This is a genomic window from Alicycliphilus sp. T452, from assembly GCF_054512775.1.
Genome location: NZ_JBTNEH010000011.1, coordinates 1 through 54,376, shown reverse-complemented (window position 1 = coordinate 54,376; position 54,376 = coordinate 1). Strand labels below are relative to the sequence as shown.

54 protein-coding genes (1 of these 54 cut by a window edge) are annotated in these 54,376 nt (G+C 70.7%); 28 read left to right on the top strand and 26 right to left on the bottom strand.

The annotated features are described in order from the left end of the window. From ACX12L_RS11670 to hppD, 15 genes are all read right to left on the bottom strand, one after another. On the bottom strand, nucleotides 1-319 hold the 5' portion of the coding sequence (locus ACX12L_RS11670; protein WP_459262716.1) for a rhodanese-like domain-containing protein. The gene continues 113 nt to the left of window position 1, outside the view; 319 of the gene's 432 nt are visible here — the first part of the coding sequence; it begins with the start codon at nucleotides 317-319; its stop codon lies off the left edge, out of view. Nucleotides 320-368: 49 nt separating this feature from the next. After that, a complete protein-coding gene (locus ACX12L_RS11665) occupies nucleotides 369-1,181 on the bottom strand; it encodes a M48 family metallopeptidase (RefSeq protein WP_459262715.1) in 813 nt (270 codons plus the stop codon). A gap of 2 nt (nucleotides 1,182-1,183) precedes the next feature. Further along, nucleotides 1,184-1,939 (bottom strand): lysophospholipid acyltransferase family protein, encoded by a 756-nt coding sequence (locus ACX12L_RS11660; RefSeq protein WP_459262714.1) that lies wholly within the window; start codon nucleotides 1,937-1,939, stop codon nucleotides 1,184-1,186. 85 nt (nucleotides 1,940-2,024) lie between these two features. Beyond that, the gene (gene gmhB, locus ACX12L_RS11655) at nucleotides 2,025-2,600 is read right to left on the bottom strand and encodes a D-glycero-beta-D-manno-heptose 1,7-bisphosphate 7-phosphatase (protein ID WP_459262713.1); all 576 of its coding nucleotides are present in this window, start codon (nucleotides 2,598-2,600) and stop codon (nucleotides 2,025-2,027) included. A 45-nt stretch (nucleotides 2,601-2,645) separates the two neighbouring features. Continuing rightward, nucleotides 2,646-4,808 (bottom strand): glycine--tRNA ligase subunit beta, encoded by a 2,163-nt coding sequence (glyS, locus tag ACX12L_RS11650; RefSeq protein ID WP_459262712.1) that lies wholly within the window; start codon nucleotides 4,806-4,808, stop codon nucleotides 2,646-2,648. Nucleotides 4,809-4,826: 18 nt separating this feature from the next. Beyond that, a complete protein-coding gene (gene glyQ / locus ACX12L_RS11645) occupies nucleotides 4,827-5,765 on the bottom strand; it encodes a glycine--tRNA ligase subunit alpha (RefSeq protein ID WP_459262711.1) in 939 nt (312 codons plus the stop codon). Nucleotides 5,766-5,866: 101 nt separating this feature from the next. Continuing rightward, the gene (locus ACX12L_RS11640; protein ID WP_459262710.1) at nucleotides 5,867-6,679 is read right to left on the bottom strand and encodes a formate/nitrite transporter family protein; all 813 of its coding nucleotides are present in this window, start codon (nucleotides 6,677-6,679) and stop codon (nucleotides 5,867-5,869) included. A 31-nt stretch (nucleotides 6,680-6,710) separates the two neighbouring features. Further along, a complete protein-coding gene (nirD, locus tag ACX12L_RS11635; RefSeq protein WP_459262709.1) occupies nucleotides 6,711-7,088 on the bottom strand; it encodes a nitrite reductase small subunit NirD in 378 nt (125 codons plus the stop codon). Nucleotides 7,089-7,160: 72 nt separating this feature from the next. After that, nucleotides 7,161-9,608: a nitrite reductase large subunit NirB gene (gene nirB, locus ACX12L_RS11630; RefSeq protein ID WP_459262707.1), complete on the bottom strand. Its 2,448-nt coding sequence runs from the start codon at nucleotides 9,606-9,608 to the stop codon at nucleotides 7,161-7,163. Nucleotides 9,609-9,864: 256 nt separating this feature from the next. Then, a complete protein-coding gene (gene lpdA, locus ACX12L_RS11625) occupies nucleotides 9,865-11,265 on the bottom strand; it encodes a dihydrolipoyl dehydrogenase (protein WP_459262706.1) in 1,401 nt (466 codons plus the stop codon). Between the two features lie 7 nt (nucleotides 11,266-11,272). Further along, nucleotides 11,273-12,568 (bottom strand): dihydrolipoamide acetyltransferase family protein, encoded by a 1,296-nt coding sequence (locus ACX12L_RS11620; RefSeq protein WP_459262705.1) that lies wholly within the window; start codon nucleotides 12,566-12,568, stop codon nucleotides 11,273-11,275. A 1-nt stretch (nucleotide 12,569) separates the two neighbouring features. After that, nucleotides 12,570-13,610, bottom strand: a complete 1,041-nt coding sequence (locus tag ACX12L_RS11615) for an alpha-ketoacid dehydrogenase subunit beta (RefSeq protein ID WP_459262704.1) — start codon at nucleotides 13,608-13,610, stop codon at nucleotides 12,570-12,572. Nucleotides 13,611-13,613: 3 nt separating this feature from the next. Further along, nucleotides 13,614-14,849 carry a thiamine pyrophosphate-dependent enzyme gene (locus ACX12L_RS11610; RefSeq protein ID WP_459262703.1) on the bottom strand — a complete coding sequence of 412 codons (1,236 nt, stop codon included), beginning with the start codon at nucleotides 14,847-14,849 and terminating at the stop codon, nucleotides 13,614-13,616. Nucleotides 14,850-14,989: 140 nt separating this feature from the next. After that, a complete protein-coding gene (gene phhA, locus ACX12L_RS11605; protein ID WP_459262702.1) occupies nucleotides 14,990-15,829 on the bottom strand; it encodes a phenylalanine 4-monooxygenase in 840 nt (279 codons plus the stop codon). 1 nt (nucleotide 15,830) lies between these two features. After that, nucleotides 15,831-16,952 (bottom strand): 4-hydroxyphenylpyruvate dioxygenase, encoded by a 1,122-nt coding sequence (hppD, locus tag ACX12L_RS11600; protein ID WP_459262701.1) that lies wholly within the window; start codon nucleotides 16,950-16,952, stop codon nucleotides 15,831-15,833. Nucleotides 16,953-17,110: 158 nt separating this feature from the next. Between hppD and ACX12L_RS11595 the strand changes: the two genes are divergently transcribed. From ACX12L_RS11595 to fabB, 6 genes are all read left to right on the top strand, one after another. Then, nucleotides 17,111-17,599, top strand: coding sequence for an Lrp/AsnC family transcriptional regulator (locus ACX12L_RS11595; protein ID WP_459262700.1), 489 nt, complete (start codon nucleotides 17,111-17,113; stop codon nucleotides 17,597-17,599). A gap of 150 nt (nucleotides 17,600-17,749) precedes the next feature. Then, a complete protein-coding gene (locus ACX12L_RS11590) occupies nucleotides 17,750-18,451 on the top strand; it encodes a GNAT family N-acetyltransferase (RefSeq protein WP_459262699.1) in 702 nt (233 codons plus the stop codon). A 107-nt stretch (nucleotides 18,452-18,558) separates the two neighbouring features. Continuing rightward, nucleotides 18,559-19,449: an HlyC/CorC family transporter gene (locus ACX12L_RS11585; RefSeq protein WP_459262698.1), complete on the top strand. Its 891-nt coding sequence runs from the start codon at nucleotides 18,559-18,561 to the stop codon at nucleotides 19,447-19,449. Further along, nucleotides 19,449-21,026 (top strand): apolipoprotein N-acyltransferase, encoded by a 1,578-nt coding sequence (lnt, locus tag ACX12L_RS11580; protein WP_459262697.1) that lies wholly within the window; start codon nucleotides 19,449-19,451, stop codon nucleotides 21,024-21,026. Before ACX12L_RS11585 ends, lnt begins: the two co-directional genes overlap by 1 nt. A 97-nt stretch (nucleotides 21,027-21,123) precedes the next feature. Then, the gene (fabA, locus tag ACX12L_RS11575; protein ID WP_013517517.1) at nucleotides 21,124-21,630 is read left to right on the top strand and encodes a bifunctional 3-hydroxydecanoyl-ACP dehydratase/trans-2-decenoyl-ACP isomerase; all 507 of its coding nucleotides are present in this window, start codon (nucleotides 21,124-21,126) and stop codon (nucleotides 21,628-21,630) included. Nucleotides 21,631-21,644: 14 nt separating this feature from the next. Next, nucleotides 21,645-22,862: a beta-ketoacyl-ACP synthase I gene (gene fabB / locus ACX12L_RS11570; protein ID WP_459262696.1), complete on the top strand. Its 1,218-nt coding sequence runs from the start codon at nucleotides 21,645-21,647 to the stop codon at nucleotides 22,860-22,862. 140 nt (nucleotides 22,863-23,002) lie between these two features. Here fabB and ACX12L_RS11565 read toward each other — a convergent pair whose 3' ends face one another. Further along, nucleotides 23,003-23,905 carry an esterase/lipase family protein gene (locus ACX12L_RS11565; RefSeq protein ID WP_459262695.1) on the bottom strand — a complete coding sequence of 301 codons (903 nt, stop codon included), beginning with the start codon at nucleotides 23,903-23,905 and terminating at the stop codon, nucleotides 23,003-23,005. 124 nt (nucleotides 23,906-24,029) lie between these two features. Here ACX12L_RS11565 and ACX12L_RS11560 point away from each other — a divergent pair, with 124 nt between their 5' ends. The 7 genes from ACX12L_RS11560 (at nucleotide 24,030) to ACX12L_RS11530 (ending at nucleotide 31,790) form a co-directional block, all read left to right on the top strand. Next, complete coding sequence (locus tag ACX12L_RS11560) at nucleotides 24,030-25,715, top strand: AMP-binding protein (RefSeq protein ID WP_459262694.1); 1,686 nt, start codon at nucleotides 24,030-24,032, stop codon at nucleotides 25,713-25,715. A 35-nt stretch (nucleotides 25,716-25,750) separates the two neighbouring features. Continuing rightward, nucleotides 25,751-26,677 (top strand): MBL fold metallo-hydrolase, encoded by a 927-nt coding sequence (locus tag ACX12L_RS11555; protein WP_459262693.1) that lies wholly within the window; start codon nucleotides 25,751-25,753, stop codon nucleotides 26,675-26,677. Between the two features lie 170 nt (nucleotides 26,678-26,847). After that, the gene (locus ACX12L_RS11550) at nucleotides 26,848-29,142 is read left to right on the top strand and encodes a TonB-dependent receptor (RefSeq protein ID WP_459262692.1); all 2,295 of its coding nucleotides are present in this window, start codon (nucleotides 26,848-26,850) and stop codon (nucleotides 29,140-29,142) included. Nucleotides 29,143-29,195: 53 nt separating this feature from the next. Beyond that, nucleotides 29,196-30,299 carry an alpha-hydroxy acid oxidase gene (locus tag ACX12L_RS11545; RefSeq protein WP_459262691.1) on the top strand — a complete coding sequence of 368 codons (1,104 nt, stop codon included), beginning with the start codon at nucleotides 29,196-29,198 and terminating at the stop codon, nucleotides 30,297-30,299. After that, nucleotides 30,293-30,976, top strand: coding sequence for a Fe2+-dependent dioxygenase (locus tag ACX12L_RS11540; protein WP_459262690.1), 684 nt, complete (start codon nucleotides 30,293-30,295; stop codon nucleotides 30,974-30,976). The genes ACX12L_RS11545 and ACX12L_RS11540 overlap by 7 nt, the downstream gene beginning before the upstream one ends. 20 nt (nucleotides 30,977-30,996) lie before the next feature. Next, complete coding sequence (locus ACX12L_RS11535) at nucleotides 30,997-31,263, top strand: PepSY domain-containing protein (RefSeq protein ID WP_459262689.1); 267 nt, start codon at nucleotides 30,997-30,999, stop codon at nucleotides 31,261-31,263. Beyond that, nucleotides 31,263-31,790, top strand: a complete 528-nt coding sequence (locus ACX12L_RS11530; RefSeq protein ID WP_459262688.1) for a cytochrome b/b6 domain-containing protein — start codon at nucleotides 31,263-31,265, stop codon at nucleotides 31,788-31,790. The genes ACX12L_RS11535 and ACX12L_RS11530 overlap by 1 nt, the downstream gene beginning before the upstream one ends. Before the next feature lie 62 nt (nucleotides 31,791-31,852). Here the strand turns inward: ACX12L_RS11530 and ACX12L_RS11525 are convergent, their stop codons facing one another. After that, on the bottom strand, nucleotides 31,853-33,835 hold the full coding sequence (locus ACX12L_RS11525) for a lytic transglycosylase domain-containing protein (RefSeq protein ID WP_459262687.1): 1,983 nt from the start codon (nucleotides 33,833-33,835) through the stop codon (nucleotides 31,853-31,855). Nucleotides 33,836-33,849: 14 nt separating this feature from the next. Between ACX12L_RS11525 and ACX12L_RS11520 the strand changes: the two genes are divergently transcribed. The 3 genes from ACX12L_RS11520 to ACX12L_RS11510 all read left to right on the top strand — a co-directional run bounded on the left by ACX12L_RS11520 (nucleotide 33,850) and on the right by ACX12L_RS11510 (nucleotide 35,974). Beyond that, nucleotides 33,850-34,422, top strand: a complete 573-nt coding sequence (locus ACX12L_RS11520; protein ID WP_459262686.1) for a 5-formyltetrahydrofolate cyclo-ligase — start codon at nucleotides 33,850-33,852, stop codon at nucleotides 34,420-34,422. Nucleotides 34,423-34,497: 75 nt separating this feature from the next. Continuing rightward, nucleotides 34,498-35,184: a glutathione S-transferase family protein gene (locus ACX12L_RS11515; protein WP_459262685.1), complete on the top strand. Its 687-nt coding sequence runs from the start codon at nucleotides 34,498-34,500 to the stop codon at nucleotides 35,182-35,184. Between the two features lie 19 nt (nucleotides 35,185-35,203). Next, a complete protein-coding gene (locus ACX12L_RS11510) occupies nucleotides 35,204-35,974 on the top strand; it encodes a metallophosphoesterase family protein (RefSeq protein WP_459262684.1) in 771 nt (256 codons plus the stop codon). Nucleotide 35,975: 1 nt separating this feature from the next. Here the strand turns inward: ACX12L_RS11510 and ACX12L_RS11505 are convergent, their stop codons facing one another. The 4 genes from ACX12L_RS11505 to ACX12L_RS11490 all read right to left on the bottom strand — a co-directional run bounded on the left by ACX12L_RS11505 (nucleotide 35,976) and on the right by ACX12L_RS11490 (nucleotide 39,849). Continuing rightward, entirely contained in the window at nucleotides 35,976-36,947 is a 972-nt protein-coding gene (locus tag ACX12L_RS11505; RefSeq protein ID WP_459262683.1) for a tripartite tricarboxylate transporter substrate-binding protein, read from the bottom strand. Nucleotides 36,948-36,984: 37 nt separating this feature from the next. Continuing rightward, nucleotides 36,985-37,305, bottom strand: coding sequence for a DUF4387 domain-containing protein (locus ACX12L_RS11500; protein ID WP_013517502.1), 321 nt, complete (start codon nucleotides 37,303-37,305; stop codon nucleotides 36,985-36,987). Nucleotides 37,306-37,319: 14 nt separating this feature from the next. Further along, nucleotides 37,320-38,681, bottom strand: coding sequence for an acyclic terpene utilization AtuA family protein (locus ACX12L_RS11495; RefSeq protein WP_459262682.1), 1,362 nt, complete (start codon nucleotides 38,679-38,681; stop codon nucleotides 37,320-37,322). Between the two features lie 184 nt (nucleotides 38,682-38,865). After that, complete coding sequence (locus ACX12L_RS11490) at nucleotides 38,866-39,849, bottom strand: sigma-54 interaction domain-containing protein (RefSeq protein WP_459262681.1); 984 nt, start codon at nucleotides 39,847-39,849, stop codon at nucleotides 38,866-38,868. A gap of 66 nt (nucleotides 39,850-39,915) precedes the next feature. Here ACX12L_RS11490 and ACX12L_RS11485 point away from each other — a divergent pair, with 66 nt between their 5' ends. Next, the gene (locus ACX12L_RS11485) at nucleotides 39,916-41,163 is read left to right on the top strand and encodes a multifunctional CCA addition/repair protein (RefSeq protein WP_459262680.1); all 1,248 of its coding nucleotides are present in this window, start codon (nucleotides 39,916-39,918) and stop codon (nucleotides 41,161-41,163) included. Here the strand turns inward: ACX12L_RS11485 and trxC are convergent. Further along, nucleotides 41,152-41,598, bottom strand: coding sequence for a thioredoxin TrxC (gene trxC / locus ACX12L_RS11480; RefSeq protein WP_013517498.1), 447 nt, complete (start codon nucleotides 41,596-41,598; stop codon nucleotides 41,152-41,154). The genes ACX12L_RS11485 and trxC overlap by 12 nt on opposite strands. A 142-nt stretch (nucleotides 41,599-41,740) precedes the next feature. On the opposite strand from trxC, the gene otsB reads away from it, so the two are divergent. The 3 genes from otsB to ACX12L_RS11465 are packed head-to-tail and all read left to right on the top strand — an operon-like array spanning nucleotide 41,741 to nucleotide 45,692. Further along, a complete protein-coding gene (otsB, locus tag ACX12L_RS11475; RefSeq protein WP_459262679.1) occupies nucleotides 41,741-42,496 on the top strand; it encodes a trehalose-phosphatase in 756 nt (251 codons plus the stop codon). 5 nt (nucleotides 42,497-42,501) lie between these two features. Beyond that, nucleotides 42,502-44,304: a glycoside hydrolase family 15 protein gene (locus tag ACX12L_RS11470; RefSeq protein ID WP_459262678.1), complete on the top strand. Its 1,803-nt coding sequence runs from the start codon at nucleotides 42,502-42,504 to the stop codon at nucleotides 44,302-44,304. After that, nucleotides 44,301-45,692, top strand: a complete 1,392-nt coding sequence (locus ACX12L_RS11465) for an alpha,alpha-trehalose-phosphate synthase (UDP-forming) (protein ID WP_459262677.1) — start codon at nucleotides 44,301-44,303, stop codon at nucleotides 45,690-45,692. Before ACX12L_RS11470 ends, ACX12L_RS11465 begins: the two co-directional genes overlap by 4 nt. Here ACX12L_RS11465 and ACX12L_RS11460 read toward each other — a convergent pair. The 4 genes from ACX12L_RS11460 to ACX12L_RS11445 form a co-directional block, all read right to left on the bottom strand. Beyond that, nucleotides 45,653-46,612 carry an ROK family protein gene (locus tag ACX12L_RS11460; protein ID WP_459262802.1) on the bottom strand — a complete coding sequence of 320 codons (960 nt, stop codon included), beginning with the start codon at nucleotides 46,610-46,612 and terminating at the stop codon, nucleotides 45,653-45,655. The genes ACX12L_RS11465 and ACX12L_RS11460 overlap by 40 nt on opposite strands. Nucleotides 46,613-46,754: 142 nt before the next feature. Further along, on the bottom strand, nucleotides 46,755-46,949 hold the full coding sequence (locus ACX12L_RS11455) for a DUF2905 domain-containing protein (RefSeq protein ID WP_459262676.1): 195 nt from the start codon (nucleotides 46,947-46,949) through the stop codon (nucleotides 46,755-46,757). A gap of 3 nt (nucleotides 46,950-46,952) precedes the next feature. After that, entirely contained in the window at nucleotides 46,953-47,357 is a 405-nt protein-coding gene (locus ACX12L_RS11450; RefSeq protein WP_459262675.1) for a VOC family protein, read from the bottom strand. 26 nt (nucleotides 47,358-47,383) lie between these two features. Continuing rightward, on the bottom strand, nucleotides 47,384-48,469 hold the full coding sequence (locus ACX12L_RS11445; protein ID WP_459262674.1) for a class I SAM-dependent methyltransferase: 1,086 nt from the start codon (nucleotides 48,467-48,469) through the stop codon (nucleotides 47,384-47,386). A gap of 162 nt (nucleotides 48,470-48,631) precedes the next feature. Between ACX12L_RS11445 and ACX12L_RS11440 the strand changes: the two genes are divergently transcribed. From ACX12L_RS11440 to ACX12L_RS11405, 8 genes are all read left to right on the top strand, one after another. Next, on the top strand, nucleotides 48,632-49,426 hold the full coding sequence (locus ACX12L_RS11440; RefSeq protein ID WP_459262673.1) for an SDR family oxidoreductase: 795 nt from the start codon (nucleotides 48,632-48,634) through the stop codon (nucleotides 49,424-49,426). Beyond that, complete coding sequence (locus ACX12L_RS11435; RefSeq protein WP_459262672.1) at nucleotides 49,423-49,836, top strand: dihydroneopterin aldolase; 414 nt, start codon at nucleotides 49,423-49,425, stop codon at nucleotides 49,834-49,836. Before ACX12L_RS11440 ends, ACX12L_RS11435 begins: the two co-directional genes overlap by 4 nt. A gap of 4 nt (nucleotides 49,837-49,840) precedes the next feature. Further along, nucleotides 49,841-50,233 carry a dihydroneopterin aldolase gene (locus tag ACX12L_RS11430; protein ID WP_459262671.1) on the top strand — a complete coding sequence of 131 codons (393 nt, stop codon included), beginning with the start codon at nucleotides 49,841-49,843 and terminating at the stop codon, nucleotides 50,231-50,233. 7 nt (nucleotides 50,234-50,240) lie between these two features. After that, nucleotides 50,241-51,173 carry a tRNA 2-thiocytidine(32) synthetase TtcA gene (gene ttcA, locus ACX12L_RS11425; protein WP_459262670.1) on the top strand — a complete coding sequence of 311 codons (933 nt, stop codon included), beginning with the start codon at nucleotides 50,241-50,243 and terminating at the stop codon, nucleotides 51,171-51,173. A 54-nt stretch (nucleotides 51,174-51,227) separates the two neighbouring features. Beyond that, nucleotides 51,228-51,887, top strand: coding sequence for a DUF4136 domain-containing protein (locus ACX12L_RS11420; RefSeq protein ID WP_459262669.1), 660 nt, complete (start codon nucleotides 51,228-51,230; stop codon nucleotides 51,885-51,887). Nucleotides 51,888-51,984: 97 nt separating this feature from the next. After that, nucleotides 51,985-52,416 carry a YjjA family protein gene (locus ACX12L_RS11415; protein ID WP_459262668.1) on the top strand — a complete coding sequence of 144 codons (432 nt, stop codon included), beginning with the start codon at nucleotides 51,985-51,987 and terminating at the stop codon, nucleotides 52,414-52,416. A gap of 8 nt (nucleotides 52,417-52,424) precedes the next feature. Further along, nucleotides 52,425-53,069 (top strand): histidine phosphatase family protein, encoded by a 645-nt coding sequence (locus ACX12L_RS11410; protein ID WP_459262667.1) that lies wholly within the window; start codon nucleotides 52,425-52,427, stop codon nucleotides 53,067-53,069. Continuing rightward, the gene (locus ACX12L_RS11405) at nucleotides 53,053-54,213 is read left to right on the top strand and encodes a DSD1 family PLP-dependent enzyme (RefSeq protein WP_459262666.1); all 1,161 of its coding nucleotides are present in this window, start codon (nucleotides 53,053-53,055) and stop codon (nucleotides 54,211-54,213) included. Before ACX12L_RS11410 ends, ACX12L_RS11405 begins: the two co-directional genes overlap by 17 nt. The last annotated feature ends 163 nt before the right edge of the window (nucleotides 54,214-54,376 follow it).

The following is a 54,376-nucleotide window of genomic DNA, read 5'->3' as shown; positions in this document are numbered from 1 at the left end:
CCAGCTCGGCCGCGCGCCGGGCCGCATCCACCGAGCGCACGCCGCTGCGGCACAGCAGCACCGCCCTGGCGCCGGGCGGCACGGCGGCGCGGATCTGCGCGTCGAAGCCGGGGTTGGGCAGCATGCCCGGCCATTGCTTCCAGGCGACGGCCACGGCGCCGGGCACGAAGCCCACCCAGTCGCGCTCGGCATCGCTGCGCACGTCCACCAGGACCGCGTCGCCCGCGCGCACCCATTGCCAGGCCAGTTGGGGGCTTACGTCGCCCGCGTAGCCGTCGGCGGGCAGGGGGTGGTTGGGCAAGGTGGTGTGCGTGCTCATGCGGATATTCTGGCTGATTTCCGCGCCTTCTTTCCCGGATGAGGCCCGATCAGTCCCAGGGCGGCGCGGGCAGTTCGCGCAGGCTGCGGCGCAGCGCGGCGTAGTCGGGCACGACGCTTTCCACCACGCTCCAGAAGCGCGGGCTGTGGTCCATCACGCGCAGGTGCGAGAGCTCGTGCGCGACCACGTAGTCGATGATGGCCGGGCGGTAGTGCATGAGGCGCCAGTTCAGGCTGATGGCGCCGCCCGTGCGCGCGCTGCCCCAGCGCGTGCGGGCGCTGGACAGGCGCAGCTGCGTCCAGCGCACGCCCAGCAGGGGCGCGAAATGGTCCAGCCGCTCGGTGAAGCGCCGGCGCGCGTCGCGCATCAGCCAGGCCTGCACGGCGTCGCGCACCTGCCCGGGCGCGGCGCCATGCGCCAGGGGCAGGCGTAGTTCACCCGCGTCCTGCACCAGCACGCCGCCGCGCGCCACCCGGCCATGGGCGAGCACCACGGTCAGCGGCGCGCCCAGGTAGGGCAGCACGGCGCCGGGGCCCCAGGCGATGCGCGCGGCCTCCTGCTGCCGGCGGCGCGCCTGCTGCTCGCCGAGCTTGCGCACGATCCAGCCGGCCTTGTCCTGCAGCGCGGCGTCCACCGCGGCCAGCGTGACCCAGGCGGGTGCGCGCACGGCCAGGCCGTCCGGCCCCACGGTGAAGCCTATGGAGCGCCGGCGCGCGCGCTGCAGGGTGTAGGGCACGACGGCGTCGCCCAGGCGCAGCTGGCGCCTCGTGCCGGGAGCGTGCACGGAGGTGGGTGCGGGAGCCGGGGCGGCGGGGGCGCCGCCGCCCAGCAGGTCCAGCGCCAGCTGCACGAAGGGCCGCATGCTCAGCGCGGCGTGGCTGCCGCCGGGTAGGCCTCGGGGTCGAGGCGGCGCATCTCGGACTCGATCCAGGCCTCGACCTCGGCCATCAGCTCCTCGTGCTTGCGGCCCGTGGTGGGGATGGGCTGGCCGATGGACACGTCGACCACGCCGGCGCGCTTGACCAGGGCCTTGCGCGGCCAGCATCTGCCCGAGGTCACGGCGATCGGCACCACCGGCACGCCGGCCATGATGGCCAGGCGCGTGGCGCCGCTCTTGTACTCGCCCGCCTGGCCGCGCGCCACGCGCGTGCCCTCGGGGAACATGATGACCCAGGTGCCCTGGGCCAGCAGGCGCTTGCCCTGCTCCACCACCTTGTGGAAGGCGCGCGAGCCGTGCTTGCGGTCGATGTGGATCATGTCCAGGCTGCCGATGGACCAGCCGAAGAACGGGATGCGCAGCAGTTCCTTCTTGAACACGTAGGCCAGGGGGTGCGGCATGATGGCCGGCATGAGGAAGGTCTCGTAGGTGGACTGGTGCTTGACCAGCAGCACCACGCCCTGCTTCGGGTCCTGCGGCAGGTGCTCCATGCCCGTGATGTGCGCGCGTATGCCCAGCAGCCAGCGCGCCGAGTCCACGCACAGCGCGAGCCACGCGCGCGCCACGCGGTAGCGCGCCGCCGGGCTGCCGCCCAGCACGCGCACCAGCAGGATGCCGCAGGTGTAGGGGACGACGGTGACGATCATCACCAGCAGGTGGACGAGGGAACGGATCAGTGCCATGGATGGGTGGTTTTTGAGTGTTTTTGGCCTCCAGCGCCCATGGGGCAAGCGCTGGCAGCTCTTGATTCGATAGCTTGCAGGCTGCTCACGCCACCACCGGCAGCGCGGCGCCGTCCTGCGGCGCGATGAAGTCCACCAGCGCCCCCAGGCTGGCATGGGCGCGCGTGCCGGGGGGCCAGCCCGGCGGCAGGGGCCGGCGCGGGTCCAGGTGGGCCGAGCGGCCCGTGCACACCATGTGCAGCTGCGCGCCCAGGTCGGTGGCGGCCTGCAGGTGGGCCAGGCAGCTGCCGGCCACCAGGATCTCTTCGCCCTCCACGCCATAGCGCTCGCAGATCTGCTCGATGAGCCCGGGCGCGGGCTTGCGGCACTGGCAGGCCTCGCCCTCGGCATGCGGGCAGTAGAACACCGCGTCGATGCGCCCGCCCAGGGCGGCGAGCTGGCGGTGCATCTTGGCGTGGATGGCCACCAGGGTCTGGGCGTCGAACAGGCCGCGGCCCAGGCCCGGCTGGTTGGTGGCCACCACCACGTGCCAGCCGGCATGGTTCAGGCGCGCCACGGCCTCCAGCGCGCCGGGCAGCGGCACCCAGTCGTCCGGCGAGGCGATGAAGCCGTCGCCCAGGGCGTTCAGGGTTCCGTCGCGGTCGAGGATGGCGAGTTTCATGGCGCGATTATCCCGGTGGCAATGCCGCGCGGCCCCGTGCGTGGATCAGGCCGCCAGGCGCGACAGGTCGGCCACGCGGTTCATGGCCTCGTGCAGGGTCTTGAGCAGGCCCAGGCGGTTCAGGCGCAGGTCGAGCTGCTCGGCGTTGACCATCACGTCGTCGAAGAAGGCGTCGACCGGCGCGCGCAGCACGGCCAGCGTCTGCAGGCTGCTGCGATAGTCGCCGCGCCCGAACTGGGCGTCGGCCTCGGGCACGAAGCGCTGCAGCGCAGCGTACAGGTCCTGCTCGGCCTGCTCGTGCAGCAGCTCGGGGTTGACGTGGGCATGGACGTCGCCGGCCTTCTTGAGGATGTTGGAAACGCGCTTGTTGGCGGCCGCCAGGGCCGGGCTTTCGGGCAGCGCCGAGAAGGCGCGCACGGCGGCCAGCTGCTTCTCGACCAGGGCCAGGCGCTGCGGGCGCAGGGCGAGCACGGCGTCCACCTCCTGGGTGCTGTAGCCCTGCTCGCGCAGGGCCCCGGCGAGGCGGTCGTAGATGAAGTCGGCCAGCAGGGCCGAGGGGTCGTCGATCCGGCCCGCGAAGGCCGGCACGGCGCCGGCCAGCAGGGCGCCGAGGTCCAGCGGCAGGTCTTTTTCCATGAGCATGCGGATCACGCCCAGCGCATGGCGGCGCAGCGCGAACGGGTCGCGGTCGCCCGTGGGCAGGTTGCCGATGCCGAACATGCCGACCAGGGTCTCGAGCTTGTCGGCCAGCGCCACGACCAGGCCCACGTTCTCGCGCGGCAGCTCGTCGCCGGCGAAGCGCGGCTTGTAGTGGTCCTCGATGGCGCGGGCCACCTCGTCGGGCAGGCCGTCGTTGACCGCGTAGTAGCCGCCCATGATGCCCTGCAGCTCGGGGAACTCGCCCACCATGTCGGTGACCAGGTCGGTCTTGGCCAGCAGCGCGGCGTTGTCCACGCAGGTCAGCAGCCAGTCCCGGGCGATCTCGCCGTCCTGCGTGCCCTGGAGTTCGTGGCGCTCGGCCAGCGCGGCGAAGAGCTGCTGGCCGATGGCCTTGGCGATGGCGCGCACACGCTCCACGCGCTCGCCCTGGCTGCCCAGCTGGTTGTGGTAGACCACCTTGGACAGCTGCGCGACGCGGCTGGCCAGCGTCTTCTTGCGGTCCTGGTCGAAGAAGAACTTGGCGTCGGCCAGGCGCGGGCGCACCACGCGCTCGTTGCCCTGGACGACGGCGCCCGCGTCCTGCGGGCTGATGTTGCTCACCACCAGGAACCGGTGGGTGAGCCTGCCCTCGGCGTCCAGCAGCGGGAAGTACTTCTGGTTGGCCTTCATGGTCAGGATCAGGCATTCCTGCGGCACGGCGAGGAATTCACGCTCGAACTGGCAGACGAGCACGTTGGGGCGCTCGACCAGGGCCGTGACCTCGTCGAGCAGCGCGTCGTCCTCGATGGGGCGCACGCCGCCGCCCAGCTTTTCGGCCGCGGCCCGCAGCTGGCGCGCGATCTCGGCGCGGCGCTCGGCGAAGCCGGCGATCACGGCGCCCTGCTCGCGCAGCTGCGCGGCGTAGCTGTCGGCGTCACGCAGCACCACGGGCTGCACGGCCGCCTCGAAGCGGTGGCCCTGGGTGGCGTTGCCCGCCGCGAGGCCCAGCGCCGCCACGGGCACCACGCCGGCGCCGTGCAGCGCCACCAGGCCATGGGCCGGGCGCACGAAGTGCACGCTGGTCCAGCCGTCCTCCAGCTGGTAGCGCATGACCTTGGGGATGGGCAGCCTGGCAATGGCCTCGTCCAGCGCCTTCTGCAGGCCCTGGGCCAGCGTGGCGCCCTGGGCGGTGCTCTCGTAGTACAGCACCTCGGCCTTGCCGTCGTGCACGCGCTTCAAGGCGGGCACGGCGGACGCATCGGCGCCCAGCGCTGCCAGTTTTTTCAGCAGCGCGGGCGTGGGCTGGCCGTCCGCCGCCAGGCCCACGGCCACGGGCATGAGTTTTTGCGACACCGCCTTGTCGGGCGCCTGCGCCAGCACGCCCTCGATGTGCGCGGCCAGGCGGCGCGGCGAGGCGTAGGCGGTGAGCGGCGCGCCGGCCGCGGCCAGGCCCTGGGCGACGAGCTGGTCGCGCAGCACGCCGGCAAAGGCGTCGCCGAGCTTTTGCAGGGCCTTCGGAGGGAGTTCTTCGACGAAGAGTTCGACGAGCAGGTTGGATGGTGCGGTCATGGTGTTGTTCTCTCCTGCTCAGGCAGCCTTCTTGTTCTGTTGCTCCGCCGCCTTTGCCAGTTCGGCCAGCACCTCGTCGGCGTGCGCCCTGGGCGCCATGGGGAAGCCCAGGCGCGCGCGGCTGTCCAGGTAGCTCCTGGCCACGGCGCGCGCCAGGTTGCGGATGCGGCCGATGTAGGCGGCGCGCTCGGTCACGCTGATCGCGCCGCGCGCGTCCAGCAGGTTGAAGGTGTGGGCGGCCTTGAGCACCTGCTCGTAGGCGGGCAGCGCGAGCTGCTCGGCCATCAGGTGCTGGGCCTGTTTCTCGTGCGCGCCGAAGGCGGTGAACAGGAAGTCGGCGTCGGAGTGCTCGAAGTTGTAGGTGGACTGCTCCACCTCGTTCTGGTGGTACACGTCGCCGTAGGACAGGCCCTCGGTCCATGTGAGGTTGTAGACGTTGTCCACGCCCTGCAGGTACATGGCCAGGCGCTCCAGGCCGTAGGTGATCTCGCCCGTGGCGGGCTTGCAGTCGATGCCGCCGACCTGCTGGAAGTAGGTGAACTGCGTGACCTCCATGCCGTTGAGCCACACCTCCCAGCCCAGGCCCCAGGCGCCCAGCGTGGGGTTCTCCCAGTCGTCCTCGACGAAGCGGATGTCGTTCTTCTTCAGGTCGAACCCCAGGGCTTCGAGCGAGCCCAGGTACAGCTCCAGGATGTTCGCCGGCGCGGGCTTCAAGACCACCTGGTACTGGTAGTAGTGCTGCAGGCGGTTCGGGTTGTCGCCGTAGCGCCCGTCCTTGGGGCGGCGGCTGGGCTGCACGTAGGCGGCCTTCCAGGGCTCGGGGCCGATGGCGCGCAGGAACGTCGCCGTGTGCGAGGTGCCTGCGCCCACTTCCATGTCGTAGGGCTGCAGCAGCGCGCAGCCCTGCTCGGCCCAGTAGGTCTGCAGTTTGAGGATGATTTGTTGGAATGTGAGCATGGCGGGGGCAGTCCGGTAGAGGCGTGCGGCTGCGCGCACGCGAACCGGGCATTTTAGGCGCTGGCGCCTCTTCCCCCGCCCCGGCCGGCGGATGCGGCGGGTCAGGCCGGCGTGCGCCGCGGCGCGGTGCGCGCGTGGGTGGTGTAGAGCGTGAGGCCGGTGAAGGCGATGCCGCCCACGATGTTGCCCAGCACCACCGGGATTTCGTTCCAGAGGAAGTAATCCATGATGGAGAAGTTGCCGCCCATCATCAGCCCCGACGGGAACAGGAACATGTTCACCACCGAATGCTCGAAGCCCATGGCAAAGAACAGCATGATGGGCATCCACATGGCGATAACCTTGCCGCTCACCGTGGTGGAGATCATGGCGCCGACCACGCCGGTGGAGACCATCCAGTTGCACAGCACGCCGCGCAGGAAGATGGTGAGCCAGCCCATGAGCCCGTACTGCGCGTAGCCCAGGGTGCGGGCCTCGCCGATGTGGCCGATCTTCTGCCCGATCTCGTTCGGCGGCACGGAAAAGCCGTAGGTGAAGATGAAGGCCATCATGGCCGCCACGGTGAGCGCGCCCAGGAAGTTGCCCACGAACACCAGGCCCCAGTTGCGCAGGACGCCGCCGATGGTGACGCCCGGGCGCCTGTCCAGCCAGGCCAGGGGCGTGAGCATGAACACGCCGGTGAGCAGGTCGAAGCCCAGCAGGTAGAGCATGCACACCCCCACCGGAAACAGCAGGGCGCCGATCAGGGCCGAGCCGCTCATGACCGCTGCGGTGACGGCGAACACCGCCGCCAGCGCCAGGATGGCGCCGGCCATGAAGGCGCGGATCAGGGTGTCGCGCGTGGACATGTGGATCTTGGCTTCGCCGGTGTCCACCATCTTGGTGACGAATTCGGCGGGGCTGAGGTAGGCCATGGTGTGTGCTCCTGGAGGTTGGGGATGGGGATCAGGCCGAACGCTGCGCGGGCCCGGCCAGCGGGCGCTCCTGCGTCAGCGCATGGCCGGCCAGCTCATCGGCGTCCAGGTAGACGGCGCCGGCCTCGACCCGCACGCGAAAGCAGGGCGTGCCGCCCTCGTCGGGCGCCAGGGCCTGGCCGTCGGCCAGGCCGATGGTCCAGTTGTGCAGCGGGCACGCGACGCTGTTGCCGAACACCATGCCCTGCGACAGCGGGCCGCCCTTGCAGGGGCTGTAGTCCAGCAGGGCGTACACGGCGTCGGCTCCGGTGCGAAACAGCGCCACCTCCAGCCCCCGCGGCCGCGCCACGCGGCGCGCGCCCTGGCGCGGGATGTCGTCCACCTCGCAGATGTATTTCCAGTGTGTCATTGCTATGCCTTTCGCAGCTGGCAGCGCTTTCCTGACAAGCGCTGCAGGCCTTTTTTGCTTGAAATATGCGGTTCAGGCGACGGCGATCGGGATGAACTGGCGCCCGTCCACGCGCGCCTTTTCGCCCTCGAACCAGGGGTCGGGCTCGCCGTCGAGCGCCCACTGCAGGCGCCGCCACAGCGCCTGGCGGTTCGCCGCGTCGTCCAGCACCTTTTTCTTCACATGGTCCAGCCCCACGCGCGCAACGTAGTGCGTGGTGCGCTCCAGATACCAGCCCTCCTCGCGGTACAGCTGCAGGAAGGCGCCGCTGATCTCCATCACCTCCCCGGCGGTCTTGGCCTTGGCGAAGAACTGCGCCACCTCGGTCTTGATGCCGCCGTTGCCGGCGACGTAGATCTCCCAGCCCGAATCGACGCCGATGACGCCCACGTCCTTGATGCCGCTCTCGGCGCAGTTGCGCGGGCAGCCGCTGACGGCGAGCTTGACCTTGTGCGGCGCGTACATGCGCCACAGCGCGCGCTCCAGGTCGCGCCCCAGGGCGCTGCTGTCCTGCGTGCCGAAGCGGCACCATTCGCTGCCCACGCAGGTCTTCACGGTGCGCAGGCTCTTGCCGTAGGCGTGGCCGCTGGGCATGCCTATGTCGCGCCACACGGCCTGCAGGTCTTCCTTCCTCACGCCCAGCAGGTCGATGCGCTGGCCGCCCGTGACCTTGACGGTGGGAATCCCGTACCTGTCCACCACGTCGGCGATGCGGCGCAGCTCGGCCGCGCTCGTCTCGCCGCCCCACATGCGCGGCACCACGCTGTAGGTGCCGTCCTTCTGGATGTTGGCGTGGCTGCGCTCGTTGATGGCGCGGCTTTGCGGGTCGTCCAGCGCCTCCTTGGGCCAGGTGCTGATCAGGTAGTAGTTGATGGCCGGGCGGCAGCCGGGGCAGCCGTCCGGGGTCTTCCATTCCATGAAGGCGAAGACCTCTTCCTTGCTGACGAGGTGGTTGGCGCGGATGGCGTCGCGCACTGCCTGGTGGCCGTGGTCGGTGCAGGCGCACAGCGGCTTGGTCTTGGGCGTGGCGGCGTAGGCGCCGCCCAGCGTGGCCATCAGGATCTGCTCGACCAGCCCGGTGCAGGAGCCGCAGCTGGCGCTGGCCTTGGTGTGCCTGCGCACCTCGTCCACGGTGAACAGCCCCTTGTCCTTGATGGCCTTGCAGATCGTGCCCTTGGTCACGCCGTTGCAGCCGCAGACCTCGGCCTCGTCGGGCAAGGCGGCGGCCTGGTTCTGGCCGGCGTGGCCGCCCTCGCCGATGTTGCTCTCGCCGAACACCAGCGTGGCGCGTATGTCGGCGACGGGGCGCGCGTCGCGCAGCAGCTTGAAGTACCAGCCGCCGTCCACGGTGTTGCCGTACAGGCAGGCGCCGACCAGCCTGTCGTCCTTGATCACGAGCTTCTTGTAGGTGCCGCTGCCGGGGTCGCTGAGCACGATTTCCTCGGTGCCCGCGCCGCCCTGGAAGTCGCCCGCCGAGAACAGGTCGATGCCCGTGACCTTGAGCTTGGTCGAGGTCTGCGAGCCCTGGTAGCGGCCTATGCCGAACTCGGCCAGGTGGTTCGCCGCCACCCGCCCCTGCTCGAACAGCGGCGCCACCAGACCGTAGGCCACGCCCCGGTGCGCGGCGCACTCGCCCACGGCGTAGATGCGCGCGTCGGTGATGGTCTGCAGGGTGTCGTCGACCACGATGCCGCGGTCGACATGCAGGCGCATGCGCTCGGCCAGCTCGGTGTCGGGGCGTATGCCGACGCACATCACCACCAGGTCGGCGGGCACCTCGCCGCCGTCCTCGAAGCGCACGGCGCGCACGCGGCCCGCCTCGTTGCCCAGCAGCGCCGCGGTCTGCGCCCGCATCAGGAACCGCATGCCGCGCCCGGCCAGCGCCTTCTCCAGCATCCGCCCCGCCACGCGGTCGAGCTGGCGCTCCATGAGCCATTCGCCGGCATGCACCACCGTGACCTGCATGCCGCGCTTCATCAGGCCGTTGGCGGCCTCCAGGCCCAGGAGGCCGCCGCCGATGACCACGGCGCGCGGGTACCGGGCGGCGGCGTCGATCATGGCCTGGGTGTCGGCGATGTCGCGGTAGGCCAGCACGCCTTCGAGCCGGCTGCCGGGGATGGGCAGGATGAAGGGCCTGGAGCCCGTGGCGAGGATCAGGCGGTCGTAGGGCGCGCTGACGGTCCCGCCGCCGGCATGGACGGCATGCACCATGCGGCGCGCGCGGTCCACATGGGTGACGGTGCAGCCGGCGTGCAGGGCGATGCCGTTGTCTTCGTACCAGGCCCAGTCGTTGAGCACGATCTGCGAGAGCTGCTGCTCGCCCGCCAGCACCGGCGAGAGCAGGATGCGGTTGTAGTTGGGGTGCGGCTCGGCGCCGAAGACGGTGATGTCGTACAGGCCTGGGGCGATTTTCTGCAGCTCTTCGAGCGTGCGCACCCCCGCCATGCCGTTGCCCACCATGACCAGTCTCATCTTCTTCATCACGCCCTCGCACGGTACCTGTTGACCCCGCCGGCGGGCAGACATGCCACGCCCGGCCCGTGGCCCCCATCGGCCACGGCAGGGTTGATGCAACGACCGTGCCAGCATGCAGCCAGGGGGACGGCTCCGCCCGCAGGCACGGCGCTGCCGGTTTTTGGTGCATGGCTTTGGTGCGGCGCACCAAACAGGCTCCACACGCAAAAGGGCCGCTGCCGGCCATCGCCGGTAGCGGCCCTTCATCCACGGCGCAGCCGGGTCAGATATGCAGCGCCTGGCCCAGCGCCTTGAGCGCCGCCTCCTGCACGGCCTCGCCCAGCGTGGGGTGGGCATGGATGGTGTGGCCCACGTCCTCCAGCCGCGCGCCCATCTCCATGGACTGGCCGAAGGCGGTCGCCAGCTCCGCCACCCCCTTGCCCACGGCCTGCCAGCCGAGGATGAGGTGGTTGTCGCGCCGCGCCACCACGCGCACGAAGCCGCCGGTGGCCTGCAGCGTCATGGCGCGGCCATTGGCGGCGAAGGGGAAGGCGGCGTCGATGCAGTCCAGCCCCGCGGCGCGCGCCTCGCCCGGCGTGCGGCCCACGACGACCACCTCGGGGTCGGTGAAGCACACGGCGGGGATGGCCATGGGCTCGAAGCGGCGGTTCCGGCCCGCGATCTGCTCGGCCACGCATTCGCCCTGCGCCATGGCGCGGTGCGCGAGCATGGGCTCGCCCGTCACGTCGCCGATCGCCCAGACATTGCGCATGGAGGTGCGGCAATGCGCGTCGATGGCCACGTGGCGCCCTGCCATGTCCAGCTGCAGCGACTCCAGCGCGAAGCCCGCGGTGCGCGGCCTGCGGCCCACGGCGACGAGCACGCGCTCGGCGGGCAGCGCGAAGTCCTCGGCGCGCGCGTCGTTGCGCACGTGCACGCCGTGCCTGTCGTCGTAGCCCTGCACGCTGCAGCCCAGGTGCAGCACGATGCCGCTCTTTTGCAGGGCGTCGAGCACGGGCTGGGTCAGCTCCTCGTCGTAGCTGGGCAGCACGCGCTGCGCGGCCTCGACCACGGTGACCTCGACGCCCAGCTTGCGGTAGGCGATGCCCAGCTCCAGGCCGATGTAGCCCGCGCCGACCACCACCAGGCGCTTCGGAACGACGTCGGGCGAGAGCGCGTCGGTGGACGACCAGATCGGGCCGCCGAAGGGCATGCTGGGCAGCTCCACGGGCTCGGAGCCCGTGGCCAGCAGCAGGTGCTCGCAGCGCACGCGCACGCTCTCGCCGCCCTGCAGCTGCACGGTGGCGGTCTTGCCGTCCTCTATCTGCGCCCAGCCCTTGAGCACCTGCACGCCCGCCTTGCGCAGCAGCGTGCCGACGCCGCCTGTCAGGCGCGCGACGATGCCGTCCTTCCAGCGCACGGTCTGCGCGATGTCGATCTGCGGGTCGCTCACGCGGATGCCCAGCGCCGAGCCCGCGGCCTGGTGGCGCGCGCGCTCGAACTCCTCGGCCGCGTGGATGATGGCCTTGGACGGGATGCAGCCGATGTTCAGGCACGTGCCGCCCAGGCCGGCCCCTTCGGCCAGCACCGTGGGGATGCCCAGCTGGCCGGCGCGGATCGCCGCTACGTAGCCGCCGGGGCCGCCGCCGATCACCAGCAGCTTGGTCGTGATTTCCTTGGTCATGTCTTCTTCACTCCACGAACAGCAGGGCCGGGGTTTCGAGCAGCGCGCGCACGGCCTGGATGAACCGCGCCGCGTCCATGCCGTCGACCACGCGGTGGTCGAACGAGGACGAGAGGTTCATGAGCTGGCGCGCCACCACCTGGCCGCCGCGCAGCATGGGGCGCTCGACCATGCGGTTGACGCCCACGATGGCCACCTCGGGGTGGTTGATGACCGGCGTGCTGGCGATGCCGCCGAGCGCCCCCAGGCTCGTGAGGGTGATGGTCGAGCCCGAGAGCTCCTCGCGCGGCGCGCGGCCGCCGCGCGCGCCTTCGGCCACGCGGGCGATGCCGGCGGCGCAGGCCCACAGATCCAGCGCTTCGGCGTGGCGCAGCACGGGCACCATCAGGCCGGCGTCGGTCTGCGTGGCAACGCCTAAGTGCACGGCCTCGTAGCGCGTGACCTGGCCGGCCTCGTCGTCATAGCGGGCGTTGATCTGCGGGAAGTCGCGCAACGCCAGCACCATGGCGCGCGCCAGGAAGGGCAGCAGCGTGAGCTTGCCGCGCGCGGCGCCGTGGATCTGGTTGAGCCGCTGGCGCAGCGCCTCCAGTTCGGTCACGTCCACCTCTTCCACGTAGCTGAAGTGCGGGATGCGGCGCTTGGCCTCCTGCATCTTCTGCGCGATCTTGCGGCGCAGGCCGATGACGGGCACCTGCTCCTCGCCGTGGCGCTCCACGTACTGCGAGCCGCCGCCGGCCTGCGCCTGGCCGCCGCCCGCGGCCCAGGCGTCCAGGTCGTGGTGCTCGATGCGCCCGGCCGGGCCGCTGCCGTGCACGCGGCGCAGGTCAACGCCTGAGTCCAGCGCGCGGCGGCGCACCGCCGGCGAGGCCAGCGGACGCTCGCCCTCCTTGCGCACGGCCGCGGGGGCGCGGGGCGCCGCTGCGCTGCCGCGCACGGGCGCAGGCGCAGGGGCCGCCTTGGGCCCGGCCACCGGGGCGGCGGGCGCTGGCGCGGCGGCCGGCGCTACTGAAGGAGTAGCTGCTGGCGCTTGGTGGGCAACGTTTTCCTTCAAATTTCCTTCACCCTCGACCTCCAGGCGCACGAGCTCGGCGCCCACGGCCATGACCTGGCCCACGGCGCCTCCCAGCGCCAGCACCCTGCCATGCATGGGCGAAGGCACCTCGACCGTGGCCTTGTCGGTCATCACGTCGGCCAGGTGCTGGTCTTCGGTCACGCTGTCGCCCGGCTGCACGTGCCAGGACACCAGTTCCACTTCGGCAATGCCCTCGCCAATGTCGGGCACGCGGATCACGTAAATACCCATGTCATGCCTCCACTGCGCGCTTGAGGGCTTCGCCGACGCGCGACGGCCCGGGGAAATAGGCCCATTCCTGGGCGTGCGGGTAGGGGGTGTCCCAGCCCGTCACGCGCTCGATGGGCGCCTCCAGGTGGTAGAAGCAGTGCTCCTGCACCAGCGCGGCCAGTTCGGCGCCGAAGCCGCTGGTGCGCGTGGCCTCGTGCACCACGACGCAGCGGCCGGTCTTCTTCACCGAATCGACGATGGTCTCCAGGTCCAGCGGCCAGATGGAGCGCAGGTCGATGATCTCGGCGTCGATGCCGGCCTCGCGCGCGGCCGCCTCGCTGACCCAGACCATGGTGCCGTAGGTCAGCACCGTGACGGCCTTGCCGGGGCGGAACACCGCCGCCTTGTCCAGCGGCACGCGGAAGTAGCCCTCGGGCACGCGGCCCATGTCGTGCCTGGACCAGGGCACGACCGGCTTGTCGTGGTGGCCGTCGAACGGCCCGTTGTACAGGCGCTTGGGCTCCAGGAAGATGACCGGGTCCTCGCACTCGATGGAGGCGATGAGCAGGCCCTTGGCGTCGTATGGGTTGCTGGGCATCACGGTGCGCAGTCCGCAGACGTGGGTGAAGAAGGCCTCGGGGCTCTGGCTGTGCGTCTGCCCGCCGTAGATGCCGCCGCCGCAGGGCATGCGGATCACCATGGGCGCGGTGAAGTCCCCCGCCGAGCGGTGGCGCAGCCGCGCCGCCTCGGACACGATCTGGTCGGTGGCGGGGTAGACGTAGTCGGCGAACTGGATCTCCACCACGGGCTTGAGCCCGTAGGCGGCCATGCCGATGGCCGTGCCGACGATGCCCGACTCGGAGATCGGCGCGTCGAAGCAGCGCGTCTTGCCGTACTTGGCCTGCAGGCCCTCGGTCACGCGGAACACGCCGCCGAAGTAGCCCACGTCCTCGCCGTAGACGACGACGTTGTCGTCGCGCTGCATCATCACGTCCAGGCCCGAGCGCAGCGCCTGGATCATGGTCATGGGGACGCCGCCCTGGTCTTGGTTTTGTTCTGCCATGGCTTACACCCCCATCTGCTGGCGCTGCCGGCGCAGGTGCTCCGGCATGTCCTTGTACACGTCGTCGAACATGGTCGCGGCGCTGGGCACGCGGCCGTCGAGCAGCGAGCCGTGGCGCTCGGCCTCCTTCTGCGCGGCGACGATCTCGGCCTCCAGCTCCTTCTGGGCGGCTTCGTGCCGCGCCTCGCTCCACTCGCCGATGGCGGTCAGGTGCTTCTTCAGCCGCTCTATGGGGTCGCCCAGCGGAAAGCGCTGCCAGTCGTCGGCGGGGCGGTACTTGCTCGGGTCGTCCGAGGTGGAATGGGGACCGGCGCGGTAGGTCTCCCACTCGATGAGCGTGGGGCCGCAGTTGCTGCGCGCGCGCTCGGCCGCCCATTGCGAGGCGGCGTACACGGCCAGGAAATCATTGCCGTCCACGCGCAGCGAGGCGATGCCCACGCCCACGCCGCGCTGTGCGAAGGTCGTGCCCTCGCCGCCCGCGATGGCCTGGAAGGTGGAGATGGCCCACTGGTTGTTGACCACGTTGATGATCACCGGCGCGCGGTACACGTGGGCGAAGGTGAGCGCGGTGTGGAAGTCGCTCTCGGCCGTGGAGCCGTCGCCGATCCAGGCCGAGGCGATCTTCGTGTCGCCCTTGATGGCGGACGCCATGGCCCAGCCCACGGCCTGGGGCACCTGGGTGGCCAGGTTGCCCGAGATGGAGAAGAAGCCGGCGCGCTTGTACGAGTACATCACCGGCAGCTGGCGGCCCTTGATCGGGTCGCGCTGGTTGCTCATGAGCTGGCAGATCAGCTCGACCATGGAGATGTCGTCGCGCGCGAGCAGCAGCCCCTGCTGGCGGTAGGTGGGAAAGCACATGTCGCCGTCCTGCAGCGCCATGGAATGGGCCACGGCGATCGCCTCCTCGCCCAGGCACTGCATGTAGAACGACAGCTTCTTCTGCCGCTGCGCGAGCAGCATGCGCGCGTCGAAGATGCGCGTCTTCATCATCGCGCGCAGGCCGCGGCGCAAGCGCTCGGGATGGATGGCCGGGGCCCAGGGGCCGCAGGCCTTGCCATCGTCGTCGAGCACGCGCACCAGGCTGGTCGCGAGGTCGGCGGTGTCGGTGGGCGCCGTGTCTATGGGGGGTTTGCGTACCGCGCCAGCAGGGGAAATGCTGAGGTACGAGAAGTCGGTGCTGCAGCCCGGCCGCCCTGTGGGCTCGGGCACGTGCAGCCGCAAGGCTGTGTGCGGTGTCATCCACGGTCTCCTTGCGCGCGATTGTGTCGCGCGCACTGTTGGGAACAGGACAGGGCGCCAGATCATGGCGCCCTGTCCCTGGAGCGCCAGAAAGCGCTGCCGTGGATTCTATGTCCACAGGACCCGCCGCGCCCCCGGTATTACCCCGTGCCGGCCTCGCGCCCGTCGGCCGCGAACTCCGGCAGGCCGCGCAGGCGCGCATAGAGCGGCGCGAAGTCCTGCGCGGTCAGGGCGAACAGCTGCTCGAAGCCGTCGATGACGAAGTAGGTCTGCTGGTAGCTGTCGATCTTGTAGCGCGTGCGCATGGTGCGCTCCAGCGAGAGCGGCAGGCGCTGCGGCGCGGGGCTGCGCACGCTGTAGGGCAGCTCGCCGTGCGAGCTCAGTATGCCGGCGCCATAGGCGCGCAGGCCCGCGGCCTCGCGGATCAGGCCGAACTCGATGGTGTACCAGTACAGCCGCGCGAGCATCTCGCAGGCGCCCAGGCGCGCGGCCTTCAGGCCGCCCTCGCCGTAGCGCTGCATGTAATCGGCCAGCACCGGGTTGAAGAGCAGCGGCACGTGGCCGAACAGGTCGTGGAACACGTCGGGCTCGACGATGTACTCGAACTCCTCGGGCCGGCGTATCCAGTCCGTCACGGGGAACTTGCGCTGCGCCAGCAGGCGGAAGAACGGCACCTCGGGAATCAGCCCCGGCACGGCCACGAGCTGCCAGCGCGTGGCGCGGTACAGGCGTTCGTTGACGTCGTCGAAGCGCGGGATGCGCTCCTTGGCGCCCAGCAGCGGCAGTGCGGCGATGAAGGCCTCGCTCGCCAGGCCCGGCAGCTGGGCCGACTGGCGCAGGTACAGGCGGTGGTAGGTGTCGTGGTCCTGCGCGGTGTAGGCGGCCCAGTCCTGCGCGCAGGTGTAGTCGTCCCGCGCGCGCGTGTAGTCGCCGCGCGGCGGGCGCTCGCTCGCGCCATAGACGGCGGGCTGCACGGCCATGTCACCCTCCCTTGGCCCGGGTGCCGATGACGCCGCGGTTGATCTGGTCGCGCTCCAGCGACTCGAACAGCGCCTTGAAGTTGCCCTCGCCGAAGCCCTCGTCGCCCTCGCGCTGGATGAACTCGAAGAACACCGGGCCCAGCATGGGGGTGGAGAAGATCTGCAGCAGCAGGCGCGGCCGGCCGCCGGCCGTGCTGCCGTCCAGCAGGATGCCGCGCGCCTGCAGCGCGGGCACGTCCTGGCCGTGGCCGGGCAGGCGTTTTTCCAGCATCCCGTAATAGACGTCGTTGGGCGCGGGGGCCAGGGGCACGCCGGCCAGGCCCAGGCGGTCCACCACGTCCACGAGCGAGTCGCAGATGAGCGCGATGTGCTGTATGCCCTCGCCGTTGAACTGCATCAGGAACTCCTCGATCTGGCCGCCGCCCTGGCGCGCCTCCTCGTTGAGCGGGATGCGGATCCTGCCGTCCGGCGCCGTCATGGCCTTGCTCGTCAGGCCCGTGTACTCGCCCTGGATGTCGAAGTAGCGGATCTCGCGGAAGTTGAACAGCCGCTCGTAGAAGTTCGCCCAGAAGCCCATGCGGCCGCGGTAGACGTTGTGCGTCAGGTGGTCGATCTCTTTCAGGCCGTGCCCCCCGGGGCGCTGGGGCACGCCCTCCAGCCACTCGAAGTCGATGTCGTAGATGGACTTGCCGTCCTCGAAGCGGTCGATCAGGTACAGCGGCGCGCCGCCTATGCCCTTGATGGCCGGCAGGCGCAGCTCCATGGGGCCGGTGGGGATCTCGATGGGCTGCGCGCCCAGCTCCAGCGCGCGCTTGTAGGCGCGGTGCGCGTCCCGCACGCGGAACGCCAGGCCGCAGGCCGAGGGGCCGTGCTCGGCGCCGAAGTAGGCGGCCTGGCTGTGCGGCTCGCGGTTCAGGATGAAGTTGATCTGGTTCTGGCGGTACAGCACCACGTCCTTGGAGCGGTGCCGCGCCACCAGGGTGAAGCCGAGCTGCTCGAACACCCGCTCCAGCAGCCCCGGCTGGGGCGAGGTGAATTCGACGAACTCGAAGCCCATCAGGCCCATGGGGTTCTCCCAGGCGGTGGTCTCGCGGGCGGCTTGGGTGGGCAGGGCGGCGGTCATGGGGGTGTCTCCTGTGTCTTGCGGTCGTTCGACTGTAGGGGGCGCGCGGATCATGTTTCTGGCGAATGCATGTGGGTTTGAGCACAGATCCGCAGGAATGTTGCGCAACATCAATGCAGCAGGCAGCCATTTGGCGCTACGCACCTAAAATCTCCGCCATGAGCGAACGCCGCCCCATCGCCCTCGACAAGCTCGACCGCGCCATCCTGCGCCGCCTGCAGGACAACGGCCGCGAGACCTACGACCTGATCGGCGAGCAGGTGGGCCTGTCGCCCAGCGCCGTGCTGCGCCGCGCCAGGCGGCTGGAGGAGGAAGGCGTGATCGACCGCTACGTGGCCCTGGTGCGGCCCGAGCACGTGGGCCTGGGCCTGACCGCCTACCTGAACGTGCGCCTGGAAAAGCACACCGAGAGCCACAAGCGCAACCCCATGGACCTGTTCCGCGCCAGCGTGCAGACCTGGCCCGAGGTGGTGGAATGCGCCGCCCTGACCGGCGAGATGGACTACCTGCTGCGCGTGGTGGTGGCCGACATGGCGCACTACAGCCGCTTCATCATGGACACGCTGCTCAAGCACCCCAGCGTGCAGGACTGCAAGACCAGCTTCGTGCTGGACCGGGTCAAGGCCACCACGGCCCTGCCGGTTTGAGATGAATGCTCTTATACCGATAGCTTTTAGCGCTTGTCCAGCGGGCATCTCGGCCACTTTTCGCCCCAAAAGCAAAATCCCGCACAATTTTGTTGCATTGCAACAAAAGCGCTGCAGGAATCTAGGGAAAACCCTAGAATCTGCCGCATCATGCTTCCACCCAAAGACTGGCTCCGCGCCTGCCTCGATGCCAGGCGGCGCCCTCACCGAGGTACTGCCATGAACACTGTGATGGTTCCCATCCGCACGCTGGTCCCGCGCCACCGCGAGCGCATCGCCCGGCACCTGCTGAACCTGAGCGAGCACGACCGCTACCTGCGCTTCGGCTACGCCGCCACCGACGAGCAGGTGCGCCGCTACGTGGACCTGCTCGACTTCGGGCGCGACGAGGTGTTCGGCATCTTCAACCGCCGGCTCGAACTCATCGCCATGGCCCATGTGGCCTTCGCCGAGTCCAAGGACTACCAGGGCTGCGCCGAGTTCGGCGTGTCCGTGCTCGCCAGCGCCCGCGGGCGCGGCTACGGCGCGCGGCTGTTCGAGCGCGCCGTGATGCTGGCGCGCAACCGCGGCGTGCGCATGATGTTCATCCACGCACTGACCGAGAACACGGCCATGCTCAGGATCGCGCGCAACGCCGGCGCCAGCGTGCAGCACGAGGGCTCGGAGTCCGAGGCCTACCTGCAGCTGCCGCCCGCGGGCCTGGATACGCGCGTGTCCGAGATCGTGGCCGAGCAGTTCGGCGAGGTGGACTACCAGCTCAAGAAGCAGGCGCGCCAGTTCTGGCGCCTGCTGGCCGACATGCAGGAAATCCGCCAGGGCGTGCGCGACGGGCGCCACCAGGCGGCCGAATAGGCCCCGCGCGGGGCCATGCGCCCCGGTCCCCGGCGCGGGGGGCGGCCGGGGCGATCCGCTATCCTTGGGGGCCTGTTTCACCACCGCACGTCCTGCCCCACTAGACCGTGTCCGACCCCCATCCCGCGCGCGCTTCCGACAAAAAGGAAGACAAGCGCACGTTCCTGCAGCGCCTCGTCGAGTTCCTCAACCCCGGGCCCGACTCCACCGCCGAGCTCATCGCCACCCTGGCCGAGGCCGAGGACAACGAGGTCATCAACACCGACGCACGCGTGATGCTGGAGCGCGTGCTGCGCATGGCCGAGATGACGACCAGCGACGTGCTGGTGCCCGCGCCGCGCATGGACATGCTGGACATCGATGCGCCGCTCGACTCGCTCATGGCCGAGGTGCTGCGCACCGCGCACTCGCGCTTTCCGGTCTACCAGGGCGAGCGCGACAACATCATCGGCATCCTGCTGGCAAAGGACCTGCTCAAGCTCTGGCGCTCGCCCGAGCTCAACGTCCGCAACCTGGTGCGCCCCGCGCTGTTCGTGCCCGAGAACAAGGGGCTGCACGCGCTCGAGCGCGAGTTCCGCAGCACGCGCAACCACATGGCCATCGTCATCGACGAATTCGGCCGCATCGCCGGGCTGGTGACCTTCGAGGACGTGATCGAGCAGATCGTGGGCGAGATCGAGGACGAGTTCGACATCCACGAGGAAGAGGGCGACATCTTCGGCCTGGCCGACCGCAGCTACCGCGTGAGCGGCGACACGCCCGTGGAGCGCGTGGCCGAGACCTTCGGCGTGGCGCTGCACGCGAGCGACCCCCACGAGAGCTTCGACACCATCGGCGGGCTGATCGCGCACGAGATCGGCCGCGCGCCGCGCAAGGGCGAGACCGTGACGCTGTGCGGCCTGCGGTTCGTGGTGCTGCACACCAAGGGCGGCCTGGTGCGCTGGTTCAAGGTCACGCCCGCCCCGGCGGACGCGGCGCCGGACGGATCCGCGCGCTGATGGCCGCCTCCCGCTTCGCCGGCGCCCCGGCTCCGCGCCGCGGGCCCCTGCCCTGGCTGCTGGTCCTGGCGGCAGGCCTGGCGCAGGCCGCGTCGCTGGCCTGGCCCTGGGGTGGGCAGCCCCTGTGGTGGCTGCAGATCCTGTCGCTCGCGCTGCTGGCCCGGGTGCTGCTGGCCGCGGGCGGGGCGCGCCGCGCGGCCCTGCTCTCCTGGCTGTTCGCCACGGCCTGGCTGGCGGGCACCTTCTGGTGGTTGTTCATCTCCATGCACACCTATGGCGGCCTGGCCGCGCCGCTGGCCGTGCTGGCCGTGCTGGGCCTGGCGGCCTTCCTGGGCAGCTACTATGCGGCGGCATCGGCGCTTTTTTGGGTCCTGAGGCCCACCAACAGGTCGCTGGCAGCTATCGTTTTTGCCACCCTGTGGCTGCTCGCGGAACTGGCGCGCGGGCAGTGGTGGACGGGATTTCCCTGGGGCGCGGGGGGCTACGCGCATGCCGACGGGCCGCTGGCCGTGCTGGCGCGCTGGCTCGGCGTGTACGGCATGGGCCTGGCGGCGGCGCTGCTCGCCATGGGGCTGGCGCAGTGGCGCGGCGCCGACCTGCGCCGCCCGCGCTGGTGGGCGGGGGCGGCCGCGCTGGTCCTGGCATGGGCGGGCCTGGCCGCGCAGCGCCACTGCGCCATCGAGGGCTGCGGGGCGCCGGCGCCGCAGCACGCGCCCCTGTCCCTGTCCCTGCTGCAGGGCAACATCCCGCAGGACGAGAAATTCCAGCCCGGCAGCGGCGTACCCATGGCGCTGCAGTGGTACCACGACCAGCTGCGCGCGGCCGATGCCGCGCTGGTCGTCGCGCCGGAGACGGCCATACCGCTGCTGCCCCGGCAGCTCGCGCCCGGCTACCTGGACGCGATCGCCGAGCGCTACGGCAAGGGCGCTCAGGCGCTGCTGCTGGGCATACCGCTGGGCAGCCTGGAGCAGGGCTACACCAACTCGGTGCTGGGCTTCGCGCCGGGCGGGCAGCGGCCCTACCGCTACGACAAGCACCACCTGGTGCCGTTCGGCGAATTCATACCGCCGTTCTTCCGCTGGTTCACCGACATGATGAACATCCCCCTGGGCGACTTCGACCGCGGCGCGCTGGACCAGCCGTCGCTCGCCTGGGCGGGCGAGCGCATCGCGCCCAACATCTGCTACGAGGACTTGTTCGGCGAGGAACTCGGCGCGCGCTTTCGCGACCCGCAAAACAGCCCGACCATCATGGCCAACCTGAGCAACATCGGCTGGTTCGGCGACACGGTGGCCATCGACCAGCACCTGGCCATCAGCCGCCTGCGCGCGCTGGAGTTCGAGCGCCCCATGGTGCGCGCCACCAACACCGGCGCCACGGCCGTCATAGACCACCGCGGCCGGGTCAGCCACCGCCTGCCCTCCTACCAGCGCGGCGTGCTGCACGCCCGGGTGCAGGGCCGCGGCGGCGCCGTCACGCCCTATGCCTGGTGGGTGTCGCGCCTGGGGCTGGCGCCGCTGTGGGCGCTGGGGCTGGGCGTGGCGGCATGGGCCTGGCTTCTGCGCCGAAAACCCTGAGAACCTGTTTGCGCCGCCGGCCTGGCGGGACACGGGATAATGGGCACCTTTGCGGCGCTGGCCGGTGGCCAGCGGATTCCAACAAACACGTCTGACAATGGCTGATTCCTTTTCCTACGAACAACTGATTGCTTCCGGCGAGGGCCGGTTGTTCACCCCCGACAGCGGGCGCCTGCCCCTGCCTCCCATGCTGATGTTCGACCGCATCACGCACATCGATGCCGACGGCGGCGCGCATGGCCTGGGGAAAATCGTTGCCGAGCTGGACGTGAAGCCCGACCTGTGGTTCTTCGCCTGCCACTTCCAGGGCGACCCGGTGATGCCCGGCTGCCTGGGGCTCGACGCCATGTGGCAGCTCATCGGCTTCTACCTGACCTGGCTGCGCCTGCCGGGGCGCGGGCGCGCCCTGGGGGCGGGCGAGGTCAAGTTCACCGGCGAGGTGGGGCCGGACGTGAAGCTCGTGACCTACGAGATCGACATCAAGCGCGTCATCAAGCGCAAGCTCAACATGGCCATCGGCGACGCACGCCTGCTTGCCGACGGCAAGGAAATCTACGTGGCCAACGACCTGCGCGTGGGGTTGTTCCTGCGCGAGGGCGACTGACGGGGAGTCGCAGCATGAGCAAGAGACGGGTGGTGATCACAGGCGCGGGCATCGTCTCGTGCATCGGCAACGACCTGCAGACCGTGGAGTCTTCCCTGCGCGAGGGCAGGAGCGGCATCAAGGCAGTCGCGAAGTTCACCGAGCTGGGCCTGCGCAGCCAGGTGGCGGGCGTGCCCGAGATCGACATCGAGGCGCGCATCGACAGGAAGCAGCTGCGCTTCATGGGCGACGCGGCCGCCTATGCCCAGATCGCGCTCGAGGACGCCATCGCGCAGTCCGGCCTCGCGCCGGAGCAGGTCAGCCATCCGCGCACCGGCCTCATCATGGGCTCGGGCGGCGGCTCGCCGGCCAACCAGATCGAGGCCGCCGACACCCTGCGCGAGAAGGGCATCCGCCGCGTCGGGCCGTACCAGGTCACGCGCTGCATGAGCAGCACCGTCTCGGCCTGCCTGGCCACCAACTTCAAGGTCAAGGGCATCAACTACTCCATCACCTCGGCCTGCTCCACGTCCGCGCACTGCATCGGCGCGGCGGCGCAGCAGATCGCGTGGGGCATGCAGGACGTGATGTTCGCCGGCGGCGGCGAGGAGCTGTCCTGGGGCATGGCCCTGCTGTTCGACGGCATGGGCGCGATGGCCGCCAAGTACAACGCCACGCCCGAGAAGGCCGCGCGCGCCTATGACGCGAACCGCGACGGCTTCGTGATCGCCGGCGGCGGCGGCGCCGTGGTGCTGGAAAGCCTGGAGCACGCCCAGGCGCGCGGCGCCACCATCCTGGCCGAGGTCGTGGGCTTCGGCGCCACCAGCGACGGCGAGGACATGGTGGCCCCCTCGGGCGACGGCGCCATCGCCTGCATGCGCCAGGCCATGGAAGGCCTGGACGGCCCCATCGACTACATCAACACCCACGGCACCTCCACCCCCGTGGGCGACATGCAGGAGGTGCGCGCCATGCAGGCCGTGTTCGGCGACGCCGTGCCGCCGTTCTCCAGCACCAAGTCGCTCACCGGCCACTCGCTGGGCGCCACCGGCGTGCAGGAGGCGATCTACTGCCTGATCATGCTGAACAAGGGCTTCATCGCCGGCTCCGTCAACGTCGAGACGCCCGACCCGCAGCTGGGCGGCATGCCCCTGGTCACGCAGACGCGCGGTGCCGATCTGACCACCGTGCTGTCCAACAGCTTCGGGTTCGGCGGCACCAATGCCAGCCTGGTGCTGCGGCGCTGGAAATAAAGCACACCCCCAGCACACCCCCCTGAGGCGCTGACGCGCCCTCCCCCCCCTCTCTCTCGCTGCGCGCGGGAGGGAGGACGACGCCAATGGCCTGGCAAAGCCAGCTCCACGGCGTCTGCGGGCATGGGTCGCGCCCGGTTTCACGCCTGCAGCAGCGCCAGGCAGTCCCGCAGCACGCGCGGGTCGAAGGCCATCTCCACGTGCGCCACGCCCGCGATGAAGCGGTTGTCGGCCCCGTCGAGCATGGCGGCGGCCGGCGGGTAGACCACGTTGTCGCCGTTGGAGTACCAGCACACGAACAGGGCCGCGCGGCCCGGGGGCTCCTGCGCGCGCAGCTGCCGCACCCAGGGGCCGTGCAGGCGCATCTGGGCGCCGTTGGTGCTGCGCGCGTGCGCCGCGGGCCAGGTGCCGTGGTGCGGCGTGCCCAGCGTGACGATGCGGTGCACGCGCGCGTCGGCCCCCGGCACGGCGCGCAGCCAGGCGCGGACGGCCAGGCCGCCCATGCTGTGGCCCACGACCAGCGGCGCGCGGCCCGTGGCCTCGGCGACGCGGCGCACGGCCGCGTCGATGGCGGGCGCGTAGCCGTCGATGGAGCCGAAGGCCGGCTCCAGCGTCACGGCCGCGAAGGCATGGCCGCGCGCGCGCAGCAGCGCGAACCACGGCGTCCAGAACGCGCGGTTGCACAGGAAGCCGTGCACCAGCACCACGCCGCGCGGCACGGGCGCGCCGGGCGGCGGCAGCCAGTCGGCCACGGCCCGTTCGCGAAACGGCTGCCACCAGCCGAACACCAGGGCCGCCCAGCGCGACTCGGCCCACCAGGCGCGCAGCAGCCGCGCCGGCCCCGGGCGCGGCGTCGCATCGCGCCGGCAGACCCAGGCCATGAGCAGGAACTGCGGCAGCATGCACAACCGCGACAGCAGCGGAACGGCCACCGGGCCCGCCAGCGCCAGGGCCGGCGAGCGCCGCCAGAAGCCCAGCACCCACGCCGCCATCCACAGCCAATGCAGGGCCACCAGCCAGCGCTGCCAGCGTGCATTCGTCATGGCGATAGCCTCCCTGTCTCGTGTTCCATCCTGTCTCCTGCGCGACCGGCCCTGGGACAAGCCCGATAGGGCCGCCGGGGCGCCGCTTCGACAATCATGCCCATCTTCACCAAGGCTCCCCCGCATGGACCGCATCTGGCTCAGAAACTATCCCCCCGGCGTACCCCACGAGGTGGACGCCGACGCCTACCCTTCCGTGGCGCAAATGCTCGAGGAATCGTTTCGCCGCCATGCCGACCGCCCGTTCTCCGTGTGCATGGACCGCTGGATGCGCTACGGCGAGCTCGACCGCCTGTCGGCCCGGCTCGGCGCCTGGCTGCAGGGCCAGGGCCTGGAGCCAGGCGCGCGCGTGGCCATCATGCTGCCCAACGTGCCGCAGTTCGCCGTGGCCATGGCGGCCGTGCTGCGCGCGGGCTACACCTGCGTGAACGTGAATCCGCTGTACACGGCGCGCGAGCTCGCGCACCAGCTGCGGGATTCGGGCGCCTGCGCCATCGTGATCCTGGAGAACTTCGCCCACACGCTGGCCGAGGTGATCGAAGAGACGGCCGTGCGGCACGTGGTGGTCGCCTCCATGGGCGACCTGCTCGGGCCCTGGCGCGGGCGCTGGATCAGCTTCGCCGTGCGCCACCTGGCCAAGATGGTGCCGGCCTACGCGCTGCCGCTGTCGGGCGGGCGCCAGGTGCTGCCCTTCAGGCGCGCGCTGGCGCTGGGCGCGCGCCGGCGCCTGAACCCGCCGCAGGTCACGCCCGACACGCCGGCCTTCCTGCAGTACACGGGCGGCACCACGGGCCTCTCGAAAGGCGCGGTGCTGACGCAGCGCAACATCGTCGCCGCCACGCTGCAGGCCGAGGCCTGGTTCAGCCCCGCGCTGGCCCGGGTGGGCGACACGCGCCGCATCAACAGCATCGCGGCCCTGCCGCTGTACCACATCTTCGCGCTCACGCTGTGCCTGCTGGCGATACGCCAGGGCTCGCACCTGACCCTGATCCCCAACCCGCGCGACATACCGAAGTTCGTGCAGGCGCTGAAGAAGCGGCCCTTCCACCTGCTGCCGGCCGTGAACACGCTGTTCAACGCGCTGCTGCAGAACGCGCAGTTCCGCCGGCTCGACTTCTCGCAGCTGTGCGTTTCCCAGGCCGGCGGCATGGCGGCCAGCGAGGCCACGGCCGCGCAGTGGAAGCGGCTCACGGGCGGCACCATGATCGAGGGCTGGGGCATGAGCGAGACCTGCGCCATAGGCACGAACAACCCGGTGAACAGCCAGGCCTTCAACGGCAGCATAGGCCTGCCGCTGCCGGGCATAGACATCGCCATCAAGGACGACGCGGGCGCCAGCCTGCCCCTGGGCCAGCCGGGCGAGATCTGCATACGCGGCCCCAACGTCATGCCCGGCTACTGGAACCAGCCCGAGGAGAGCGCGCGCGCCTTCACGGCGGACGGCTTCATGCGCACGGGCGACATCGGCGTCATGGACGAGCAGGGTTACACCCGCATCGTGGACCGCAAGAAGGACATGATCCTGGTGAGCGGCTTCAACGTCTACCCCAACGAGCTCGAACAGGTGGTGGCCCTGTGCCCCGGCGTGCTCGAATGCGCGGCCGTGGGCGTTGCCGACGACAAGCAGGGCGAGGCCATCAAGGTCTTCGTGGTGCGCAGCGACCCTGCGCTCACCGAGGACGAGGTGGAGCGCCACTGCCACCAGCACCTGACGGGCTACAAGCGGCCAAAATACATCGAGTTCCGCGACGAGTTGCCCAAGACCAACGTGGGCAAGATCCTGCGGCGCGAACTGCGCGCCAGCACGTGAAATCACTTCCCGAGAAACCACAAAAACGATAGCTTATGCCGCTTGAGTCACCTGCCCTTCCGCCCGGAATCACTGTTTTCGAACGCGGCTGGCTGTCGGCCAACAACGTGCTGTTCCACGGGCGCGGCGCCACGGCGCTGGTCGACAGCGGCTACTGCGCCCACGCGGCGCAGACCGTGGCGCTGGTGGAGTCGGGCCTGCAGGGGCGGCCGCTGGACCAGTTGCTCAACACCCACCTGCACAGCGACCACTGCGGCGGCAATGCCGCGCTGCAGGCGCGCTGGCCGCAGCTCGCCACGCACATTCCCCCCGGGCAATGGGAGCAGGTGCAGGCCTGGGACCCGGTGGCCCTGAGCTACGAGCCCACGGGCCAGGACTGCCCGCGCTTTCGCGCCGACGGCAGGCTCATGCCCGGCAGCGAGGTGCCGCTGGGCGGCCGCGCCTGGCAGGTGCATGCCGCGCCCGGCCACGACAGCCACGCCGTGCTGCTGTTCGAGCCCGGCGCGCGCGTGCTGATCTCGGGCGATGCGCTGTGGGAGAACGGCTTCGGCGTGGTTTTCCCCGAGCTCGACGGCGTGCACGCCTTCGCCGACGTGGGCGCCACGCTGGACCTGATCGAGCGGCTCGATCCGCTCACCGTCATCCCCGGCCACGGCAGCGTGTTCGGCGACGTGCCGGCGGCCATCGCGCGCGCGCGCCGGCGCCTGGCGGGTTTCGAGGCCGACCCGGTGAGGCACGCACGCCACGCGGCCAAGGTGCTGCTCAAGTACAAGCTGCTCGAATGGCAGCAGGCGCCGCTGGCGCGGGTCCAGGCCTGGCTGGACGCCACGCCGTACTACACGCGGCTGCACGGCCGCTACTTCGCCGACCGCAGCGCCGGCCAGTGGACGGCCGAGCTGATCCAGGAGCTCGTGGACGGCGGCGCCGCCCGGCGCGAGGGCGAGATGCTGCACAACGCCTGAAATCCGCACGGCCACGCGGCCGCGCTGCGTACCCGTTGCCGTATGGCAACAAACCGGCCTCCCGATGACGCGCCCGATACGCAAATGCAAATTTTTCGCATTCATTTTCTCGAATGCGATTGATTTGCAACAATAATCGCTCGCGAAATTCAACTACCGTCGGGAGCAACATGCCGTCTTTTTCCTCCATCAAAAAACCCAAGAGCCTGCGCATGGCCGCCGCCCTGCTGCCGCTGTCGGCCATGGCCCAGCAGGCGCCGGCACCGGCGCCCGTCCACACCCTGCCCGCCGTGACCGTGCAGGAACAGGCCATCGACCCCAATCCCAACGCCGAGGTGGGCGCTCCCTACAAGGCCAAGACCTCGGCCGACACGCGCCACACCCGCCCGCTGGCCGAGACGCCCCAGACCATCCAGGTGCTGACCAAGTCGGCCATCGATGACTCCGGCGCCACCGACCTGAAGCAGATCCTGGCGGCCCAGCCCGGCATCACGCTGGGCACGGGCGAGAACGGCAATGCCTTCGGCGACCGCTACATCATCCGCGGCCAGGAGGCGCGCTCCGACGTGTTCGTGGACGGCCTGCGCGACCCCGGCATGACCACGCGCGAGAGCTTCGCCGTCGAGCAGATCGAAATCACCAAGGGCCCCAACTCCAGCTTCGCCGGCCGCGGCAGCGCTGGCGGTGCCATCAATGCCATCACCAAGCAGGCCACGCTGGACTACGACTTCACGCGCGTCTCCGCCGGCGTGGGCACGGACAGCCACCACCGCCTGACCATGGACATGAACAAGGCCTTCAGCGACACGTTCGCGCTGCGCGCCAATGCCCTGACCTCGGGCGAGGACGTGCCCGACCGCAGCCCCTCCAGGCGCCGTCGCGACGGCCTGGCGCTGTCGGGCCTGTGGGAGGTCAACAACGACCTGTCGGTCACGCTGGACTACTACGGCCTGCGCGCCAAGGACAAGCACCCCGACCTGGGCGGCTACCTCGTGGGCACGGTGCCCAACCGCCGCCCGGCCACGGGCGTGCCGGTCTACGCGCAGGGCAACGACTTCCTGCAGTCCGACGTGGACACGGCCACCGCGCGCATCAACTACCGCTTCGCGCCCAACGTCAGGCTCACCAGCCTGACGCGCTACGGCCAGTCCGACAACAGCTACGCCACCACCGGCGCATCGTTCAACGCCACCGCGCAGCGCCCTGCCATCGACAACGGCCACACCGGCTGGCAAGACGTGAAGTACTTCGCCCACCAGGACAACCTGCGCTGGGACAAGGAGATCGGCGGCCTCAAGCACGAGTTCATCTTCGGCTTCGAGTACACCAACCACCGCGTCAAGTCGGGCAACTACCGCGTCACCTCCGCCGGCACGCCCAACTGCCGCACCAGCGCCACGGCCACCAGCAACAACGGTTTCTGCATGACCGACGCGAACGGCGTGCTGCTGCCCAACCTGGGCGACCTGGCCGGCCGCAGCTACGACCGCAACGCCATGAGCCGCGACTGGCACGTGAAGACCTTCGCGCTGTCGGTCATGGACACGGTGGACCTGACCGACAGGTGGACGCTGTTCGGCGGCCTGCGCGCCGACCACACCGACCTGAGCCTGTCCACGTACAACGCCGGCACCGGCGCGCAAACCGCCGACTATGGCTATAACGACACGCTGCTCAACGGCCACCTGGGCGTGAGCTACAAGATCAACCCCATGGGCATGGTCTACGCCAGCTACGGCACCGCGCAGGACATCAACGGCGGCGAGTCCGACGTGGGCACCAGCGCAGGCTACGGCGGCCTGGTGGTGGACAGGTTCGGCAACGCCAACGCCAAGCCGGAAACCTCGCAGAACTTCGAGATCGGCACCAAGTGGAACCTGCTGGACGACAAGCTGCTGCTCACGGCCGCCGCCTTCCGCACGACCAAGAAGGACGTGATGGAAGCCGCGCCGGGCAACACCGGCTATGACTCCGCAGGCATGTTCAACACCGGCAAGAACCGCGTGCAGGGCATCGAATTCGGGCTGGCGGGCAACGTGACCAAGCAACTGCAGATGCAGGCCGGCATGGCCTTCATGAAGTCCAAGGTGCTGGGCTCGGTGAATCCCGCCAACATCGGCAACCCGCTGTCCAACTTCGCCGACCGCACCTTCGGCGTGCAGGGCAAGTACCAGCTCACGCGCGATTTCTCGCTGGGCGCAGGCGCGCGCTACGAGAGCAACCGCTGCGGCGGCCAGCCCGACACGGGCGCCGGCTACGCCAACGGCATGTGCTCGCAGCCCGTGCCCTCGTTCACCGTGTACGACCTGTTCGCCAGCTACCGCATCAACAAGCATGCCGACCTGCGCCTGAACGTGCTGAACGCGACCGACAAGGACTACTACACGGCCGTGTACCGCTCGGGCGCCTTCCTGTACAAGGGCGACGGCCGTGCGGTGCGCCTGACGCTGAACCTGGACCTGTAAGGCAAAATGGCCGCTGGCGCTTACTGGGTGGGCGCCAGCAGCTATTGTTTTTGATGAACCCTGCCAACCGCATCCCCCCCGGCGTCTGGAACGCCATCGACTACGAACGCCTGGCCCCCCAGGCCATGGATGCGGGCCGCCACGCCTACGTGGCCGGCGGCTGCGGCTGGGATGCGACGGTGGCCGCCAACCGCACCGCCTTCGCTCATTGGTCCGTGCTGCCGCGCCTGCTGCGCGACGTGCGCGCGGGCCACACGCGCCTGCGGCTGGGCGGCATGGACCTGCCCCACCCCCTGCTGCTGGCGCCCGTGGCGCACCAGCGGCTGGCCCACCCCGACGCCGAGATCGCCACCGCCCGCGCCGCCCAGGCCACGGGCAGCTGCCTGGTGGCGAGCACGCTGTCGTCCTGCACGCTGGAGGACATCGCCGCGGCCAGCGGCCCGGCGCGCTGGTTCCAGCTCTACCTGCAGCCGGAACGCGAACACAGCCTGGACCTGCTGCGCCGCGCCGAGGCGGCGGGCTACCGCGCCATCGTGCTCACGCTGGATGCCAGCATCCAGCTGGCCAGCCGCAGCGCGCTGCAGGCCGGCTTTGCCATGCCCCCCGACTGCGTGCCCGCCAATCTGGCGGGCTACCCCCAGCCGGCGCCGGCGCAGCCGGCCGCGGGCGAGAGCCGCATCTTCCAGGGCGCCATGCGCCACGCCCCGCGCTGGGACGACCTGCGCTGGCTGCAGGCCAGCACGCACCTGCCCGTCTGGATCAAGGGCGTGCTGCACCCCGAGGACGCGCGCGCGCTGCAGGCCGCCGGCGCGGCCGGCCTCATCGTCTCCAACCACGGCGGGCGCAGCCTGGACGGCGCGCCCGCCAGCCTGCGGATGCTGCCCGCCCTGCGCGCCGCCGTGGGCGCCGGCTACCCCCTGCTGCTCGACGGCGGCGTGCGCAGCGGCCAGGACGCCTTCAAGGCCCTGGCCCTGGGCGCCGACGCGGTGCTCGTCGGCCGACTGCAGGTCTACGCCCTGGCCGTGGCCGGCGCCCTGGGCGTGGCCCACATGCTGCAGATGCTGGCCGAGGAACTGCACGCCTGCATGGCGCAGGCCGGCTGCGCCCGGCTGTCCGACATCACCCCCGACACCCTCACTCCCCACCGACCATGCTGATCTCCATAGACCAGGTCCTTACCCAGGAGCAGGTGCGCCAGTTCCGCCAGGAACTGGACGCCGCCAACTGGGACGACGGCGCCGCCACCGCGGGCACGCTGGCCAAGGCCGTCAAGCACAACCAGCAGATCGCCGACGGCAGCGAGCTGGCCGTGCGCCTGGGCCAGCAGATACTGCGCCGCCTGGCACAGACGCCGCTGTTCATCAGCGCCGCGCTGCCGCGCACCATCTACCCGCCGAAATTCAACCGCTATGCGGGCGGCGGCACCTACGGCGCGCACGTGGACAGCGCGCTCATGTACCTGCCCGGCAGCGCCCAGCAGATGCGCACCGACCTGTCGGCCACGCTGTTCCTGGCCGAGCCCGAGGAATACGAGGGCGGCGAACTGGAGGTGGAAGGCCCGTTCGGCGTGCAGGCCGTGAAGCTGGCCGCGGGCGACATGGTGCTCTATCCCTCCACCAGCCTGCACCGCGTGACGCCCGTCACCCGCGGCGCGCGTGTGGCCTCGTTCTTCTGGATCGAGAGCCTGGTGGCCGACGAGAGCGAACGCACGCTGCTGTTCGACCTGGACCAGTCGATACAGCAGCTCACCCCCCTGGTGGCGCCGGACGACATGCGGCTCGTGCAGCTCACCGGCGTGTACCACAACCTGCTGCGCCGCTGGGCAAAACCCTGAAGAAAGGAAATAGAAACACCATGCACTGGATCACCCGCATCGCCGCCCTCGCCCTCGCCGCCAGCGCGGGCGCCGCCTTCGCCCACGGCAAGGTGGAATGCAAGGAACACCCCAAGGCCGAATGGCGCTCCCACACCGAGCTGGAGAAGAAGCTCGTCCAGGAAGGCTGGACCATCCGCCGCATGGAAAAGACCGACACCTGCTACGAGGTCTACGGCAAGACCCCCGACGGCAAGCGCGTGGAGGCCTTCTTCGATCCCAAGACCTTCGAGCGCGTGGAAGACTGATGCGCGTGTGGGACGCGCCGGTGCGCCTGCTGCACTGGGGCATGGTGGCCGCCGTGGCCGTGGCCTGGTGGAGCAGTGACGACACCGGCCCGCTGCACGAGAACACGGGCTACGTGGTCGTCGCGCTGCTCGCCGCGCGCCTGGCCTGGGGCTTTCGCGGCAGCCATTACGCGCGCTTCGCGCAGTTCGTGCGCGCGCCGCGCGCCACGCTGGCCTACGCGCACGCGGCGCTGGCGGGCCATGCGCCGCGCTACATCGGCCACAACCCGCTGGGCGGCTGGATGGTGCTGGCGCTGCTGGCCGACCTGGGGCTGCTGGGCTTCACCGGCTGGCTCTACACCACCGACATGTTCTGGGGCTACGGCTGGCTCGCCAACCTGCACAAATGCCTGGGCTGGGCGCTGCTGGCGCTGATCGCGCTGCACGTGGCCGGCATGCTGTGGACGAGCTGGCAGCACCGCGAGAACCTGGTGCGCGCCATGGTCACGGGCGAGAAGGCGCCGCCCGCGGGTGACGATGTAGCATGAAAAGTGGCTGCAGCGCTTGATGGACAAGCGCCTGCAGCTCGCTTTTCAATAGCGAACGCCGATCAAGGCAGATCCTTGTTCGGCTCCGGCTCGCGCGCGTCGCGCGGGCCCACCAGCCCCAGGCGGCTCTTGAGCGACTGCGGCTGGCCGGTCAGGATGGCGGCGTAGTTCACGGTGTTGGCCAGCACCTTCTTGACGTAGTCGCGCGTCTCGTTGAAAGGCACGTTCTCGGCCCAGATGGCGGCGTCCAGCACCGGGCCGTTGCGCCAGTTGCGCGGGCGGCCCGGGCCGGCGTTGTAGGCGGCGGCGGCCAGGGGCATGGAGCCGTCGAAGTCGTCCAGCGCCAGCTTGAGGTAGGCCGTGCCTATGGTGATGTTGGTGTCGCGGTCGTTGATCTGCTGGGGCGTGAAGCCCGTCAGGCCGATCTTGCGGGCCGTCCAGCGCGCCGTGGCCGGCATGACCTGCATGAGCCCCGAGGCGCCCACGCCCGAGCGCGCGTCCATGATGAAGCGGCTTTCCTGGCGGATCAGGCCGTAGACGTAGGCGGGGTCCAGGCCTATGCCCTTGGCGCGCTGCACCACGGCGGCCTGGTACGGCATGGGAAAGCGCTGCGCCACGTCGATGACGCCGCGCGTGCGCTCGCTGGTGTTGATGCAGCGGTCCCACACCTGCCGCTCGCAGGCCAGGTCGGCCGCGGCCAGCAGCTCGCGCTCGGGCATGCCGCCCGGCTGGTGCAGGTTGGTGGTGTAGTTCCACTCGCGCACGCCCTCGCTGCGCAGGCCCAGCGCGATGGCGTACAGCGCCCGGTTCAGGCCGGGGTTGGCGCGCGCCGCGGCCTTTTCGGCGTCGGTGAGCGGCGCGGGCGCGGGCGCGGGCGTGACGCGCGCGCCCAGTTCCTCCAGCGCCAGCTGTTCGTAGAAGCCCGTGGTGCCGGCGATGCGCTCGTACAGCTGGCGCGCCGCGGCGCGGTCTTCGTCGCTGGCGCGCCCCGCCGCGAGGGAGCGGGCCTTCCAGTACACCCAGGCGCTGTCCTGGCGCGCGCCGGCGCTCATGGCGTCGATGCTGCGGCCCACCAGCTTCCACTGGCCGGCGCGCAGCGCGGCACGCACCTTCCAGGCGAGCATGTCGTCGGTGAGGTCGGCGTCGCGGCCCACGTTGCCGAAGTAGGCGAGCGCATCGGGCGACAGCGACAGCGCCGCCTGCTTGCCGATCAGGCCCCAGAGCCAGTTGCGCTCCTCGGCCGACAGGTGCACGCCCCATTTGCTGTCCAGCAGGCCCGCCGCGGCGCCGGCATCGCCCATGGCCATGCGCACCAGGGCCAGCACCACCAGCTCCTGCCGCTCCTTGCCCCGGGCCGTGGCGCGGCCCGCGAGGTACTTGGCAGGGGAGTCCAGCGCCTCGCGCAGCTGCGCCAGCGCCTCGGGCACGACGATCTCCACCGCCTTGCGCGCCACGCGCAGGCGGTTGGCCTCGGCGGCCAGGCGCGCCTTGCGCCACACGTCCAGGGGCTTGATCTTCCTGGCCGCCAGCATCTCGGCGGCGGCGTTGGAGCAGCCGTCGTCCAGGTCGCGCAGCGCATACCAGTTGCGCAGCACCTCGGCGCCGGCGTCCTCGGCGGCCGTGCCCTTGATCTGGTCGATGGCGAGCGCATAGCAGCGCACCTCGCGGTCGTCGCCCATGCGGTAGTGCGTGTGCAGATCGGCGAACTGGTCCCATTCGCGGCGCTGGCCCAGCAGCAGCAGCCAGTCGTTGCGCAGGCGGTCCTCCTGGTAGGTGCCGGCGAAGCGCTGCAGGAAGGCGTTCACCTCGTCGCCCTGGGCCTGGTCCAGCCGCGCGCGCAACTCCCAGTAGGCGGCCCAGGGTTCCAGCGCATGGCCGCGCACGGTGGGCAGCAGCGCGGTCAGTCTTGACTTGTCTCCCTTGCGGAAGGCCTGCTGCATCTCCAGCAGGGTATCGTCGCCACGGTTCTGGGCCACGGCCCACGGGGCGGCGGCAGCCAGCGCGGCCCCTGCGATCAGCGGTGTCAAAATCTTGAGCCAATGCATTGGGGTATTATGTAATGAACAAAGCAGCCCTGCGCCGCACTTTGGTAGCACAACGCCTGGACATGCCCGACCGGCTGCGGCGCGCCGATCTGCTGCAGCGCGTGATGCGCATCTGGCTCGTGGACCGCCCGGACACCGTGATCGGCGCCTACTGGCCCATCAAGGGCGAGTTCGACCCCCTGCCCGCCCTGCACCGCTGGAAGGAAGACGGCGAGCTGCTGGACGAACCCCAGCGCCGCCGCATCGGCCTGCCCGTGGTGGACAAGGCGCACAAGACCCTCACCTTCCACGCCTGGTACCCCGGCTGCCCCATGGAGGAGGACGCCTACGGCATCCCCAAGCCCAAGGACACCGAGGTCATCGTGCCCACGCTGCTGTTCGTGCCCTGCGTGGGCTACGGGCCGGGCGGCTACCGGCTGGGCTATGGCGGCGGCTTCTACGACCGCACGCTGGCCGCGCTGCTGCCGCGCCCCACGACCGTGGGCCTGGGTTTCACCCACGGCTATGTCGACGATTTCGAACCCGAGGCGCACGACATGCCGCTGGACGCCATACTGAACGACAACGGCGTCGTCTGGCCCATATGAAGAAACCCCGGTAAACGCCTACCAGGCATGCGCCGGCAGCTCACTTTTCATGAGCAACGAAAGGAGACCCCCGCCATGCTGCAGCTGTACATCGGCAACAAGAACTATTCGTCGTGGTCCATGCGCCCCTGGGTGCTGCTGCGCCAGGCCGGCATCGCGTTCGAGGAAGTGCCCGTGCGCTTCGACAGCTTCGACGCGAACTCCCAGTTCAAGCGCCAGCTCAAGGCCGTGAGCCCCACGGCCAAGGTGCCGGTGCTGGTCGATGGCGGCATCACCGTCTGGGACAGCCTGGCGATCGCCGAATACCTGGCCGAGACCCACCCCGACAAGCGCCTGTGGCCCGAGGACCGCGCCGCGCGCGCCCACGCCCGCAGCGTGACGGCCGAGATGCACAGCGGCTTCGCCGCCCTGCGCGGCGCCTGCCCCATGAACATCGAGGCGCGCCTGCCCGAGGTGGGCGCCATCCTCTGGCGCGACCGGCCCGGCGTGCGCGCCGACGTGCAGCGCCTGGTGGACATGTGGGGCGAGCTGCTGGCGCGCCACGGCGGCCCCCTGCTGTTCGGCCACTTCACGATCGCCGACGCGTTCTACGCCCCCGTGTGCATGCGCCTGGCCACCTACGCCCTGCCGCTGCCCCAGCCGATTGCCGACTACGTGCAGCGCGTGCGGCAGCTGCCGGGGGTCAAGGCCTGGACGGATGCCGCGCTGGCCGAGGCGGACTTCCGGGACTTCGAGGAACCGTACCGCGCGCGCCGCGATTGAACGGCCAGGGTACGCCACCATGAGGCTGCACATCCTGTCGGACCTGCACCTGGGCGTGCAGGGCATGGAGCACCCGCGCACCGGCGCCGACGCGGTCGTGCTGGCCGGCGACATCGCCCGGCCCGAGCAGGCCGTCGCCTGGGCCCGGGGCTTCGGCAAGCCGGTGCTGTACGTGCCGGGCAACCACGAGTTCTATGGCGCGAGCCACGCGCAGGCCGTCGCCGAGCTGGAGCGGCTGAGCCGGGGCACGCAGGTGCACGTGCTGTCCAACCACAGCCTGCGGCTGGGCGGCGTGCGCTTCGTGGGCTCCACGCTGTGGAGCGACTTCCGCATCTTCGCCAGCGACGCGGAACGCCAGCACGCCATGGCCGAGGCCCAGCGCTTCATGCGCGACTTCAGCCGCATCCGCATGGGCCCGGGGCCGGACGACGCGCTGTTCACCCCGCAGGACGCGGCGGCCCTGCACGAGGCCAGCGTGCGCTGGCTGCGCCAGGCCCTGGCCGAGCCGTTCGACGGCCCCACGGTCGTCGTCACGCACCACGCGCCCACGCTGCAAAGCATCCACCCGCGCTTCGCCGGCTCGCCGCTGAACGCCATCTTCGTGTCCGACGCCGAACAGCTCGTGGCCGCCAGCGGCGCCCGCCTGTGGATACACGGCCACACGCACGACAGCTTCGACTACGCCGTGCACGGCACGCGCGTGCTGTGCAACCCGCGCGGCTACGGCAAGGACGGGGTGAACGAAAACCCGCTGTTCGACCCGGCGCTGGTGGTCGAGGTGGCCGCCTGAATCACTCCGCGACGATCCTGTGGCGCGCCGCCAGCCGCTTCCACATGCCCAGCTCTTCCCGCAGCCGGGCCGCGAAGGCGTCGGCCGTCAGCCCCGCGGGCACCGCGCCGTCGGGGTTGAGGATGGCCGCCAGCTCCGCGGATGCGGCGATCTCGTTGATCTCGCGGTTGTAGCGCTCCACCAGCGCCGCCGGCGTTCCCGCCGGGGCGAACACCCCCACCCAGATGTCGATGGCATAGCCGGGCACGGTGGCCGCCAGCGGCGCCAGCGTGGGGAACGCCGGATGCGCCTGCCGGGACGTGACGGCCAGCGGCCGCACCTTGCCGCCGGACATCAGGGCGGCCATGGAGCTCTGGTTGCCGATCATCACGTCGATCTGCCCGCCCGCAAGGTCGGCCAGCGCGTTGGCCGCCCCCTTGTAGGGAACGTGCAGCAGCCTGATGTGCGCCGCATCGCCCAGCAGCTCCGTCGCCAGGTGCCCCACCGAGCCGACTCCGGCGCTGCCGTAGGTCAGGGTGCCCGGACTGGCCTGCGCGGCGGCCACCAGGTCGGCGGGCGACTTGAATGGCGCGGCCCCCGACACCGCCAGCACCAGGGGCCCCTGGGCCACCATGGCCACCGGCGCGAACGCGCCGACCGGATCGAAGGGCAGGCGCGGCTGGGTCGCCGCCGCGGTCAGGAAGGTGGAGGAGGTCAGCAGCAGCACCGAGCCATCCGCGGGCGACTTGGCCACCGCGTCGGCACCGATCACGCCGGCCGCGCCCGCCTTGTTCTCCACGATCACCGTCGTGTGCAGCCGCCTGGCGAGGGGCACGGCAATGGCGCGGGCGATCGCGTCGTTGCTGGCCCCCGCCGAGAAGGGCACGACGATCTTCACCAGCCTGGGCACGGCGGCCTGCTGGGCATGGGTTGGCGCGGCAGCGGCGCTCAGCAGGCCGGCGAGCAGCCCCAGGGAAGCAATCCAATGGCGCATGGCAAGTCCTTTTCTCGCGTTGCAATGGAATGGGCGGTCAGGCGGGGATGGGCAGGTCCAGCAGCGGCGCGTACTGCTGCGCGCCGAAGATGTCGCCGTCGCCCGCGCTGCCGCTGGGCCGCAGGCGGTAGATCGTGAATTTGATGGCGTAGCCGGGGTCGTATTCGACGAAGTCCGAGATCCGCTCCGGCGGGATGCGGAACAGCCCGGCCATGCCTTCGCGCGTCAGCACGCGGCTGCGCTTGACGCGCTCGTAGGTGGCGCCATCGCGGAAGATGATGTCGAAGGTGATCTTGTTGACGCCCGCGTTCTTGCTGCGGATGGTCTTGGCGAGTTCACTGAGTTTCTGCGTGGTCATGGAAGGTCTCCGAATCAGGCGCCGGCTTCGGTCATGTGGGTGGGGAACAGCTCCAGGCCGCTGTCCACGGCCACGGTGTGGTTCAGGGTCCAGCGGTAGGCAGCGCTGGCGTGCAGCACCTCGTCCAGGGGGAACGAGACCGAGCCGGCCGTGCCCTTCACGTCGGGCAGGCGCGCGTAGAACATCTGGCGCAGCCCGGTCAGGGTGACCTCCTCGGCCATCTCCCGCGTGGGCGCGACCCCCTGCACCATCACGCACAGCTCGTGGCCCGGCTGGTTGCGCGGCGGCTCCAGCTCGCCCATCACGCCGTCGCGGCCATAGACCTTGTAGTGCAGCTCGTAGCCGCCGTCGCCGAAGCGCGCGCGCACCTGCTCGCGCGCCCATTCGATCACCCGGTCCACGTGGGCGATGGTGTAGGGGTCGCGGATGCCGCACAGGCCCACGTAGCGCTCGCCCACCTTGCCCGAGCCTTCCAGCTTGACGCGGATCTTCTCGGACGGGACGAAGCGCGAGCCCGTGATGCGCGTCGTGCGCTCGTCGAACTGCTCGTAATGGCAATGGCGCATGTCCAGCCGCCCGCCCGCGAAGAATTCGTCGTAGGGGTTGGAGCGCTCGTACATCGCATGCCCGGCCACCGAGGCGATGGTGCAGCGCTGTGCCGGCAGCATGGCGGTCACCTTCACGTCGCCGTGGGAGATCTCGCCCATCACGGTCTCCTTGCCGCCGTAGGGCTCGGCGCAGAACGACGCGCACTCCAGCACCTTGCCCAGGTAGTAGGAATAGTCCGCAGGAAAGCCGTGGTGCAGCGCGGGCGCGGCGAACACCGCGGCATCGGAGCTGCGGCCGCCGATGATCACGTCGGCCCCCTGGCGCAGCAGCTCCATGTAGGGGTGCACGCCGGCCATGCCCACGATGCGGTCGGTCGCGTCGAGCTCGGACTCCGCCAGGTCGGCAAAGCCGTCCAGGCCCTGGACCACCTCGCCCGCGCGCATCTTGCGGCGCAGCAGCTCCTTGTCCACCTCGGAATAGAAGTAGCCGAGCTTGAATTTCTTCAGGCCATGCTTCTGCGCCAGCTCGCGGACGATGCGCACGTACAGGTCCACGCGGCTGTTCGATCCGGTGTCGCCGGCCGAGCCGATGATCATCGGCACGCCGATCCGGCGCGCGGCCAGCAGCATGGCCTCCAGGTCGTGGCGCTGCCAGGCCTCGGGGCTGGTCGAGGTGTCGGAGCCCAGGGGCACGGGCCCCACGTCGTCGCTGCCGGAGTCGGCGGCGATGTAGTCGGGCCCGGCCTGCACCCCGAGGTGAAAGCTCTCCGTGCGCAAGGGCGCAAAGCCCAGGTGGCCATTGGGGCAGATGATCTTCAAAGATTGCATGCGGTTTTCTCCTTGTGGCCGGCCCGCCGGATACCCCGGCGTCCGTGCGCAGAACCCATTGCATGCACCGTGCCAGTCAGGAACGCAGAAAAAACCCTTGTATTTCAGGCACTTGGAGATACCCTCCGATCGCCGCGAGCCATGCGCGCGCGGATTTCACGCATCATGCGCAAAATTCACGCAATCAAGGGGCCTGGTCCGCCCCATCCCTCGCCGGCGCCATTCCCAGCTTGATCATCTGGTGGCGCAAGGCGTGCCGCGAGAGCGCCAGGCGCTCGGCCGCGGCGCCCATGTGCCCCTGCGCGCGCGCCAGGGCCTGGTTTATCAAATCCCGCTGGAACCGCGCGGTGGCCTCCAGGTAGCCCTGCGCCGGCGCGCCGCCACCGGCCGCGGCCGGGCGCGCGGCCCGCGCCTCGCGCAGGATGCGCTGGGGCAGGTGCGGCGCCTCGACGCAGTCCCCGTCCTCCAGGATGCAGATGCGCTCCAGCAGGTTCTCCAGCTCGCGCACATTGCCCGGCCACTGGTAGGCGCGGAAGATCTGCTCCACCTCCGGCGAAAGCCTGCGCACCGTGCTGCCGTACACCGCGTTGTACTTGGCCAGGAAGCGGTCGGCCAGGATGAAGATGTCGTCGCCGCGTTCGCGCAGCGGCGGGATATTGATGGCGATCACCTGCAGCCGGTAGTACAGGTCGTCCCGGAACTTGCCGTCCTTGACCTCCGACAGCAGGATCCGGTTGGTCGCGGCGATGAAGCGCACGTCCACCGAGATCGGATGCACCGAGCCCAGGCGGCGGAAGCGCCGGGTATCCAGCAGGGTGAGGATCTTGGCCTGCATCACGGGATCGAGCTCGCGGATCTCGTCGAGGAACACCGTGCCCCCGTTGGCCGACTCGATCAGGCCTTCCTTCTTGCCCGCGGCCCCCGTGAACGCGCCCCGCTCGTAGCCGAACAGTTCCGACTCCAGCAGGTCCCCGGGAATGGCCGCGCAGTTGATGTCGATGAACTCCCGCTCGCAGCGCTCGGAGTGCCGGTGGAGCATGCGCGCCACCAGCCCCTTGCCCGTGCCGGTCTCGCCGTAGATGAGCACCGTGCTGGCCTTGCTGCGGGCCACGCGCAGCACCAGCTGGCGCAGGGCCGCGATGGAAGCATGCTCGCCGATCAGGTCCATGGCGGAAAACGTTGCGAGGGCAAGGCCCGGGGTGTCTATCTTAGATGGCGCCGATACACTCGATCCATGCAAATCTACATGGTGGGCGGCGCCGTGCGCGACCGGCTTCTGGGCCGCCCCGTCAATGACCACGACTGGGTCGTCGTGGGCGCCCGGCCCGAGGACATGGTGGCGCGCGGCTTCGTGCCCGTGGGGCGCGACTTCCCCGTGTTCCTGCACCCCGAGACGCACGAGGAGTACGCGCTGGCGCGCACCGAGCGCAAGAGCGGGCGCGGCTACCGCGGCTTCGTCGTGCAGGCCTCGCCCGACGTGACGCTGGAGGAAGACCTCTCGCGGCGCGATCTTACTATCAATGCAATAGCTTCCAGCGCAGACTGGACGGGCGCTGAAGGCCTATTTGACCCCTATGGCGGCGCGCGCGACCTGGAGCGGCGCGTGCTGCGCCACGTGACCGACGCCTTCCGCGAAGACCCCGTGCGCATCCTGCGCGTGGCGCGCTTCGCGGCGCGCTTCACCGACTTCACGGTCGCGCCCGAGACGATGGCGCTGATGCGCGAGATGGTGCAGGCCGGCGAGGCCGACCACCTCGTGGCCGAGCGCGTGTGGCAGGAGCTCTCGCGCGGGCTGATGGAAGAAAGGCCCTCGCGCATGTTCGACGTGCTGCGCGCCTGCGGCGCGCTGGCCGTGGTGCTGCCCGAGGTGGAGCGCCTGTGGGGCGTGCCCCAGCGCCCCGAGCACCACCCCGAGGTGGACACCGGCGTGCACCTGATGATGGTGCTGGACATGGCCGCGCGCCTCTCGGCGCCGCTGGCCGTGCGCTTCGCCTGCCTCACGCACGACCTGGGCAAGGGCACGACGCCGGCCGACATGCTGCCGCGCCACATCGGCCACGAGCAGCGCAGCGGCAAACTGCTCAAGGCCGTGGCCGAGCGCCTGCGCGTGCCCGTGGACTGCCGCGAGCTGGCCGACGTGGTGGCGCGCGAGCACGGCAACATCCACAGGAGCGGCGAGCTCGGCGCGGCCGCGCTGGTGCGCCTGCTGGAGCGCTGCGACGCGATCCGCAAGCCGGCGCGGCTGGACGAGATCCTGCTGGCCTGCGAGTGCGACGCGCGCGGGCGCCTGGGCTTCGAGGACGCGCCCTACCCGCAGCGCGCGCGCCTGAACGCGGCGCTGGCGGTGGTGCAGTCGGTCGCTACCAGTGTGATAGCTGCTCGCGCAGCATCCATGGGCGTTGCAGGCCAAAAAGTGGGTGAAATGATCCACGCCGCGCGCGTGCAGGCCGTGGCCGACTGGCTGGCCACATTAGCCGACTGAATTCACCCAGCGCGCGATGTCGGCCGCGCCCAGCGCGCCCGAGACGCGCGCCGCCTCCCGCCCGCCCTTGAACAGGATCATGGTCGGGATGCTGCGGATGCCGTAGCGCCCGGCGATCTGCGGATGCGCCTCGGTATCGAGCTTGGCCAGGCGCACATGGGGTTCGAGGGTACGCGCCGCCTGCGCGAAGGCCGGCGCCATCTGGCGGCACGGGCCGCACCAGGGCGCCCAGAAGTCCACCACCACGGGCACGTGGCTGCGCCCCACGTGCCGGTCGAACGTGGCGGCGTCCAGCGCCAGCGGCTCGCCCGTGAACAGCGGGCGGTGGCAGCTGCCGCAGTCGGGCGCGCTGCCCAGCTGCGCGGCCTGCACGCGGTTGGTGGTGTGGCAGTGGGGGCAGACGATGTGCAGTGCTTCGGTGGTCATGGGGGCCATCTGCGGGCCGGGGCGCGGATTTCAACGGGCGCCGCACCCGGACGGGCCCAGGGAGCAACAAACTGTGAACTACTGTTCTTTCCAGGCCCAATGCGCCGATGGCCTACAGCCCGCGCGCCCTGAAGTGGCTATGGTGACGGCGATGCCCACGCCCCCCCTGCCCACCGCGAACCACGCGCTGTTCCTCGACTTCGACGGCACCCTGGCCGACATCGCCGCGCAGCCCGGTGCCGTGCGGGTGCGGCCCGAGGTGATAGACAGCCTGCGAGAGCTGCACGCCGCGCTCGGCGGCGCGCTGGCCATCGCCACCGGCCGCACCGAGGCCGACATCGACCGCTTCCTGCACCCCCTGCGCCTGCCGCTGGCCTGCGAGCACGGCGCGCAGTACCGCCTGGGCCGCGGCCGCGCCGGCGGCGCGGTCGTGCTCGACCTGGCGCCGGTGCTGGGCGCCCTGCGCCCGCTCGTGGCCAGCCACCCAGAGCTGCTCGTGGAGGTCAAGAGCGCCGGCATCGCGCTGCACTACCGGCAGGCGCCGCACCTGGAGGCGCTGTGCCTGCAGGTGCTGGCGCAGGCCCTGCCCAGGGTGGACGGCGCGGAACTCATGCGCGGCAAGTGCGTGCTGGAGGTCAAGCCCGCCGGCCCGAGCAAGGGCCGCGCGATCGCGGACTTCATGCGCCAGGCGCCGTTCGCGGGCCGCGTGCCCCTGTTCATCGGCGACGACGTGACCGACGAGGCGGGCTTCGCCGCCGTGCAGTCGCTGGGCGGCCTGGGCGTGAAGGTGGGCGAAGGCCCCACGCAGGCGCGCGCGCGCCTGGGCTCGCCGGGCGAGGTTCGCGACTGGCTGCGCGCCGCCGCGCGGGCCCTGGCGCAGCCCGTGCCCGCGCTGGCCGGGGGATGACCTCCATGGGCGCCCCGCAGGCCGCGGCCGAGCCTTCGCTCGCGCTCGGCATGGTGGGCAACTGCGCCATCAGCGCGCTGGTCGATGCGCGCGCATGCATCGTCTGGTGCTGCATGCCGCGCTTCGACGGCGACCCGGTGTTCAACGCGCTGTTGCAGCCGGGCGACGAGGGCAGCCGCTTCGCCATCGCGCTGGAGGACTTCGCCGCGAGCGAGCAGTGGTACGAGCCGAACACCGCCGTGCTGCGCACGCGCCTGACCGACCTGCACGGCAACTGCCTGGAGGTGACGGACTTCGCGCCGCGCTTTCATGCGCGCTCGCGGCTCTTCCGCCCCAACATGCTGGTGCGCCGCGTGCGGCCCGTGCGCGGCGCACCGCGCATCCGCGTGCTGCTTCGCGTCCTCTACGACTGGGGCCAGACCCGGCCCACGATCACGCACGGCAGCAACCACGTGCGCTACGTGGGCAGCGCCTTCGCGCTGCGCCTGAACACCGACGCGCCGGTGACCTACGTGCTCTCGGGCCAGCCCTTCACGGCGCAGCGCGAGTACAACTTCCTGCTGGGCGCCGACGAAACGCTCGCCGAAGGCATAGGCGACACGGCGCGCCACTGCGAGCAGGAGACCACCGCGTACTGGAAACACTGGACGCAGCGCCTGCACCTGCCGCTCGAATGGCAGGACGCGGTGATCCGCGCGGCCATCACGCTCAAGATGTCGCTGTTCGAGGACACGGGCGCCATCGTCGCCGCGATGACCACGAGCATCCCCGAATCGGCCCGCAGCGGCCGCAACTGGGACTACCGCTACTGCTGGCTGCGCGATGCGTTCTTCGTCGTGCGCGCGCTCAACAGCCTGTCGGAAGTGGGCACGATGGAGGACTACCTGCGCTGGCTCGGCAACGTGGTCGCCAAGGCGGGCGAGGGGCACATCCAGCCGCTGTACGGCATAGGCCTGGAGCACGAGCTGCCCGAATCCATCGTGCCGCACATGGCGGGCTACCGCGGCATGGGCCCGGTGCGCGTGGGTAACCAGGCGACGGAGCATTTCCAGCACGACGTGTACGGCAACATCGTGCTCGGCGCCGCGCAGGCCTTCCACGACCGGCGCCTGCTGCACCCGGCGGGCAGCGCCGAGTTCGCGCGGCTGGAGAAGATCGGCCAGCTCGCCGTGCAGGTCTACGGCCAGCCCGACGCGGGCATGTGGGAGCTGCGCACCCGCGCGCGCGTGCACACCTCGTCGGCGCTCATGAGCTGGGCCGCGTGCGACCGGCTCGCAAAAATAGCCGCCGCGCTGGGCCTGCCCGAGCGCGCGCGCTACTGGCAGCTGCACGCGCAGCAGATGCAGGGCGAGATCCTGGAGCGCTCCTGGAGCCCCGCGCGCCAGGCGTTCGCCGAGAGCTTCGGCGGCAGCGAGCTGGACGCGAGCGTGCTGCTGATGGCCGAGGTGGGCCTGATCCACCCCGCCGACCCGCGCTTCGTGGGCACGCTCGACGCGATGGAGAAGACGCTGTGCGACGGCCCCTACATGCGCCGCTACGAGGCCGCCGACGACTTCGGCAGGCCCGAGACCTCGTTCAACATCTGCACCTTCTGGCGCATCGACGCGCTCGCGCGCACCGGCCGGGGCCAGCAGGCGCGCGAGATCTTCGAGGCCATGCTCGCCGTGCGCAACCCGCTGGGCCTGCTGTCGGAGGACACGCACGCCGCCACGGGCGAAATGTGGGGCAACTTCCCGCAGACGTACTCGATGGTCGGCGTCATCAACGCGGCCATGCGCCTGTCCGCCCCGTGGGACACGGTGATATGAGCCGCCTCGTCGTCGTCTCCAACCGCCTGGCCGATCCGCGCAAGCCCGCCGCCGGGGGGCTGGCCGTGGCGCTGGGCGACGCACTCGCGCGCACGGGCGGGCTCTGGTTCGGCTCCAGCGGCGCCACGGCCGCGGACCTCGCGCCCGGCGAGGGCCGCCTGCGCACGCGCCAGGCCGGCAAGGTGCTGCTGGCCAGCGTCGATCTCTGCGCCGAGGACCACGCCGCCTACTACCAGGGCTACGCCAACAGCGTGCTGTGGCCGGTGTTCCACTACCGGCTCGACCTGGCCCAGTTCGACCCCGCCTACCTCGCCGGCTACCGGCGCGTGAACCAGATGTTCGCGCGCAAGCTGCTGCCGCTGCTGCGCGATGACGACCTGATCTGGGTGCACGACTACCACCTGATCCCGCTGGCTGCCGAGCTGCGCGCGCTGGGCTGCCGCCAGCGCATCGGCTTCTTCCTGCACATCCCCGTGCCGCCGCCGCTCGTCATGGCCGCGCTGCCGCAGCACGAATGGCTGATGCGCTCGTTCTTCGCCTACGACCTCGTGGGCCTGCAGAGCGGGGCCGACGCGGACCACCTCACGCGCTGCATGGTCACCGAGGCCGGCGCGCAGGCACTCGGCGCGCAGCGCCTGCACGCCTACGGCGCCACGGTGCGCGTGGCGGCCTTTCCCATCGGCATCGACGTGCAGGAGTTCCAGGCCCTGGCCGCCGCGCCCGACGCGGTGCACACCTTCGAGGACCTGCGCGCCGAATACTCGCGCCGCCAGCTGCTGCTGGGCATCGACCGGCTGGACTACTCCAAGGGCATCCCGCAGCGCGTGCGGGCCTTCCGCCAGCTGCTGGAGCGCTACCCCGAGAACCGGAACAGCGCCACGCTGGTGATGATCGCCTCGCCCAGCCGCGACGACGTGCACGCCTACGCCGACCTGCGCCAGGAACTGGAGGGCCTGTGCGGCGCGATCAACGGCGACTACGGCACCCTGGACTGGATGCCGCTGCGCTACATCCACCGCACCGTGGCGCGCAGGCGCGTGCCCGGCCTGTGCCGCGCGGCGCGCGTGGGGCTGGTCACGCCGCTGCGCGACGGCATGAACCTCGTCGCCAAGGAATACGTGGCGGCGCAGGACGAGGCCGACCCCGGCGTGCTCGTGCTCTCGCGCTTCGCGGGCGCGGCCGAGCAGCTCGAAGAGGCGCTGCTCGTCAACCCCTACGACACGCAGGGCATGGCCGACGCCATCCAGGCCGCGCTGCACATGCCGCTGGCCGAACGCCGGTGGCGCCACCAGCGGCTGCTCGAACGCATACGCCGCCACGACGTGCACTGGTGGCGGCAGGGCTTTCTTCAGGCGCTGGAGGAATCGAGCAGCGCCAGCGCCGCGTAGTCGCCTACCCGCTCGCCCAGGCCCGCGCGCACCAGCTCCACCCCATCGGTCAGCACGGCGAAGTGGCGCGCCAGCTCCGCGCGCAGCAGCGGCAGCAGCAGCGCCTCGTGGTGCAGGAACACCGCGCCGCCGATGCTGATGCGCCGCAGGTCCAGCGTGGCCACCAGGTTGTAGAGCAGCCGCCCCATGAGCGTGCACAGCCCGCGCACCTGCGCGAGCGCCGCCGCGTCGCCGCGCGCGGCGGCTTCCAGCAGGGCCGGCGCCTGCAGCCCCAGCCGGCGCGGCAGCGCATTGCCCGCGACGAGCGATTCCACGTCGCCCCGGTTGCCGCAGCCGCACAGCGGGGGCTCGCCCGCCACATCGCCGACGAAGGAATGGCCCGCATGCCCCGCGTTGCCGTTCTTGCCGCGCAGCACGCGCCCGTCCACGCACAGGCCCACGCCGATGCCGGTGCTCCAGGTCACGTAGGCGCAGTCATCCACGCCGCGCAGCGCGCCCCAGCGGCGCTCGGCGGCCAGCGCGGCCACCGCGTCGTTGGCCACCTGCACGCGCCCCTCGCCCATCGCCCGCGCCAGCGGCGCCTCCAGCGGCACGCAGGTCCAATGGTTGCCCAGGCCCCGCGGCGCGCCCGCGAGGCCGCCGCAGATGTTGGGGTTGCTCACCTCCACCCGGCCCGCGCGGCGCACGAACGGCCCGCACGATGCGACGCCCACGGCCGCCACGTCGCCGCGCGCCAGGCCCTGCGCGGCGCAGGCCGCGTCCAGCAGGCGCAGCACCTGCCGCGCGAGCGCATCGGCCTCGCCGGTCTTGACGGTGGGCTCTCTCAGGCGCGCGAGCAGCGCGGGCGGTTCGCCGGAGCCGGACGGCGCGGCCAGGCACACGGCCACCTTGGTGCCGCCGATGTCCACGCCGGCCAGCATGGGCGGCGGCGGCAGGGGAAGGGATGGCTGCGACATGGCACCCCATCATGGCGCATGCGCCGCGTGCCCCGTGTAGGGCAAGGGCTTTTCAGAATTGATAGCTATCAGCGCTTGATGGACAAGCGCTGGAGCCCCAAAACACTCACAACCACTTCACCAGCATGCTCAGCAGGAAGCTCAGCAGCAGCGTGCTGGTCAGCGGAATGAACCAGTCGCGCCCGAACAACCGGAACTGGAAATCCCCCGGCAGCCGCCCCAGCCCCAGGCGCTTGAGCCAGGGCGTGATGCCGTTGATCAGCACCAGGGCGAGGAAGACGGCGATGACCCAACGCAGCATGCGTCAGCCGCCGTAGCTGGCGACCTCGATCAGGTTGCCGTCCGGGTCGCGGCAGTAGACCGAGGCCATGGGGCCGAGCGCGCCGGTGCGCTCCACCGGCCCCACCTCGGGCACCACGCCCACGGCCGCGAAATGCGCGAGCACCTCGTGCGCCGCCTGCCCGGTGACGAAGCACAGGTCGTCGCTGCCCGGCGTGGGGTTGGCGCCCGTGAACCAGGCCACGGCGTCCTCGCCCACGGGCCGCAGGTTGATCTTCTGGCGGCCGAACTTCATCGCCACGCGCGGGCCGGTGCGCGAGGCGAATTCCTCGCGCTCCATACCCAGCACGCGCGCGTACCAGGCGGCGCTGGCCTGCACGTCGGCGACGTTGAGGACGATGTGATCGAAACGGTCGATCTTCAGGGACATGGGGTCAGGCCTTTCTTGATGGGAGATCAGAGCCGGTGCGTGCGGTCGCCCTGCGCGAAGCCCATGGGCGTCCACGGCTCGCCCGGCCCGACGGCCAGCACCTTGAACAGCTCGCCCATCTCGTGCTCCAGCATCAATTTGCTCGCATTCGCGCGCTGGGCAAGCGGCAGGCGCTCCATCTCTTGTAGCAGGCCACAGTTCAGCAGAAAGCGTGCCTGGCTGGTGTAGCCCAGCACGTTGAGGCCCGCGTCCTGCGCCGCCAGGGCCATGGCGGTGAAGTTCACGTGGGCGGTGATGTCCTTGGCGCCCACGTCGGCCAGCGGGTCGTCGTCCGCGCGGTGGGCGCGGTGGCACATCACCGTGCCCATGTCGCGCTGGGGGTGGTAGTACTCGTCCTCGCCGAAGCCGTAGTCGATGAGGAAGGCCGCGCCGCGCGCGAGCCGCGCGGCCAGCGTGCGCATGAAGGCCTCGCCCTGGGGGTGGATCTCGGTCAGGTAGTCGTGCCCGCCGGCGATCTCCACCGGCGGGGCCAGCGGCGTGGGCCTGTCCACCCAGGCAAAGCCGCCGTCCGGCCCCAGGCCCACGCCGCGCTCGTGCCATTGGCCGGCGCTGCGATGCAGCAGCTGCACGGGCATGGCGTCCAGCACCTCGTTGCCCACGACCACGCCTTCGATGGCCTCGGGCAGCCGGTCGGCCCAGGCCACGCGGCCCTCGAACGCCGACAGCAGCGCCTGCTGGCGCGCGCGCAGGCTGCCCGACAGGTCCACGATGGTGTAGCGCCGCACGCGCTCGCCCAGGGCGCCCAGCAGCTGCGCGGCCAGGGCACCGCTGCCGGCGCCGAATTCCCAGACCTCGTCGGTGGCGGTGGCGTCCAGCGCCTCGCGCACCTGGCTGGCGAGCACGCGGCCGAACACGGGCGAGAGCTCGGGCGCGGTGACGAAGTCGCTGCCGCCCTGCGGCAGGGCGCCGAACTTTTGCAGGTCGTTGGCGTAGTAGCCCAGGCCGGGGGTGTACAGGGCCTGCTCCATGAAACGGTCGAAGCCCATCCAGCCGCCCTGCGCGGCGATGTCCTGGCGTATGCGCTCGCCCAGCAATTCGGTGAGGGTGGTCATAATTTGGGGTTTTGCGCGCGCCTGGTGTGCCGGTTTCATGAGCGATCTTCCCCACCCATTCCCCCTGCAGGCCCCATGCCGGCCTGCGCCGCCGGCGTGGCCGCTGCGGGCGCGCGGCATGGCGGGCATTGTATTTCCCGTGTTCAGCCAGGGAGCCGCCGCATGAAACCTGCCGACTGGGTGCTGGTCACCGGCGCCGCGCACCGCCTGGGCCGCGAGATCGCACTGGCCTTCGCCGCCGCGGGCTGGAACGTGCTGTGCCACTACCGCGCATCGCGCGCCGGCGCGCAGGAGACCCAGACCGCCGTGCAGGCCCTGGGGCGCGAATGCCTGCTGGTGCACGGCGACCTGGCGCAGCCCGATGCGGCCGGGCGGCTGCTGCAGCAGTGCCTGGCGCTGGCGGGCACGGCGCCGCGCTGCATCGTCAACAACGCCTCCATCTTCGAGGCCGACGATGCGCGCACCGCCAGCGCCGGCCTGCTGCTGCGCCACTTCCAGACCAACACGGCCACCCCCTTGCTGCTGGGCAATGCCCTGCACGGCTGGCTGCTGGCGCAGCAGGTGGCGGCACAGGGGCGCTACAGCGTGGTCCACGTGCTGGACCAGAAGGTGCACAACCTCAACCCCGACTATTTCTCCTACACCGTGAGCAAGCTGGCGCTGGAGCGCAGCGTGCAGTTGCAGGCCCAGGCGCTGGCGCCGCACGTGCGCGTGTGCGGGCTGTCGCCGGGGCTGATCTACCCGAGCGGCCCGCAGACGCAGGACAACTTCGACGCGGCCAGCCAGGTGAACCTGCTGCGCGCGCCGATTGCGCCGGCCGACGTGGCGCGCTGCGCCGTGTTCATCGCGGGCAACGCCAGCCTGAACGGTTGCACCCTGCAGGCCGACAACGGCCAGCACCTGGTGCCCCTGTCGCGCGACGTGATGTTTGCCATAACGGAAAATCCGCGCCCATGAACTCCATCCTGCTTGCCTTCGGCGCACTGGACGCGCGCCTGGCCACCGAGTGCCGCGCGCTGAGCCTGCGCCGCCACGAGGTGCCCGTGCGCATCGGCGTGCACGCCCACGAGCGCCAGGCCGCGCAGCGCATGTGGTTCGACGTGGACCTGTGCGTCAAGCTCGACCACGCGCCCGCCGCCCGGGACCACATCTCCCAGACCGTGGACTACGACTTCATCCGCGACGTCGTCGCTCGCGAGGTCGGCAGCCAGCACCACGAGCTGCAGGAAACCCTGTGCGACGCCATTGCCGCAGCCCTGCTGCAGCGCGGCGACGTGCACGCCGTGCGCGTGGCCACGCGCAAGCCCGACGTCTACCCCGACAGCGCATCCGTGGGGGTGGAGCGGGTATGCATCAAGCCCTGGTGAAACCGTGACCGAATCCTTCCATCCTCCCCGCCCTGGCGAAGGCCGGCAGGCGCTCACGCTCACCGGGCTGCGCTTCGATGCCAACCTGGGCATCCTCGACCATGAAAAGACCGCGCCCCAGCCGATCCAGGTGGACGCCGAGCTGAACCTGGGCCCGCAGCCCCTGGCGCCGCGCGACGACGACATCCGCCATGTGCTGGACTACCGCAAGGTGCGCCAGATCATCATCGACGAATGCACGGCCGAGCACGTGAACCTGCTGGAGAGCCTGATCGGCAAGCTGGCGCAGCGGCTCATGCAGCTGCCCGGCGTGCTGGGCGTGCGCGTGAAGATCGCCAAACTCGAAATCTTTGAAGACTGCGAAGTCGCCATTCGCGTCGAAACCGGACAGTGGTAACACCCCCATGAACACGACTGCAAACGCCGCCGACTGGATCGGCGAGGAACCCGCCACCGACAACCGCAAGATCGAGCGCGAGCAGATCAAGCTGGAAAAGCGCCTGTGCCGCGAGGTCGGCCGCGCCATCCTGGACTTCAACATGATCGAGGAGGGCGACCGCGTCATGGTCTGCATGTCCGGCGGCAAGGACAGCTACACGCTGCTGGACATCCTGCGCCGCCTGCAAAAGCGCGCCCCGGTCAAGTTCGACATCGTGGCCGTCAACCTGGACCAGAAGCAGCCCGGCTTTCCCGAGCACGTGCTGCCCGACTACTTCAAGAGCATCGGCGTGGAATACCACATCGAGAACCAGGACACCTACAGCGTCGTCAAGCGCGTGGTGCCCGAGGGCAAGACCACCTGCAGCCTGTGCTCGCGCCTGCGCCGCGCCATCCTCTACAAGGTGGCCGACGAGCTCAAGTGCACCAAGCTGGCCCTGGGCCACCACAGGGACGACATCGTCGCCACGCTCATGCTCAACATGTTCTACGGCGGGCGCATGAAGGGCATGCCCCCGAAGCTCGTGAGCGACGACGGCCGGCACGTGGTGATCCGGCCCCTGTGCTACGTGCCCGAGAAAGACACGGCGCGCTGGGCACAGTACCAGCAGTTCCCCATCATCCCCTGCAACCTGTGCGGCAGCCAGGACGGCCTGCAGCGCGTGGTGGTGGGCGAAATGCTGCGCGAATGGGACAGGAAGTTCCCCGGCCGCATCGAGAGCATGCTGCGCGCCATGGGCCACGTCGTCACCACGCACCTGATGGACCCGAAGCTGCACGACTTCAGGAATGCCAAGGCCACGGGCATCGCCGACCCCGATGGCGACACCGCGTTCGACCACGAGGAGTTCCCGGCCGCGCCCGGCCTGCCGGGCATGCAGGTGGTGCAGATCGGCTGAGACCCGCCGTACCATCGGGGTGCATGGGGCCAGCCGCCCCAAGGAGAGACCACCATGACCTTCATGCGCCACATCCTCGCCCTGTGCGCCGCGGCCGCGCTGCTGGCCGGCTGCGCCGGCCCGCGCCGGGTGGAAAGCGATGTCAGCAGCTTTTCCACCCTGACCGCACTGCCCAGCCCTCCCACCTACCGCATAGAGCGCCTGCCCTCGCAGCAGGCCCACGCCGCGGCCTTCGCCGCCATCGAGGCACAGGCCGAGGCGGCCCTGGCCAAGGTCGGCCTGCGGCGCGACGAAACCCGCCCGCGCCTCATCGCGCAGCTGGGCGCCGAGGGCGGCTATGCCATGCCGCGCAACTGGCCCTATTACGGCCCCGACCCGTACTACGGCCGCTGGGGCTGGGGCCTGGGCTACGGCGGGCGCTGGGGCTGGGGCATGAACTGGATGATGGACGCCCCGCCCACGCTGTACCACCGTAAGGTCAGCCTGGTGCTGCGCGACGCGGCGACGCAGCAGGTGGTGTACGAGACCTCGGCCACCTACGAGGACGTGTGGACCAGCGACCCCGCCATCTACGGCGTGCTGTTCGACCAGGCGCTCAGCGGCTTTCCGCAGCCGCCGCAGGGCCAGCGCAGCGTGCGCACCGAAGTCATGCCGGACACCGGCCGCCCCGCGCCGCCGCCCGCCCCCGCCGCGGCGCCGGGCGCCACGCGGTAGTTTGCAAACCGGCACATTCATGCGCGCCCGGCCGTGCTAACGTAGCCTTGGGTGCCCGCGCTGGTGCCGTGCCACTCAACCCTTGGAAGGAACCACCATGAAGAACATCGCCCTCTCCGGCCTGCTGCTGGCCTGCCTGTGCGGCCCGGGCGCCAGTGCACAGGCCGCTGGCCTGGGGGACGCCCTGCGCGGCCAGATCGGCGGCGCGGGCGGCGGCGCCGACATGTCCGCCCTGTCGGCCATGGGGCTGACCAGCTCGGGCACGGCCGGCAACGCCGCCGGCGTGATCACCTACTGCATGAAGAACAACTACCTGAACGCCGACAAGGCCGCCCAGGTGAAAAGCCAGCTGCTGGGCAAGATGGGCCTGGGCCCGAAGGAAGAGCCCAAGGACGAGGGCTACCTCGGCGGCCTGTCGGGCATGGTGACGGGCTCGGGCGGCCAGAGCTTCAACCTCGACAAGGTCAAGGGCGACCTGAAGAAAAAGGCCTGCGACTACGTGCTCGACAACGCCAAGTCGCTGCTCTGAACCCTGCCATGCAAGCCACCCGCATCATCGCCATACGCCACGGCGAGACCGCCTGGAACGTGGACACGCGCATCCAGGGCCACCTGGACATCCCGCTGAACGACACCGGCCTGTGGCAGGCGCGCCAGCTGGGCCAGGCACTGGCCGACGAGCCCGTGGCCGCCTTCTACAGCAGCGACCTGCTGCGCGCCTGGGCCACCGCCGAGGCCGTGGCCCGGGCCACGGGCGCGCCGCTCACCAGCGAGCGCGGCCTGCGCGAACGCAGCTTCGGCAGCTTCCAGGGCCGCACCTTCCAGCAGATCGAGAGCGAATCGCCCGAGCAGGCCCTGCGCTGGCGCAAGCGCGACCCGCACTTCGTGCCCGACGGCGGGGGCGAATCCCTCCTCATGCTGCGCGAGCGCATCGCCGCCACCGTCGATGCCATCGCCGCGCGCCACCCTGGCCAGCAGATCGTGCTGGTGGCGCACGGCGGCGTGATGGACGTGCTGTACCGCCTGGCCACGCGCCTGGACCTGCAGGCGCCGCGCACCTGGCAGCTGACCAACGCCGCCATCAACCGCCTGCTGTGGACCGGCGGCAACGGCCTGACCCTGGTGGGCTGGGCCGACACGCAGCACCTGGAACAGCACAGCCGCGATGAAATCCACTCCTGACGCTCTCGTCGGCCAGGACGTGGACGCCATCGACACCCCGGCCCTGGTCATCGACCTGGACGCCATGGAGCGCAACATCGCCCGCATGGCCGCATTCGCGCGCCGGCACGGCATGCGCTGGCGCCCGCACGCCAAGCTGCACAAGAGCGCCGCGCTGGCCCTGCTGCTGGAGCGCGCCGGCGCCTGCGGCCACTGCGTGCAAAAGCTCTCCGAGGCCGAAGCCCTGGCCGCCGGCGGCGGGCGCGACCTGTTCATCAGCAACGAGGTCATCGCGCCGCACAAGCTGCTGCGCGTGGCGCGCCTTGCCGCCCAACTGGCCGCAAGCGGCGGGCGCCTGGCGATCGCCGTGGACAGCCACGAGGGCATCACGCGCCTGGCGCAGGCCATGGCGGCCGCGGGCAGCGATGCGGGCATCCACGTCTTCGTGGAAATCGACGTGGGCCAGGGCCGCTGCGGCGTGCCGCCCGGCCCCGAGGCCGTCGCGCTGGCGCGGTCGACAGCCGCCCAGCCGCGCCTGCACTTCGCCGGCCTGCACGCCTACCACGGCCGGGCCCAGCACCTGCGCAGCGCGGCCGAGCGGCGCGCCGCCATTGCCGGCGCGGCAGCGGCCGCGGCGGGCACGCGTGCCCTCATCGAGGCCACGGGCCTGGGCGTGCCCCTGATCACCGGCGCCGGCACCGGCACCCTGGCGCACGAGGCCGCCAGCGGCGTGTACGGCGAACTGCAGGCCGGCTCGTTCCTGTTCATGGACGCGGACTACGCCGCCAACGAGCCCGACGCCGCCCAGCCCGCCTTCGAGCACGCGCTGTTCGTCAAGACCCAGGTCATCTCGGCCCGCGCCACGCACGCCGTCTGCGACGCGGGCCACAAGAGCCACGCCATCGACAGCGGCCTGCCGCTGGTGCACGGCCTGGCGCCCGGGCGCGCGCTGCGCTACGCCAACGGCGGCGACGAGCACGGCATCCTCTACGCCGAAGGCCCCCAGGCCCGGCTGCCCGCACCAGGCGACACGCTGTGGCTCATCCCCGGCCACTGCGACCCCACGGTGAACCTGCACGACCACCTGATCGGCGTGCGCGGCGGGCTGGAGCATGGCGTGGTGGAGCGCATCATCGCGGTGGATGCGCGCGGCGCACTGACGTAGACGCCAAGCAAGACATACGGGCACACTGTGCCCTAACAGGCCGTTGAAGTACCGCCGATGAACGCGAGTTTCGCCATGGAAGTTCGGCTCGGCAAGGTGATCCAGTGTTCAGGCATGACCCGAACGCGCCCGATGAGCTCTTTGTCAGCCATTGATGCGATAG

What these genes read in the sequence shown, in the direction of transcription:
- ACX12L_RS11530 (WP_459262688.1), top strand. Translation starts at nt 31,263, where the DNA reads ATGCGCGTGTGGGACGCGCCGGTGCGCCTGCTGCACTGGGGCATGGTG.
- ACX12L_RS11520 (WP_459262686.1), top strand. Translation starts at nt 33,850, where the DNA reads ATGAACAAAGCAGCCCTGCGCCGCACTTTGGTAGCACAACGCCTGGAC.
- ACX12L_RS11565 (WP_459262695.1), bottom strand. Translation starts at nt 23,905, where the DNA reads ATGACGAATGCACGCTGGCAGCGCTGGCTGGTGGCCCTGCATTGGCTG.
- ACX12L_RS11615 (WP_459262704.1), bottom strand. Translation starts at nt 13,610, where the DNA reads ATGGCAGAACAAAACCAAGACCAGGGCGGCGTCCCCATGACCATGATC.
- ACX12L_RS11500 (WP_013517502.1), bottom strand. Translation starts at nt 37,305, where the DNA reads ATGACCACGCAGAAACTCAGTGAACTCGCCAAGACCATCCGCAGCAAG.
- ACX12L_RS11490 (WP_459262681.1), bottom strand. Translation starts at nt 39,849, where the DNA reads ATGGACCTGATCGGCGAGCATGCTTCCATCGCGGCCCTGCGCCAGCTG.
- ACX12L_RS11465 (WP_459262677.1), top strand. Translation starts at nt 44,301, where the DNA reads ATGAGCCGCCTCGTCGTCGTCTCCAACCGCCTGGCCGATCCGCGCAAG.
- ACX12L_RS11595 (WP_459262700.1), top strand. Translation starts at nt 17,111, where the DNA reads ATGAGCGAACGCCGCCCCATCGCCCTCGACAAGCTCGACCGCGCCATC.
- fabA (WP_013517517.1), top strand. Translation starts at nt 21,124, where the DNA reads ATGGCTGATTCCTTTTCCTACGAACAACTGATTGCTTCCGGCGAGGGC.
- ACX12L_RS11450 (WP_459262675.1), bottom strand. Translation starts at nt 47,357, where the DNA reads ATGTCCCTGAAGATCGACCGTTTCGATCACATCGTCCTCAACGTCGCC.
- ttcA (WP_459262670.1), top strand. Translation starts at nt 50,241, where the DNA reads ATGAACACGACTGCAAACGCCGCCGACTGGATCGGCGAGGAACCCGCC.
- lpdA (WP_459262706.1), bottom strand. Translation starts at nt 11,265, where the DNA reads ATGACCAAGGAAATCACGACCAAGCTGCTGGTGATCGGCGGCGGCCCC.
- glyQ (WP_459262711.1), bottom strand. Translation starts at nt 5,765, where the DNA reads ATGCTCACATTCCAACAAATCATCCTCAAACTGCAGACCTACTGGGCC.
- nirB (WP_459262707.1), bottom strand. Translation starts at nt 9,608, where the DNA reads ATGAAGAAGATGAGACTGGTCATGGTGGGCAACGGCATGGCGGGGGTG.
- nirD (WP_459262709.1), bottom strand. Translation starts at nt 7,088, where the DNA reads ATGACACACTGGAAATACATCTGCGAGGTGGACGACATCCCGCGCCAG.
- hppD (WP_459262701.1), bottom strand. Translation starts at nt 16,952, where the DNA reads ATGACCGCCGCCCTGCCCACCCAAGCCGCCCGCGAGACCACCGCCTGG.
- ACX12L_RS11415 (WP_459262668.1), top strand. Translation starts at nt 51,985, where the DNA reads ATGAAGAACATCGCCCTCTCCGGCCTGCTGCTGGCCTGCCTGTGCGGC.
- ACX12L_RS11540 (WP_459262690.1), top strand. Translation starts at nt 30,293, where the DNA reads ATGCTGATCTCCATAGACCAGGTCCTTACCCAGGAGCAGGTGCGCCAG.
- ACX12L_RS11460 (WP_459262802.1), bottom strand. Translation starts at nt 46,612, where the DNA reads ATGCTGGCCGGCGTGGACATCGGCGGCACCAAGGTGGCCGTGTGCCTG.
- ACX12L_RS11440 (WP_459262673.1), top strand. Translation starts at nt 48,632, where the DNA reads ATGAAACCTGCCGACTGGGTGCTGGTCACCGGCGCCGCGCACCGCCTG.
- ACX12L_RS11445 (WP_459262674.1), bottom strand. Translation starts at nt 48,469, where the DNA reads ATGACCACCCTCACCGAATTGCTGGGCGAGCGCATACGCCAGGACATC.
- ACX12L_RS11405 (WP_459262666.1), top strand. Translation starts at nt 53,053, where the DNA reads ATGAAATCCACTCCTGACGCTCTCGTCGGCCAGGACGTGGACGCCATC.
- ACX12L_RS11420 (WP_459262669.1), top strand. Translation starts at nt 51,228, where the DNA reads ATGACCTTCATGCGCCACATCCTCGCCCTGTGCGCCGCGGCCGCGCTG.
- ACX12L_RS11510 (WP_459262684.1), top strand. Translation starts at nt 35,204, where the DNA reads ATGAGGCTGCACATCCTGTCGGACCTGCACCTGGGCGTGCAGGGCATG.
- ACX12L_RS11590 (WP_459262699.1), top strand. Translation starts at nt 17,750, where the DNA reads ATGCTTCCACCCAAAGACTGGCTCCGCGCCTGCCTCGATGCCAGGCGG.
- ACX12L_RS11485 (WP_459262680.1), top strand. Translation starts at nt 39,916, where the DNA reads ATGCAAATCTACATGGTGGGCGGCGCCGTGCGCGACCGGCTTCTGGGC.
- ACX12L_RS11525 (WP_459262687.1), bottom strand. Translation starts at nt 33,835, where the DNA reads ATGCATTGGCTCAAGATTTTGACACCGCTGATCGCAGGGGCCGCGCTG.
- ACX12L_RS11555 (WP_459262693.1), top strand. Translation starts at nt 25,751, where the DNA reads ATGCCGCTTGAGTCACCTGCCCTTCCGCCCGGAATCACTGTTTTCGAA.
- ACX12L_RS11550 (WP_459262692.1), top strand. Translation starts at nt 26,848, where the DNA reads ATGCCGTCTTTTTCCTCCATCAAAAAACCCAAGAGCCTGCGCATGGCC.
- ACX12L_RS11505 (WP_459262683.1), bottom strand. Translation starts at nt 36,947, where the DNA reads ATGCGCCATTGGATTGCTTCCCTGGGGCTGCTCGCCGGCCTGCTGAGC.
- lnt (WP_459262697.1), top strand. Translation starts at nt 19,449, where the DNA reads ATGGCCGCCTCCCGCTTCGCCGGCGCCCCGGCTCCGCGCCGCGGGCCC.
- ACX12L_RS11610 (WP_459262703.1), bottom strand. Translation starts at nt 14,849, where the DNA reads ATGACACCGCACACAGCCTTGCGGCTGCACGTGCCCGAGCCCACAGGG.
- otsB (WP_459262679.1), top strand. Translation starts at nt 41,741, where the DNA reads ATGCCCACGCCCCCCCTGCCCACCGCGAACCACGCGCTGTTCCTCGAC.
- ACX12L_RS11410 (WP_459262667.1), top strand. Translation starts at nt 52,425, where the DNA reads ATGCAAGCCACCCGCATCATCGCCATACGCCACGGCGAGACCGCCTGG.
- phhA (WP_459262702.1), bottom strand. Translation starts at nt 15,829, where the DNA reads ATGGCCGTGCAGCCCGCCGTCTATGGCGCGAGCGAGCGCCCGCCGCGC.
- ACX12L_RS11660 (WP_459262714.1), bottom strand. Translation starts at nt 1,939, where the DNA reads ATGGCACTGATCCGTTCCCTCGTCCACCTGCTGGTGATGATCGTCACC.
- ACX12L_RS11665 (WP_459262715.1), bottom strand. Translation starts at nt 1,181, where the DNA reads ATGCGGCCCTTCGTGCAGCTGGCGCTGGACCTGCTGGGCGGCGGCGCC.
- ACX12L_RS11515 (WP_459262685.1), top strand. Translation starts at nt 34,498, where the DNA reads ATGCTGCAGCTGTACATCGGCAACAAGAACTATTCGTCGTGGTCCATG.
- ACX12L_RS11455 (WP_459262676.1), bottom strand. Translation starts at nt 46,949, where the DNA reads ATGCTGCGTTGGGTCATCGCCGTCTTCCTCGCCCTGGTGCTGATCAAC.
- ACX12L_RS11435 (WP_459262672.1), top strand. Translation starts at nt 49,423, where the DNA reads ATGAACTCCATCCTGCTTGCCTTCGGCGCACTGGACGCGCGCCTGGCC.
- fabB (WP_459262696.1), top strand. Translation starts at nt 21,645, where the DNA reads ATGAGCAAGAGACGGGTGGTGATCACAGGCGCGGGCATCGTCTCGTGC.
- ACX12L_RS11620 (WP_459262705.1), bottom strand. Translation starts at nt 12,568, where the DNA reads ATGGGTATTTACGTGATCCGCGTGCCCGACATTGGCGAGGGCATTGCC.
- glyS (WP_459262712.1), bottom strand. Translation starts at nt 4,808, where the DNA reads ATGACCGCACCATCCAACCTGCTCGTCGAACTCTTCGTCGAAGAACTC.
- ACX12L_RS11535 (WP_459262689.1), top strand. Translation starts at nt 30,997, where the DNA reads ATGCACTGGATCACCCGCATCGCCGCCCTCGCCCTCGCCGCCAGCGCG.
- trxC (WP_013517498.1), bottom strand. Translation starts at nt 41,598, where the DNA reads ATGGCCCCCATGACCACCGAAGCACTGCACATCGTCTGCCCCCACTGC.
- ACX12L_RS11545 (WP_459262691.1), top strand. Translation starts at nt 29,196, where the DNA reads ATGAACCCTGCCAACCGCATCCCCCCCGGCGTCTGGAACGCCATCGAC.
- ACX12L_RS11470 (WP_459262678.1), top strand. Translation starts at nt 42,502, where the DNA reads ATGGGCGCCCCGCAGGCCGCGGCCGAGCCTTCGCTCGCGCTCGGCATG.
- ACX12L_RS11560 (WP_459262694.1), top strand. Translation starts at nt 24,030, where the DNA reads ATGGACCGCATCTGGCTCAGAAACTATCCCCCCGGCGTACCCCACGAG.
- ACX12L_RS11640 (WP_459262710.1), bottom strand. Translation starts at nt 6,679, where the DNA reads ATGGCCTACCTCAGCCCCGCCGAATTCGTCACCAAGATGGTGGACACC.
- ACX12L_RS11495 (WP_459262682.1), bottom strand. Translation starts at nt 38,681, where the DNA reads ATGCAATCTTTGAAGATCATCTGCCCCAATGGCCACCTGGGCTTTGCG.
- gmhB (WP_459262713.1), bottom strand. Translation starts at nt 2,600, where the DNA reads ATGAAACTCGCCATCCTCGACCGCGACGGAACCCTGAACGCCCTGGGC.